This window comes from Mycoplasma sp. 4423 (assembly GCF_054353855.1).
This window is the reverse complement of the sequence record NZ_JBTHHJ010000009.1, coordinates 1-43,315: the sequence shown is the minus strand read 5'-3', so window position 1 is coordinate 43,315 and position 43,315 is coordinate 1. Positions and strand designations below refer to the sequence as shown.

32 protein-coding genes are annotated in these 43,315 nt (G+C 27.5%); 17 read left to right on the top strand and 15 right to left on the bottom strand.

Annotated features, from left to right (window positions below; all coding sequences use genetic code 4):
* Window positions 1–273 precede the first annotated feature (273 nt).
* The 6 genes from ACXYRN_RS02285 to ACXYRN_RS02260 all read left to right on the top strand — a co-directional run bounded on the left by ACXYRN_RS02285 (window position 274) and on the right by ACXYRN_RS02260 (window position 8,933).
* Entirely contained in the window at window positions 274–2,172 is a 1,899-nt protein-coding gene (locus ACXYRN_RS02285) for a P68 family surface lipoprotein (protein ID WP_458607524.1), read from the top strand.
* Window positions 2,173–2,242: 70 nt separating this feature from the next.
* Window positions 2,243–4,087 (top strand): P68 family surface lipoprotein, encoded by a 1,845-nt coding sequence (locus tag ACXYRN_RS02280; protein ID WP_458607523.1) that lies wholly within the window; start codon window positions 2,243–2,245, stop codon window positions 4,085–4,087.
* A gap of 89 nt (window positions 4,088–4,176) precedes the next feature.
* On the top strand, window positions 4,177–5,982 hold the full coding sequence (locus ACXYRN_RS02275; protein WP_458607522.1) for a P68 family surface lipoprotein: 1,806 nt from the start codon (window positions 4,177–4,179) through the stop codon (window positions 5,980–5,982).
* A gap of 48 nt (window positions 5,983–6,030) precedes the next feature.
* A complete protein-coding gene (locus ACXYRN_RS02270; RefSeq protein ID WP_458597695.1) occupies window positions 6,031–7,209 on the top strand; it encodes an ATP-binding cassette domain-containing protein in 1,179 nt (392 codons plus the stop codon).
* Complete coding sequence (locus tag ACXYRN_RS02265; RefSeq protein ID WP_458607521.1) at window positions 7,181–8,128, top strand: hypothetical protein; 948 nt, start codon at window positions 7,181–7,183, stop codon at window positions 8,126–8,128. Before ACXYRN_RS02270 ends, ACXYRN_RS02265 begins: the two co-directional genes overlap by 29 nt.
* Window positions 8,121–8,933, top strand: a complete 813-nt coding sequence (locus ACXYRN_RS02260; protein WP_458607520.1) for an ABC transporter permease subunit — start codon at window positions 8,121–8,123, stop codon at window positions 8,931–8,933. Before ACXYRN_RS02265 ends, ACXYRN_RS02260 begins: the two co-directional genes overlap by 8 nt.
* A 36-nt stretch (window positions 8,934–8,969) precedes the next feature.
* Here ACXYRN_RS02260 and ACXYRN_RS02255 read toward each other — a convergent pair whose 3' ends face one another.
* The 9 genes from ACXYRN_RS02255 to ACXYRN_RS02215 all read right to left on the bottom strand — a co-directional run bounded on the left by ACXYRN_RS02255 (window position 8,970) and on the right by ACXYRN_RS02215 (window position 18,902).
* The gene (locus tag ACXYRN_RS02255) at window positions 8,970–9,797 is read right to left on the bottom strand and encodes a TIGR00282 family metallophosphoesterase (RefSeq protein WP_435129749.1); all 828 of its coding nucleotides are present in this window, start codon (window positions 9,795–9,797) and stop codon (window positions 8,970–8,972) included.
* A 38-nt stretch (window positions 9,798–9,835) separates the two neighbouring features.
* Window positions 9,836–10,816, bottom strand: a complete 981-nt coding sequence (recA, locus tag ACXYRN_RS02250; protein WP_435129746.1) for a recombinase RecA — start codon at window positions 10,814–10,816, stop codon at window positions 9,836–9,838.
* Between the two features lie 62 nt (window positions 10,817–10,878).
* On the bottom strand, window positions 10,879–12,297 hold the full coding sequence (locus tag ACXYRN_RS02245; protein WP_458607519.1) for an aromatic motif membrane protein: 1,419 nt from the start codon (window positions 12,295–12,297) through the stop codon (window positions 10,879–10,881).
* The gene (locus ACXYRN_RS02240; protein WP_458597707.1) at window positions 12,281–13,276 is read right to left on the bottom strand and encodes an aromatic motif membrane protein; all 996 of its coding nucleotides are present in this window, start codon (window positions 13,274–13,276) and stop codon (window positions 12,281–12,283) included. Before ACXYRN_RS02240 ends, ACXYRN_RS02245 begins: the two co-directional genes overlap by 17 nt.
* Window positions 13,266–14,399, bottom strand: coding sequence for an aromatic motif membrane protein (locus ACXYRN_RS02235; protein ID WP_458607518.1), 1,134 nt, complete (start codon window positions 14,397–14,399; stop codon window positions 13,266–13,268). Before ACXYRN_RS02235 ends, ACXYRN_RS02240 begins: the two co-directional genes overlap by 11 nt.
* Window positions 14,377–15,087, bottom strand: a complete 711-nt coding sequence (locus ACXYRN_RS02230; protein WP_458607517.1) for an ABC transporter ATP-binding protein — start codon at window positions 15,085–15,087, stop codon at window positions 14,377–14,379. The genes ACXYRN_RS02235 and ACXYRN_RS02230 overlap by 23 nt, the downstream gene beginning before the upstream one ends.
* Window positions 15,087–16,949: an ABC-2 transporter permease gene (locus tag ACXYRN_RS02225; protein WP_458607516.1), complete on the bottom strand. Its 1,863-nt coding sequence runs from the start codon at window positions 16,947–16,949 to the stop codon at window positions 15,087–15,089. Before ACXYRN_RS02225 ends, ACXYRN_RS02230 begins: the two co-directional genes overlap by 1 nt.
* Before the next feature lie 143 nt (window positions 16,950–17,092).
* Window positions 17,093–17,968, bottom strand: coding sequence for a hypothetical protein (locus ACXYRN_RS02220; protein WP_458607515.1), 876 nt, complete (start codon window positions 17,966–17,968; stop codon window positions 17,093–17,095).
* Entirely contained in the window at window positions 17,952–18,902 is a 951-nt protein-coding gene (locus ACXYRN_RS02215; protein ID WP_458597717.1) for an RluA family pseudouridine synthase, read from the bottom strand. Before ACXYRN_RS02215 ends, ACXYRN_RS02220 begins: the two co-directional genes overlap by 17 nt.
* A gap of 63 nt (window positions 18,903–18,965) precedes the next feature.
* Between ACXYRN_RS02215 and ffh the strand changes: the two genes are divergently transcribed.
* Both ffh and ACXYRN_RS02205 read left to right on the top strand, forming a co-directional pair.
* Window positions 18,966–20,318, top strand: coding sequence for a signal recognition particle protein (gene ffh / locus ACXYRN_RS02210; protein ID WP_458607514.1), 1,353 nt, complete (start codon window positions 18,966–18,968; stop codon window positions 20,316–20,318).
* 80 nt (window positions 20,319–20,398) lie between these two features.
* On the top strand, window positions 20,399–20,980 hold the full coding sequence (locus ACXYRN_RS02205; protein WP_458607513.1) for a hypothetical protein: 582 nt from the start codon (window positions 20,399–20,401) through the stop codon (window positions 20,978–20,980).
* On the opposite strand, the gene ACXYRN_RS02200 is transcribed toward ACXYRN_RS02205, so the two are convergent.
* The gene (locus ACXYRN_RS02200; protein WP_458607512.1) at window positions 20,977–22,026 is read right to left on the bottom strand and encodes a hypothetical protein; all 1,050 of its coding nucleotides are present in this window, start codon (window positions 22,024–22,026) and stop codon (window positions 20,977–20,979) included. The two genes, ACXYRN_RS02205 and ACXYRN_RS02200, sit on opposite strands and share 4 nt — an antisense overlap.
* A 160-nt stretch (window positions 22,027–22,186) precedes the next feature.
* On the opposite strand from ACXYRN_RS02200, the gene ACXYRN_RS02195 reads away from it, so the two are divergent.
* The 7 genes from ACXYRN_RS02195 to ACXYRN_RS02165 all read left to right on the top strand — a co-directional run bounded on the left by ACXYRN_RS02195 (window position 22,187) and on the right by ACXYRN_RS02165 (window position 33,623).
* Window positions 22,187–23,764, top strand: coding sequence for an ATP-binding cassette domain-containing protein (locus ACXYRN_RS02195; RefSeq protein ID WP_458607511.1), 1,578 nt, complete (start codon window positions 22,187–22,189; stop codon window positions 23,762–23,764).
* A complete protein-coding gene (locus ACXYRN_RS02190) occupies window positions 23,748–24,719 on the top strand; it encodes an ABC transporter transmembrane domain-containing protein (RefSeq protein ID WP_458607510.1) in 972 nt (323 codons plus the stop codon). Before ACXYRN_RS02195 ends, ACXYRN_RS02190 begins: the two co-directional genes overlap by 17 nt.
* A 37-nt stretch (window positions 24,720–24,756) precedes the next feature.
* Window positions 24,757–25,614 (top strand): DNA-binding protein WhiA, encoded by an 858-nt coding sequence (whiA, locus tag ACXYRN_RS02185; RefSeq protein WP_458607509.1) that lies wholly within the window; start codon window positions 24,757–24,759, stop codon window positions 25,612–25,614.
* A gap of 299 nt (window positions 25,615–25,913) precedes the next feature.
* Window positions 25,914–26,540: a translation initiation factor IF-3 gene (infC, locus tag ACXYRN_RS02180; RefSeq protein ID WP_458607525.1), complete on the top strand. Its 627-nt coding sequence runs from the start codon at window positions 25,914–25,916 to the stop codon at window positions 26,538–26,540.
* Window positions 26,521–26,709: a 50S ribosomal protein L35 gene (gene rpmI / locus ACXYRN_RS02175; protein ID WP_435129700.1), complete on the top strand. Its 189-nt coding sequence runs from the start codon at window positions 26,521–26,523 to the stop codon at window positions 26,707–26,709. The genes infC and rpmI overlap by 20 nt, the downstream gene beginning before the upstream one ends.
* 43 nt (window positions 26,710–26,752) lie before the next feature.
* Window positions 26,753–27,103, top strand: coding sequence for a 50S ribosomal protein L20 (rplT, locus tag ACXYRN_RS02170; RefSeq protein WP_458607508.1), 351 nt, complete (start codon window positions 26,753–26,755; stop codon window positions 27,101–27,103).
* Window positions 27,104–27,392: 289 nt separating this feature from the next.
* Complete coding sequence (locus tag ACXYRN_RS02165) at window positions 27,393–33,623, top strand: glycoside hydrolase family 20 zincin-like fold domain-containing protein (RefSeq protein WP_458607507.1); 6,231 nt, start codon at window positions 27,393–27,395, stop codon at window positions 33,621–33,623.
* A gap of 122 nt (window positions 33,624–33,745) precedes the next feature.
* Here the strand turns inward: ACXYRN_RS02165 and ACXYRN_RS02160 are convergent, their stop codons facing one another.
* The 5 genes from ACXYRN_RS02160 to ACXYRN_RS02140 all read right to left on the bottom strand — a co-directional run bounded on the left by ACXYRN_RS02160 (window position 33,746) and on the right by ACXYRN_RS02140 (window position 40,573).
* Window positions 33,746–34,693, bottom strand: a complete 948-nt coding sequence (locus ACXYRN_RS02160) for an ABC transporter permease (RefSeq protein WP_458597735.1) — start codon at window positions 34,691–34,693, stop codon at window positions 33,746–33,748.
* A complete protein-coding gene (locus ACXYRN_RS02155) occupies window positions 34,693–36,291 on the bottom strand; it encodes an ABC transporter permease (protein ID WP_458607506.1) in 1,599 nt (532 codons plus the stop codon). The genes ACXYRN_RS02160 and ACXYRN_RS02155 overlap by 1 nt, the downstream gene beginning before the upstream one ends.
* On the bottom strand, window positions 36,284–38,521 hold the full coding sequence (locus ACXYRN_RS02150) for an ATP-binding cassette domain-containing protein (protein WP_458607505.1): 2,238 nt from the start codon (window positions 38,519–38,521) through the stop codon (window positions 36,284–36,286). The genes ACXYRN_RS02155 and ACXYRN_RS02150 overlap by 8 nt, the downstream gene beginning before the upstream one ends.
* Before the next feature lie 64 nt (window positions 38,522–38,585).
* On the bottom strand, window positions 38,586–39,866 hold the full coding sequence (locus ACXYRN_RS02145; protein WP_458607504.1) for a BMP family ABC transporter substrate-binding protein: 1,281 nt from the start codon (window positions 39,864–39,866) through the stop codon (window positions 38,586–38,588).
* Between the two features lie 155 nt (window positions 39,867–40,021).
* A complete protein-coding gene (locus ACXYRN_RS02140) occupies window positions 40,022–40,573 on the bottom strand; it encodes an inorganic diphosphatase (RefSeq protein ID WP_458607503.1) in 552 nt (183 codons plus the stop codon).
* Between the two features lie 119 nt (window positions 40,574–40,692).
* Between ACXYRN_RS02140 and ACXYRN_RS02135 the strand changes: the two genes are divergently transcribed.
* Both ACXYRN_RS02135 and ACXYRN_RS02130 read left to right on the top strand, forming a co-directional pair.
* Window positions 40,693–41,937, top strand: a complete 1,245-nt coding sequence (locus ACXYRN_RS02135) for a hypothetical protein (RefSeq protein WP_458607502.1) — start codon at window positions 40,693–40,695, stop codon at window positions 41,935–41,937.
* A 1-nt stretch (window position 41,938) separates the two neighbouring features.
* A complete protein-coding gene (locus tag ACXYRN_RS02130) occupies window positions 41,939–43,087 on the top strand; it encodes a DNA cytosine methyltransferase (protein WP_458607501.1) in 1,149 nt (382 codons plus the stop codon).
* The last annotated feature ends 228 nt before the right edge of the window (window positions 43,088–43,315 follow it).

Below are 43,315 nucleotides of genomic sequence, written 5' to 3'. Positions count from 1 at the left end.
CAAACTCTCGAAAAAATTGACTGTCATGTTTTATATCTAGTTTTCAAAGAACTTTTTTGAACTTTTTTTAAAAGTCGCTTAGATATTATAGCAGTAAAATAAAAAAGCAAAATTATTTTTTTATTTTTTTTTGATTTTTAATTTGTAATTTATCGAAAGAATAATTATTCTTCTCTTACATATTTTATATTTATTTTATATTATATAAATGAATTTGTGTGAAAAAGTAGTAAAATATTAGCAAACATTAAAAATAATATAAAAGGAGATTCAATGACAAGAAAGTATAAGCTTCTTTCAGTACTTTTTGGTACTTCAAGCTTAACTACACTAATTGCTGCTAGTTGTGGAACTTCGCAGCAAAAGAAAACACCAGGAACAGGCGCAGAAACAGCTCAATATCCAACCGACAAAGCTGCTTCTGATAATACTGTTCGTCTAGCAACTGCACAAGGAAAGGTATACCCTTTAATGATTGCTCTTAAGCAACTTGTGCCTTTATATAATCAAACAACGAAAGATCAAGCAGGATATTTACCTGTTGTTTTAGAGACAGCTGATGAAACTAAAGCAAAAAGTGAATATGAACTTGGAACACAAGCTGAAAATTATATCAGAACTAATGATGCAAAACTTGCTAACTTACTCTTAGGTAACAAAACCACTGCATATCAAATTAATTCATATGGTAAGATTTTAGATGTTTCTGATACTTTACCTAACAATTTGTTTCCAACTAAAATCTTAAAGAATCACAACAACTTAGTTGGTGAAGATACATCAGGTGGAAAAATTTATAACCTTCCTTTTGATGTTTCTGATACTAATGGATTTAGTATTAACATCGACTTATTAAACAAAGCATTAGAACTAATGAAAGCAGCTGGTGCTACAGTTGTAAATGAAGGTAAAGTTTTTGAAAAACTTGCTGCAAACAAAGACAAAGGAAATAACATCCCTGCTGAATCAGTAATTAACTACTTAAAAGCAAAACCTGGATCACTAACAGGATATATAGTTAATCAAAAAACTTTTGAAGGTGTTGAAAGTTTATTTGAATTTGCAAGAAAATTCTATTCAGCAGTCGAAGTTGATACTGCTAAAGTTGCTACAGCAACAACCGAACTTATTCCATTACAAGCTTTTTCAATTGACTACCAACAAGATGAGTTTTACAAACTTATCAATAATGATTTAAATTATAAAAAACTTTGAGAACTTGAACCTACAACAAATAACCAATTTGACTTGTCTAAGATCAAATACAACTTACCAAGTGATCAAGCAATGAAAGACAAATTTGTTGAAGTATTTAACAAATTTGTAGATAACCATTCAATACAAGTTCAAACCAAGGTAGGTGATAAAGATGTGTCTAAACCTATCTTATTTAGAGATGTAAAATTCGAAAATAACTCAAATGAATGAGCATCATGACATATGAGACAATATCAAACCATTTTTGCTATAGTTGCTTCTGTCGGTCTTGAGCAATCAGTTAATTCGCAAACATCTCGCAATTTCTTTGCTGCTAAAAACCCTGATGCTCCAAAGAAATGAACAACTCGTGATGATGTTTTCTTACAACAACAAATTACTAAAAACAAAGCAGATGATACTAATGCTACCTATTTTGAAGGTGGTTCTAGTTTAATCCCTGTTGCTGTTGGTAGTAAAGAAGATGCTGCTACAAAGATGTTTTTAAACTGATTGTATAACGGTAAAACCACATGAAATAATAATGAGGTTAATGTTCGTGATTTAATGTCTGAACTTTCTGCATACATCATTCCATTAAACACAGATTTAACTCGTGGAGTAAGTTTTTACAACAATGTGGAATCAGATTTAGATACACAAATTGCTGCAAATGAAAAAAAACTAAAAACTTTATCAGATGGTGAAGAAAAAACCAACCTACAAAAAGCAACTGAAGCATTAAAATCACAAGCTAACTATACACACTCAGCTGCATTATCATTCACTTCATTAAAAGAATTTAACGATGGTAATGAAGATTTATTTAGCTTACCAAGTAATCCTAAAACAACAAAGATTAATGCATACATCGCTACACAATTGCTTAATTCAACCCTTGATAAAAATGCAACTAAAGCAAACGGAACAGATGTGTTAAACCATGTTTTAGATTTAATCAGTAAAGAAAACTAATAATACGAAATCATGTGTATACATGATTTTAAATTTTAACTTTTAACTAGTATTAATAAAAAGGACACAAATGAAAAAATATACTAAACTCTTTTCTATTATTTCCCTTGCTTCAGTAGCTCTTGCAGCAAGTTGCTCACAAAGTAAAACACAACAAACTGAATATCTAACAAACAATGCTGCAAAAGATAAGAAAATTGTTTTTGCCACTGCACAACCTAATTCTTGACCTTTAATGTATGCATTAGAAAAGATGATTCCTCTGTATAACAAAGAAATGAAAGATCAACCTGGATTTTTACCAATAGAGTTACAAACAAAGGAAATAACAAAAGCAGATGGCGAATTTGGTTTAGCTACACAAACTGAAAATTATATTAAAAGTAACGATTCCAGACTTGCTAACTTGCTTTTAGGTAGCAAAACCACTGCATATATTATCAATAAATATCAAAAACTTCTTGATACATCAAAAGAACTTCCAATTTCTTTATTTCCTAAGAAAATACTTGAAAATCATACTAGTGTTGTTGGAGAAAAACTAGGTAGCAAATTATTCAACTTACCTTTTGATGTCTCAGATACCAACGGATTTATATTAAACATTGACTTAATGAATAAGATGTTAGACTTAATGCGACAAGCAGGAGCAAATATCGACCGAAATGGAAAACTTTTTGATACCTTAAATGAATATAAAGATAAAGGAAATCACATCCCTGATGAATCAGTAATAAATTTCTTAAAAATAAAACCAGATTCATTAAAAGGTTACGCTATAAATTCTAAAACTTTCCAAGGGGTTGAATCGCTTTTTGAACTAGCACACAAGTTTTATGATTCAGTTGAAATAGATAATGATAAGGTTGCTAAATTCAACAAACCTATTATCCCTTTACAAGTCTTTTCAATCGATTACACATTAGATGAATTTTATAAAGTGCTAAATAATAGACTTAAAGGTAAAAAACTTTGACAACTAAACTCCACAAATGGTCAATATGATCAAAGTAAAATTACTTTTAATTTAGCAACAGATAAGAAGATGCAAGCTGATTTTATCGATGTTTTTAACGAATTTGTTAAAAACAAATTAACTATTGTACAAGCATCAAATGACAAAAATGTTAATGATGTTTTATTTAGAGATGTTAAATTTGAAGGAAAAAGCGAATCAAGTTCTTCACATATGCGTCAATATCAGGTAATTTTCAGCATCTTTGCTTCTGTTTCATATGAATACACATTTAATTCAAAGACTATTAGATATTTTAATAAACCAACTGCTGATGTGTTAGCAAAGTGAACCTCAAGCGATGATGTTTATTTACAACAACAAGTTTTAAAAAATAAGGCAGACGATGATTTTGCAACCTATATCGAGGGTGGATCATCATTAGTCCCTATTTCAATTGATAATGGTGGTGATGAAGATAAAGCAACTACTATGTTTATTAATTGACTTTACAATGGAAAAACTACTTGAAATAATAAGGAAATTAATGTCCGTGACTTAATGACACAATTAGCTGCTTATGTTATACCTTTAAATAAGGATTTAGAACGTGGAATCAGTTTTTATGAAAATGCTGAAAAAACCTTAAAGGATGAAATTGATGCTAATGAAGCAAAACTCAAAAATCAACCTAATAAAACCTTAGATGATCAAACTGAAGAACTAAAAACAGAGACACATCACCTTCATTCAGGAGCATTATCGTTCACATCTTTAAAAGAATTTGTCGATACAGATGTAGCAAAATTATTTGATTTACCAGGTAATGAAACTACCTCAAAAATCGACGCTGTAATTAAGGAAGCATTAATAAATTCAACATTAAACAAAAATCCATCTTTTAAAACAGGACAGCAAGTTTTAGATGAAGTTCTACAAATTATTTCAAAAAATCAGTAATAAGATTGCACTATGTGCAATTTTATTTTGCTAATTCTTTTATTTATGATTTTGCATTATAATATAGCAATAATCCATAAGGAGTTATAATGAAAAAGTTACTGAGATTTTTATCACTTGCAGCTTTAGCAACATCAGCAGTTGCTATTAGTTGTTCAAATGTACAAAAACAAAGAGAAAGTAAAATTCTTTTTGCTACATCACAAGGTGATTATTTTCCTTTGATTATGGGATTAAAGGAACTTATTCCTTTGTATAATCAACAAATGAAAGACCAACCTAATTTTCTTCCTGTGCAACTACTAACTAGCAATGACACCAAAACTAATTCAGAATTAAAATTAGCAGCTCAAAATGCAGAATATATCAAAAACGATGATAGCAAGCTAGCAAACATTTTTTTAGGTAACCAAGCAGGTGCATTTTTAATTAATTCATATAATAAACTTTTGGATGTTTCAAGTGTGTTACCGGTTAGTTATTTTCCAAGCAAACTTGTTACAACTCACACTAATTTAGCTGGCGAAAAAATTAATAATACTCGTATTTATAATCTTCCTTTTGATGTTACTGATATAGATGGTTTTTCTATAAATATCGATTTGTTAAATAAAGCATTTGAATTTTTAAAACAAGCTGGAGCAACTATTGATGAAAATTCAAAAATATATCAATATGCTTTGCAGCACAAGGATTTAGGTAACCAAATACCAAGTAATTCATTAATCAACTACTTAAAAATCAAAGACGATACCAATTTAAAAGGTTATATAATTAATGATGCTACATTTAACGGGATAGAATCACTTTTTGATCTTGCTCGTAAGCTTAAAAGTATATTAGAATTTGATAAATCAAAGGTTGAAACAAGCGATCAAATTGATGATTTAGCGATTTTCACAATCGATGAAAGAGATGATGCATTTTTAAAAGTTTTAAATAATAAACTACAGGGCAAGCGAATTTGGCAACTTCAAAAAACTAATGATAAATATGACTTTTCAAAGGTGAAATACAATCTTGAAGATGCTAACATAAAAAAGGCATTTATAGATACATTTAATGAATTTGTCGCTCTAAATCATAATGAGTATTTAAATAATGCAGTTTTTCAAGATATAAAATTTGAAAACCAAATGGATGAATGAGGTTCATGAGCATTGCGTGATTATAAAGCGATTTTTTCTTTTGTAGCTAATGTAGGTTATGAGCAATCTATGGATAGTCCAATTTCCAGATTTTTTTATTTAAGCAAAGATGATAAAGAAAAATATAAAAAATGAGCTCAAAGAGATGATATTTATTTACAGGAACAACTTACCAAAAACAGAGCAAATGATGCTTTTTCCACATACATCGAAGGTGGATCAAATTTAATCCCAATTTCAATTGATAATGGAGGAAAACAAGATAATGCAACTTTATTATTTTTAAAATGACTTTATCAAGGAAATGTAAATTATAATGGTGAATACATTAAGGTTACTGATTTATTAGCACAAAAAACTGGTTATATAATCCCACAAAAAAGTCAAATTGAATCTGCATCAGATTGATATGTTCAAAGACAAACTATTTTAACTAATAAATTAAAGTTACTTAAAAATCAACTTAAAACTAATTCAAATAATTCCGATGAAATCCAAAAACAAATTGATAAATTAAGCACAGAAAGCAATTATTTATATGCAGCTGATACAACTTTCAAAGGATTAAAAAACTTTGAAAACAGTAAAAGCGAAGATATTTTTTGAGTTCCTATCGACCAAACAACATCTGCTATTGTCGAAAAAATTCGCTCTTTACTTCTTGATTCTACATTGAAAAAGAATCCAAAAATAATAACAGGAGAACAAGCATATCAAATCATTTTAAATATGATAAAAAACTCATAGTTATTGTCATATTTATTTTTGTTTTTGTATATTTGGTAAAATTTATTTATGAATGGTATAGCAAGTGTAAAAAATCTTGTTTTTGTAAAACAAAAAAAAGAAATTTTAAATATCCCAGAATTATATATTCCTGAAAATAAAATAATATCGATAGTTGGGCCATCAGGAGCAGGCAAAACTACCTTATTAAATTTGTTATCTAAAATTGAAACACCAAAAAGTGCTGAAATCACTCTTTTTAACAATATGCAGACTGCTCAAATAGGTTATATTTTGCAAGAAAACTTTCTTTATGAGGAAATAAGTGTTTTTCATAATATTTATCTAAGCGCAAAAAACTCATTTGTTTGAAGACATGAAAAAAGGTTAGAATTCTTACAAAATTTTGATGCTAAATATTATTTATCACCTTTTTTACAAAAACTTATTAATAAGTATAAAGAAACAAAAAACGAAAAGAAAGAAAGATGATTATTCTATACAATATGACATTTTTTGTTTTTTAAATATATGTTTAAAAACCAAAATGCATTTAAAGTTTTACAAAAAGAATCAAAACTTAAGCAGTTTTTCAAAAAAGACCTAGATTTTATTGCTGATAAAGTAGAAATAAAGCAAATTTTAAAGCAAAAAGCACAAAATATCTCAGGTGGTCAAAAGCAGCGTGTATTAATTGCTAAAGCGATAATTAAAAAGTCTACTTTGATGCTTATGGATGAACCCTTTTCAGCTCTCGATGTTAAGATTAAAGAAAAAACTATTGAATGAATTTTAAAAATCAAGAAAGAATTTAATTTATCAATTATTTTAGTTACTCACGATCAAAATGATGCTTTAAAACTTAGTGATTATATAATGGTAATGAATAATGGCAGAATAGAACAATTCGATACAAAAGATAAAGTGTTAGAAGAACCTGCATCATACTTTGTAGCGCACTTCTTTTGCTCACCAAGATTAAATCTAATCAAAGAGGATGATATATATAAATATTTTGTAAAACCTAAAGATATTCAAATTTCCTTATCGACTGATTCAGAATGAATTGTTAGACAAAAGGAAAATATTGCTGATCTAACAATATATACAATACAAAATCAAGACAAAGAATATGTAGTTTCAAACACAAATTCAACATTGAATATTTTAGATAAAGTAGATGTAAATATACCAGAAAACAAAATAATGAGTTTTAAACATGAAGAAGTTATCGATCAACAAAACTAAATTATCTAATGTTTCACTTGCTTTATTATATATTCTACCTTTGTTAATCCTTGTAATCATCTTTTATATCTACCCCGTAGTGAATTTATTTCATGAATCATTTATAAATTTTCCATCAAAAACTAAGAAAATTTATTATTCTTATGGTTGAGATAATTATCGTCGTGTTATAGAAGATAACGACTTTCAGACAGGATTGAAAAATTCCACCTTTTTGTTTTTTGTACCTACATTTATCTCTTTATTTTTATCTATAATTGTTTCTTATTTAATCAGTTCTTTAACTTTAAAAAGAACTAGAAACTTTTTTTTAAAGTTAATTTATTCACAATTTTTTATTTCTGGTTATACAGTTGGATTAGCCTTTATCTTACTGTTTGGTGAAGAGAACTTGTTTTTTGGTATATTTAACTCGAAACGGAGTTTTCTTTACGGAAATAACTTATTAAGTATTAAATTTTATATGACGCTGTTTCAACTTTGACGATCAATGCCCTTTAATATCGTTATTTTTGGTTTTATTTTTAGTCGCATTAATGTTAAATATGCTAAATTAATTAAAATAGATAATCTTAGATTCTGAGATCGACTTAAATATTTATATTATGTTGAATTCAGAAAATACTTTATTTTAGTTACATATACAAACTTAATTTTCTCTTTTTTAATGTATCCTGGTGCTATAATACCCGAAGAACGCATTGTTCCAACTGGAGCACATACACTTACTAGTTATATTTTTTCATTAATTAAACCTTTTGCAGGAACATTATCAGTAGATACAAACAAAGCATATGCAGCAAGTTTACTAGTAATTTTATACTTACTGTTTCTGTTTATAATAAGCTGATTAGGTTTATTTGTATTCAAAAAGACTTTTCAACTTATTATAAAGTATAAAGGAGCAAAAGATGTATAAAAAAGCATTTAAAGAAGCATTAATTATTATTTTGATAGTCATTTTAATCATTATCATCTTATTTCCGATTTATATTTTAATTGTTTCTGCTTTAATGCCTACCGATGATGTGGTTAATAAAAGATTTACTATAAGATTGAGAAAGTTTGATTTTTCTAATTTCAATTTCTTTAGTGATATTCGTTTTTGAAAAGCAGTTGGACTTTCTCTAAGTAGTTCCTTGATGCTTTTATTTATTCGTTTGATAACATACACACTATTTGTCATAGGTATTTCAAAACTCGGAAAAAAATCTAAGAAGGTTATCTTACTTATAATACTTATTTTATCTTTTATACCTGAATTTGCTATATACTTATCATTAAATAAGGTGCTTAATGAACTGAACATCACAAACAGTTTAACTCCTTTATCACTTGTTACAAATGGATTTTTCTCTTACTTTTTTATGTATAATCTACTTATCCATTTTGAAAAGAGTAAACAAAAATATTATAAAGCAATGAAAATTGATAATCTCACATTATGACAGAAAATATATTTAATTTATTGAAAAGAAATGAAAGAAACCTATATTCTCTTGATTATTTTTAGTTTTGTTTCTGTATGAAATGATTATTTATGACCAAATTATATACTTAGCGGAACAAATGATGCAACTGTCGGTATCTGATTTAGACAAATTGGACAAGTCCCTGCTGGAGGAAGTTTGCTAAACATTCAATCTGCTGGGGCATTAGTTGTTATTGCTATACCATTAACAGTTTACTTTATTTTTTCTAAGAAAATTGTTCGTTCTGTTTAAAATACTTTTAAGTCTTTATTATAACTTAAAAGTATTTTATTTATAAATATCAATATTTTGAATGTTTAATGTTTCTATTTTATTTTTCTTTTCTTTCATACCATTTTTATATAATGTAATAATAACCCCGTTTATTTGGGTGTTGTTCGAACTTACAACAAATTTTTCTTTTTTACTTCCATCATCATTTATTTTAGCCATTATTTCAGCAGGATTTACACCAATAGCAGAATTAATAGGACCTACCATTCCGGCATCAGTTATATAGACTGTTCCGTTTGGTAAAATATGTGCATCGTTTGTTTGGACATGTGTATGTGTCCCACATATAGCATCAACTTTTCCGTCTACATACAAACCAAAAACATATTTTTCGCTTGTTGTTTCTGCATGAAAATCTATAAAATGAAAATCTGCTTTTTGGAAATTATTTGTTAATTCATCAAAGGATAATAAAAATGAATTAGCATATTGTTCCTGTCAAGGCTTAAACAGTTCGTTAAAACTTACTCCCATAAAAGAAGAAACTCTTAATGTTGAACCATTTATACTAAAAACCTTTGATCCAAATCCCTCATATTCATAATTAACATTAAAAGGTCTCACTATATCTGCTTTATTAATAATTTGCAATATACTTTCATCAGCTCAAACATGATTTCCCATTGTAAAACAATCAATTCCTGCTTTTTTTAAGCGATAATAATCTTCCACCGACAAACCTTTACGTCCTGTTACATTTTCTCCTTGTGCAATGACAAAATCAATATTGTGTTCTTTTTTTATCTTATATAAATATTTTTCAACAGTTATAATACCTGGTAATCCAAAAATATCACCTAAAAACAAGATTCTGATACTCATAATACATATATTATAAATGTTTATAAAAATAAGTAAGGCTAATGCTTACTATATTCTTGAACTTGACTTAGGATTTCATCATATATATCAGAATGTGTTAATAAATAATCACGTAGGTTTTTCTTACCCTGAGCAACATTTTGTCCTTGATATCCATATCAAGCACCCTTTTTATCAAGTATATCTTTTTCAGTCGCCATATCAATTACTTCACCAATTTTATCAATTCCTTTATCGAAGTAAAATTCACTTTGTCCACTACGATATGGTGGTGCAATTTTGTTTTTAACAACTTTAAATTTAATTTCAGCACCTATAACTTCTTTATCTTCAATAATTTGTTGTCCCTTACGAACTTCTACACGAATGCTTGAATAGAATTTCAACGCACGACCACCTGGTGTTGTTTCTGGATTACCAAAAATTACCCCAACTTTTTCGCGGATTTGATTAATAAAAATAATAGTAGTTTTATTTTTATTAAGATTTCCTGTTATTTTTCTTAATGCCTTTGACATTAAGCGGGCTTGAGCACCAATTTGTTGATCTGTCATTTCTCCGTTCAATTCTGCTTCTGGAACTAATGCTGCTACTGAATCGACTATTATTAAATCAATATTACCTGTTTTTGCTAAAATATCAACTATTTCAAGTGCTTGCTCACCACTATCAGGTTGCGATAGGATTAAATTATTAACATCAACACCTATTTTTTGAGCAAATAATGGATCTATTGAATGTTCTGCATCGATAAATGCCGCAACTCCACCTTGTCTTTGAATCTCCGCTACTGCATGTAATGATAAAGTTGTTTTACCACAACTTTCTGGTCCATAAATCTCTATGATACGCCCTTTTGGGTAACCACCACCAAGTAAATTATCTAGTGTTATACTACCACTACTGAATGTTTCTACTGCTAATTCAGGAACATCTCCTAAAAGCATAATAGATTCTTTACCAAACTTCTTCTCGATTTGATTTATCGTTGTAGCTATAATGTCTTTATTGTTTTCCATTTTACCTCCAATATTATAATAAAATATTCAATAATATGGACTAATAAAGAACAAAATATAAACTATTTAACTGTGTTAATTAATGTATATCGCATTTCTCTACCACCATATTCTTCTTCAAAGATAACTTTTGTAGCAGGTGATGGCGAAACATTTGGATCGGCTCATATTCTTGTGCTATTTACATATTTTTTTAAATCAAAATCTTCTAATTTTTGTTTACTTAATAGCAATTTTGGATATGTATAAATATATTCACTTAATTTTTTTCTTGTTATTGTCTTTTTACCACCTTTTTCAGTAGTTTCTATTTCAAAAGAAAGGATATATCCTTGTTTTGTTAACATAAATATTCTTTCTTCATAATGATATGTTGGTTTTTTTATAGAAACTTTTACATCATTTGCAATACTAAATAATTTTTTCTTAGGGAAAAATGATGGTGGGATTTTTGATAAATCATTGCATTTAAGTTCACCCTCATCCTCACATTCATCGTCATCTTCATCAACATCAGAAGCTTTGCTATTTTCTCCCTCCATATCCTCATCTTTTTCATCGGATTCTTGTATTTTTTTAGAGTCTTCTGATTTTTTCAGTTCTTCTTCTTTTTGTTTTTTTTCTTCTTCCTCTAGTTGATTATTATCTTTTTGATTTTCATTTTGTTCATCTTTCTCTTTATCATCATCATCTGTTTTTTGGGTTTTTGGTTCATTGAATGAGTTCTTTAGTTTCTCTAACAAACTTTGATTTTGTGTTTTTTCATCTTTTTTAGGTTCAATATAATTTTCTTCTTTTGGTTTTTCTACAATCTCTTTATTTTCTTGCTTATCATCTACTATTTCTTTCTTTTCTTTAGGTATTTCTCGTTCTAATGGTTCTTCAATTTCATAAAAATTATATCTTTGCACAACAAAATCAATTATCTCATTATTATCTGCTATAAAATAATCTTTATAAATCTTTTGTTTAGTCTCTGCATCATCAACAACATCTGCTTTAACAAATTCATCTGTTGCGATATTTGGTGACTGCATAAATTTAAATTTATCTAAATTAAATAACAAAAACAATCAATTTTCTTCGAACAACACCCTTTTTTCATCTTCTGCTTTTTCTGTTGTAAAATTTCTTTTAGTCTTAAATGTTTTATAGTCAAAAGAACCTTTGTCATAGGAAGAAATGAAATTATTTGAGTATCTTAATCAAGTTTTTAAAGAAGTTAAATACTCTTGTGCATTAATACTCTTTTGCTTTTTAATATACTTTTGAATATCTTCATTATTATCATACAATTTGTGTAAAATTTCTTGGATATAGCCGTTTTTTATAAAGTTATCTCATTTATCATTTTCTGCATTTACAGAATTATTTACTAAGAAACTAACTTCATTTTGCTGTGGCTTAGAACAAGAAATAGCAGCAAGCACTGGCATAATAAATAATCCTAAACTTATAGTTTTTCTAACTCATTTTTTCATTCTTTCAAACTCCAAACATAAATGCAGGTTCACCATATTTTTGTTTTTTCACCATTACATCTTCAAATTCTGGATATGCATTAGGATATTGATGTATAAATAATGTGTGAACAACTGATGAAACTAGCGGAAGTGAAATGGTATTTGCTTTTGAACTACCAAAATATCAATTCATTGCTTTCATAGATAATTTAGGATTTTCAGTATCTAGATTTTCTATTAAAATTCTGAAAACCATCTTTCCTTTACTAATATAATAGATAACACTATTTCGAAATTCTACGCTTTCAATTCCTTGAATCTTATTATCTAAATAATTGTCATAAAATCTAAATGGTGGATATGAAATTTTTGAATCAATTGATTTTTTGTATTCTGAACTTGCTGTTTTCCCATTTTGCAGTCCATCATAGACATATTCGATAAATTCAAAATCGAATTTGTTTATATTTGTGAAAAAATAATATCAATTTTGGGAGAATATTTCATTTTGTTTTATCGCAAAATCTCTAAAATGAACTCTTATATCAGATAATTGTTTTATTTTATTTACGAGTTGTGATTCTTTTTCAATTATTTGTTTACTGTTTATTTTAGGTGTGAATTTTAGTTCCTTTAAATCTGTTTCGATATCATCTATTTCATCTTCTATATTACTTAACTGTTCTTTATATTTTTGTAATAATTTATTATATTCCTGTGACATAGTCAAAAAAGTCTTTTCAATTTCATCTTTACTTTGCTTTTGGTTATTTATAAATTCAAGTTTTTTAACCTCTGAACCTTTAAACAGATCATTTAAAATATCATTAATAATAGCATCTGTTTTCTTTTGTTTAATGTCATAAGGATTTGAACTTATATCTTCTTCGTTTGATATCAAAGCACTTAGTTTTTCGCCTTGTGAATAATTGGTGCAAGAAACAGATATCAAAGGAACTAAAAATAATGAATTTAAAAATATTTTTTTAACTTTCATCACTGTCTCCCAGACTAAAACGAGAAATATAATTATATTTGTGGTTTAGATTGTATTCATAAATGCTTCGATGTAGCATTTCTGAATAATTTTCTCTTTCGAATAATTTTGCAAAATTTTGGTCTGTAAATTTTGCAAAAACTTCTTTTTTTATTTGTGCATCTGTTTTATTTTCATCTTCATCTATTATCTTTTTTTGGTAATTAAATAAACTATCAAGTGATTTTTTATATGCATCTTTTCAACTTTGGATAAATACATCATAAACTTCATTGAATGTCCCTAAAACTCTTGTGGTTAATATTTCAGGTAATATAAAAATATGCTTTTGCGGTTGGTTATTGACTTGTTTTTTATATACAAAAACAGTCATAATTGAGCCATCGGTAAGTTCTATAAATAATATTTTTGTATCTATATATTTATTTAACTCAGATGCTGCTTCTTTGTATTCATCTGGTATCAAATTAATGAATCTTTGTTCATAAATTTTCTTAATTTTGAATTTATTTATTTTATACAAAAGCGAATCAGTATTTTTTACTTCATCATCTTTGTTTTTAATCATTAACTTTTCAAACAACAAATCCTTTATATTTGTTGTTTGATTATTTAAATAATCACGATCATCTTTGAAATTTTCACCATATGGGTTATAAATAAAAGTGAATTTATTAATATTATTTAAATACCAAAACCAATTTTCATTTAACAATTTTGTTAAAACATTTATACCTTTTTTAGCATATTTACCAGTCAATTCACTTCGATCTTTCGAATTTACATAAATAAATAAAGGTGCATATGTTAAAGCAGATGATATATCTGATAAATAACCATTGTTTATTGAATTTTGTTCATTATAAAATTCGTTTTTAACTTGCTCGCTTGTGCTTTCATCAAAATAGTAACTATTAGCAATTGTTAATAAATCATCATTTTGATGAACTTGCTTTACTAAATAATTTCTGTAATCCACTTTACTTTCTTGTTTATTTGTATACGAGTTTATAAATTCGCTTTTGTTAGAGTTTATACTAACAAAAGCAGATACAAGTGATATCGCTGCTACACCCAAAACACTTGCTGATGTTATTAGACTAATTTTTAATCACTTTTTCATAAAAAACCTCTTCTAAATTATTTTCATTTGATCCAGAATACAAAATTTTGCCTTGATGAATCAGTGTAAATGAATCTACATATTTTTTAATTTCACTCAATATATGCGAACTTATAAAAATAGTTGTTCCGTTTTGGTGCAATTCTTTTAGTATTTTGAATAATTGATATCGTGCTGTTGGGTCTAAATTAGCAGCAGGTTCATCTAAAATTAATAATTCTGGATCATTCAGTAATGCTTGAATTAATAGAACTTTTTTCTTTTGACCTGATGAAAAATAAAAAGGTTTTTTGTTTTTTAGATCTAAAATACCGAATTTTTCTAGCATCTGATCGATTTTTTGTAACAATTTTTCTTTTTCAGTTGCTTGTTTTAAATTTAACATCCCTAAATACTTTAAATATTCAAATGTAGTAATTTCTTTAGGGAATATAGTGTTTTCAGGAACATATCCTAATCTTTGTCTACTATCTGGTTTTTTAATGCTTATTCCATTTATTAAAACATCTCCTTGATAATTTATATATGATCCAATAATAGTTTTTATTGTTGTTGTTTTCCCTGCTCCGTTTTCTCCTATAAAAGCATGAAAACTTCCGGTTTTTACATCAAAATTTAAATCAAAAATACCAGTATTCTTCTTTTTTGAATAAAATTTACTTAAATTTCTAACTTCTAGAATATTCATTATTTATAATCCTTACGATAATATAATTTGTTATTTACTAATACCAATGCTGCTGATAAAATAATTCAAATCAAAAAGTAAATATTTTTTTCAACTACCTTTATATTTGTTCGACTTAGCTCATAAACATCTTCAACTGGTGTAAATAAATAATTGTTAGATTTGTTTAAATCATAGCGAATAATTATTTTTGAATTGTTTTTATCACCTGATACTTCTTGTTTTGCTACATAATCAGAATATCCACCTATATTGTAGTCAAAACCATCTATATTAATTGTATATGTATCAGGATCATAATTATTATTAATATAATTATGTAAAATTGCATCAAAAAGTTTTGTGTCTAAATAAGAAAAATATCCATAATAAATCAATGCAACTGCTAAATAAATTTTCTTTTCTGTCAAACTCTTTATTAACTTGTTTTTTAAAGAACTTGGATCCAATACAACACTCTGAGTTTGTAATCTTAATAAATGACTATTTTCACTATTTAATGCATCTGAAAGATATTTAAAATAGATATCCTTGCTTTCAAGTTGCTGTGTATTTTGTGTTTTATTAAGCACTTGTTGATAAAATTTCTGTGCATAATCATCAAATGCCAAATCTGATAAAAGTTCCTTAATATATTTTCACTTTAGTTCACCTACAATATTTTGCGAAGAGTTATAAACAAATTTATCTTCCGGAAATTCAGTCTTAAAAGTATCAGCACCCTCTCTTGCATAAATAATATTGGTATTAATTAAATTATTGAATATAGCTTGATTTTTAAGTGCTGTAGGCACCAAAAATGCATTTTTATTTACTATAACAGCAGGTTGAATAATTTGAGAATCAGGATTTTTAACTTCAGATGTGCTTTTTAACTTATCAGTTACACTATATTGTTTTAGATTAGATTTAGGTAAAAGAATATAATTATAGATATAAGAATCCTTGTTTTTATAAAACAAGTATTTGGATAAATTGCTGTCTTGTTCATCTGAAAATGCATTAAAAATATTAGCATTATTAATATTAAATATATCCAGCATTTGATAAGGTGTAATTAAATATGAATATATTTGTCAATCTCTAGCAGATGCTTTTGAAGTAGCAAAAGCTTTATCAAGAAATTCTTTTTGATTTTTATTGAATTCTGAACTCTCATATCCATTAGGAACTATGTAATATTTATCATATCCATTGTTTAAATAGAATTTTTCTGCATTTACTCTATTTCCTGATAAATGATTCTGATATGGTAAATTTAAATAATATGCATAATTATTTGCTGTTGAAGTGCTTTTGGCAGCAATTATGCTTCCACCTATTGCTAGCGGACTAAAAAGCAAAATAGGTAGTGTTATAGCGACTTTTGTGTTGATTTTGTAAGCAATCAAAGATGTGAATGTTCCAAATAAAATGTATGCTAGAAAGAATGTAGCAAGACTTATAAAGATTAAATATCACATAATTACTAATAGTTTTAAACTTGCCAGAATAAATATATTAGAGAACATAATTATAACAGCTCAATATAGTCCAAAAACTATATTAGAAAATGTTTTTGCTCATATAATGCTTTTTCTAGAAATAGATTTTGATAAAGTAAGTAATTCTATCCCTTCTTCTTCTAAATCTTTATATATATTAATAGTTTTTATTGCTGAAAAGAAAACTGTAATTAATAATTCAACAAAGATTACTATATAAAAGGATAACATTTTTTGTTTTGTATTTATATTTAGTTGACTAAATACTATTGAACTTATTATTGAAATTATAATCCATATAATGGGTACTATAATTGTGTTCTTTTTCTTCAAAATTAATTTATGTATAAAAAATACATAATAGAAAAACTTTTTCATTTGTCTCCTTATATTACTTAATAGTAATATATTAATATTATAGTATAGTAATATAAAAAAGCAAATTATTTTTAATTTTATGTTTTTCTTGCTTTTTTACTTTCACACAAGCATAAAAAACAAGAAAAAAACTACATATAAATTTATGTAGTCTTATTTTTCTTTGTATAAGCAATAATTTTTTGAATTAATTCTTCTTTTTCCATATCAGCATAACCAAAAATATTTAATTTTTCTCCTATTTTATGAAGCTGGCTAAGTGGCAATCTAATAAGCTTTTTATATTCTTCGCTTTCTTGTGGTTTCGGTTCTTGTGGTTGCTGTGTTTGCTGGTTTTGTTGTGGATTTTTATTAGTAAAACCAAAAGGCGAAACAAAAGGATTATTACTTTGGTTTTGATTTACATTTTGCATAAATTCTTTTAATGCTTTAGTTTGTAAGATAATAAGAAATGTTTTTCTTATTCGGCTTACTTCTCTTTGAACCAAAACAAACAATAACACATAAATAAATAAAATAATTATTGATACAATGAATTTAAATAATATAATCTGATTTCCTTGTAAACCCTTGTAATTATTTGGAGTAAATAAGAAAATCGCTAATGTTATTATGTTATATAAACTAATTAATCAATTAAATAACAATGCTCCATTAGATAAATAACCATAATTTTTTTCTTTTGTTGACCTTTGAACTGACATTACAAAAATGATAATAGTTGAAGCAGAAAACACTAACGAAAAAAATGTAGTTGTAATGTCTTGTTTGTATGTATAAGCAGCAGTGCCTTGAATATCTTTTATTTGTTCATTTGATTCAACAGTTTTATTAATTGTTTGATATAAATCTACATAAGAATTATAATTAAGCCCTACAAATATAATTTGTGCTAAATATAAAGCAGTTAATACAGATAAAAGTCCGATAAAACTAAAAACTCAAATATTAAAATAGTTTTTGTATTTATCTCAAAGACTCTGTGTATCAGCAAATTGTTCGTTATAATACTTCTTCATTTTGTCCTTTCTTTGCTTCATATATTTTAATAAATTCATCAAAATCTAAATTAGCTACATCAAATTTTGAGTCTGGTTTGCTATAAAATTCTAGATATTTTTTGGTTATCGGATGCTCAAATTCTAATTTATATGCATGCAGTCTTTGTCCTTTATCATCAACTGATTTACCATACAAAGGATCCCCATAAACAGGATTTCCTATATGTTTTAAATGAACCCTGATTTGGTGAGTTCTGCCTGTTTCTAATTCGCATTTAACTAATGTTTTAGGTAAATAATCAATATAAAAACTCTTAATCATTGTAATATGAGTTATAGCAGGTTTGGAATTTATATTTGTAATAGCCATCTTTTGTCTATCGATGTTCGAACGACCTATTGGTAGGTTTAAAAGTAACTTTTTATCTTCTATTATCCCATCGCATATTGCTAAATATTTACGATTTATTTGATGTTTTGCAAACTTTTCCGATAGCAACTGATGTACTAAATTATTTTTAGCAATTATTAATAAACCACTAGTATCCTTATCAATTCGATGCACTATCCCTGGACGCAATAATCCATTTTCATTAGATAAATTGTTTTTAAAGTGATATAAAAGTCCGTTTACCAGTGTTCCACTGGTATGACCTGGTGATGGATGCACCACAAGTCCACAAGGTTTATTTATTACAGATATATATTCATCATCATATATTATATTTAAATCCATTTTTTCAGGTTGAACATGAATTTCTTTATCTAAAACTTTCTGTATTTCTATGTTTTGCCCAACTGAAACAACAAATTTAGGTTTATTTACTAAAATTCCATCTACTCAAACTACTTTTTGTGCAATCAATTCTTTTATATCATTTCGAGAAATATTAGAATTATTTGCTATATATTTATCAATCCTCTCTGTATATTTGACTGTTAAATGTAACATTTTCAAATTATACCAAATTTAAAAAAGTCACACGAAAATATTGTCTTAATGTATAATTGAATTATGTTAGGATTTTTAGAAAAAAGAATGCAAAAGGCACTTGAAAAAGTGCAAAAAAAAGTTACCTTAAACGAAGAAGATATTTTGGTAATTATGCGAGACATCAAAATGGCACTTTTAGAAGCCGATGTTAACTTGCAAGTAGTCAAAGAATTTATTTCTAAGGTTAAAGAAAAAGCTTTAGAAGAAAAAATTGTTGGTAAACTTAATCCATCGCAACACTTCATCAAAATATTACATAACGAACTTGTTGAAATACTTGGTTCAAAAGTAAAAGAAATTCAAATTAGCAAGCGACCTTATATAATAATGATGTGTGGTTTGCAAGGATCTGGTAAAACAACTGCAACAGCAAAACTTGCTTACTGATTCCGTAAGAAGAAAATGGTGACTAAACCACTAGTTGTAGCCGCCGATATTTATCGTCCTGCTGCTGTTGAACAACTTGTGACATTAGCAAAAGGTATTCAAGTAGATTTTTATGAAGAAGGTATAAATAACAGTGTAGATAATATTGTTTCCACAGCAATGGCAGTAGCAAAAGAAAATCAAAATGATTTAATCATCATCGATACTGCAGGTCGTTTATCAATTGATGAAAAATTAATGGATGAATTAAAAAGATTAAAAAAGATTGCAAATCCAGATGAAATATTCTTTGTAACAGATGCTTTAAGTGGACAAGATGTTATTAATGTTGCAAAAACCTTTAATGAGGCATTAAAGCTTACTGGGACTATAATTACTAAACTTGATTCTGATGCTCGTGGTGGTGCAGCATTAAGTTTAAGATATATCTTAAACCTACCGATTCGTTTTATCGGAACTGGTGAAAAAACATCTAATTTAGACTTGTTCTATCCTGAACGTATGGCTGATAGAATTTTAGGTATGGGTGATGTTATGTCTTTAATTGAAAAAGCTCAAGATGTAATTGATGAAGATAAAGCAACTAAAATGTTTCATAAAATGATTACAGGTGATTTTGGTTTAGATGATCTTCTTGAACAAATTAATCAGGTAAAAAACCTTGGAAAGTTTTCTAAAATATTAAAAATGCTCCCCGGAAACCTTGCATCCAAAGTAGATGAAAGTCAAATAGAAAAAGCAGAAGAAAAGATGTATGTTTACCAAATTTTGATATCTTCTATGACAAAAAGAGAGCGTCAAAATCCAAAACTTTTAAAACAAGTTTCACGGAAAGAACGTGTATTAAAAGGTAGCGGTCGCTCTCCTCAAGAATTTAACAAACTTATTTCTGACTACGAAGCAATGGTAAAACGTATGACAGAAATGGCAAAATCACTTAAAAACGGAGGAGGATCGGGAGGACTAGGCGGAGGTTTTGGTTTCTAAAAAGTAAGTTCAATGAACTTGCTTTTTGTTTTTTTGCAAAAAGCATATAATTTTTCAAATAAGTAGTTATGAAGCAAGGAATGAAAAAATTTACTGGTTGATCACAAGGAACCAGAGCAGTAGAAGGTAAAAAAGAAGGTGAAAACTTTCTAAAGAACATTTTAAATATCCTAAATATACAATCTCTGCAACTAACACCTGGAAATAAATTTCACAGTGTTAAAAGCGAATTAGAACCAAACAACTATATGTCTCCTGATTTTGTTATAAATTGTCCTAATACATTTAAAATTAAATTCAAAAACCGACCACAATATTTATTTTTAGAAAGTAAATTCAAACAAATAAATGGTTCTGACTGAGAGAAATTAGAATCTAATTTTGGATATCATCATCACTTTTATAACAATTTATCAGAATTATTCGATAAAAATATAAGAATTCAAACAATTGTTATATTGGTAGGTTTTTGAAAAATATTACAGAAAAATTATTGAAATTTTATAGATTATTACAAAAGCACATATGGTGAATTTGTCATATTTGATTTTGGTTTCAAAGAAGATATTTATACCTTTGCAAGATTAATGGATATTAAATTAAACAAAGAACAAGAACAAAAAATTGAAGAAGCTTGAATAAAAGTACACAAAATAGATTAATTAAATTTCTTTAAGATTTGATATATTACACCAGCGGGAATATGTGATGTTTCATTTGCTTCCCCTATTTGCTTTGTATTAAAATCACCAATAGTTTTTAATGCATATTTTTGTTTAGTTAATTTTCCTAATGTCATTGAAGTTTTCTTTAGTGATGAGTGTCCTTTATCCCCAATTTTATAACCTATATCAACATATCACCTACGATAATATTTATAGCATCCAAATTCATCAAGAACTTTTTTAACATGTCTAAAATCACCTGACCCATTAAGGTAATTTTTCTTATATTCAACATTTTCAATTCATTTATCATAATATTCTTTGGACACTTCTTCTCATTGAGTTTCATATGTTCTAGGTCTGCGATCTTTTTTTAATTCTATTTTTATATTTGAATAAAAGCAGCCAGATTTATTTTGTGGAAAATCATATGCACCATAACATGCAACATTTTCATAACCATTCAAACCTAAATTCACTCTTAAAAATTGAAATAACAACGAACTATCTGGATTTTCTATATATCAATATTTTGGTTTAAAAGTTTTTATCAAATTCACGGAATTGACTGCGCATTTTTCACCTAATCTCTTTATAAAAAGTTGTTTTGGTCCGTTAAGTCTTTTAGTAAAACCAGATTTAAGGTTTTCAAATTCTTCCAAACTTCTTTCGATAAGTTTGGAATTTTTGTCACCTTTTATTTCTTGTTTTCAAAAACAAGTTCCTCCCCCAACCATTGATAAAACCTTACTAAAAGACTGACACAATGTTGAACTAAGAATAATGTCAGGTTTTTGTATAGTGTTTTCTTTAATTAATTTATTAAAATCACTGATTATTGAATCAGAACTTAAATCGATATCTATATAAGTTTGGAAATTATAGTCAGTTTGACCACGAAAACTTTCTTTATGTGTTTTAACAACATCGAAAGTATAAACTTTGTAATATTGATCTAAATTATATTCTTTTATTGCTCTTGATACAGAATTGCAACCACCACCAAATAAATCTCAAATAATTTTCTTATTAAATGATTGCATTTTTCTCCTTATATTTATTTTATCAAATTCTTTAATTTTGCTTTCGTTAATCTGTGTGCTTCTGAATATTAATTATTTCAATATTTTGTCCTTTTTTAATACTATTTTTATAAAAATCTAATAATAAGATATGATTATTTAATATATATGAAAGGATTTGATGACAAAAATATTATCTAGGAAATTGTTAATAATACTTATCTTACTATTCACTTTCTTTTCAACTACATCTACTTTTTTATTGGTATATTTTACTACTGAACTGATAAGTCTACTACAAGAACAAAACCAACAATTTTATACAGATTTATATGCAGATATATCTTTAATATCTATATTTTTAATAAGTAGTATTATCAATGTTTTTCTTAGAAATAAGTTAGATAATGATATTTCAAAATTAGTAACGAATAATATTGTAGACAAAATCCTTAGTGTGCCAAATATAGAGCTTTCAAGTTCAAAATCACAAGAAAATATCAATTGAATTAAACATAGAATCCCAGAATTTCGAAGTATTGTTTTAAAAACTTCTTTAGATGCAGCAACATCATTCATAGTTAATATTGGAACATTATTTGTATTAATTGTCTTAAGTTATAAACTTGCTCTAATCGGTATAGGTGCACTTATATTACTACTTATTTTCCCTTCCTTTTTGAATCTAATAATTAATAAACATAAGCACACAAATAAACAAAAAGAAGCAAGATTTTTAAACTATCTACAAACTACTTTTAACGGTTTTAGACTTTTTTACTACTTAGGGGATGATAGTCACATCATTAAGTATATAGATGAGATTTTGAAAAAGTGAATTATCAGAATAGATAAAGATCATTCCAAGATTAATATCATTGAAACAATTAACAATGGGTTTACCTTTATTATAGGACTCTTTTTAGTTTTTATTACAGGTTTTTTTATAATAAACCAACATCAACCAGTTGCTATTATTTTTGTACTACCGAGTTTCTTTATCGCTTTTTCATCAAATATTCATAATTTAATTAAATTAAATTCAAAATTAAATGAATATAAAAGTTTTTATAAAAAATTTAATTTTGAATTTAAAGATGTACATCACGATTTTTCTAAAATTACTTTCGGTTCTATAAGTATTAACAACTTAACTTATCAAAATAATAATCACACAATCTTAAATAATATAAATTATGAATTTATCAAAGGTAAATCCTATGCAATAATAGCAAATGATAAAAATACTAGAAACTCATTTATCAACATACTTTTAAAACAAATAAATACATATAATGGACAAATAAGTTTTGATGATAAAAATATAAATAATATAAATACAGCTCAATTTCTTAAAAGTATTAGTTATATAACTTCCCATTATAAGCTTTTTGATGATAGTCTTTATAATAACATTACACTATGAGAAGAAAATCAGGTAACTAAGGTTAAAGTGGTTTTAGATATTGTAGAACTAAAAAACTTAGATATTGATATGCAAATATCAGAGCAATCGCTAAATCGTAGTCAAAAACAGCGAATACACCTTGCTAGAGGACTTTGTGAAGATAATTCTATTATTATCTTAGATGATGCTTTTTCAAATGTTGAAATGAATTATTTAAATAAGATTTTTAGTTATCTTAAAACAAAAAATATTATCATCATCCATTCAACGGGTAGTATCAAAAATCTAAATCACTATGATTTTATTTTAAATCTTGATAATCAAACGGAGGAATATGAAGAAAGTATTTAAGGATATTAAATCAATATTTATATTTTTTACTCTTTTATCTATATTCATATCTTTATTCGCTATTGCTATTACTTTTTTAGAAGGATATGCAATTGATGCTTTATTAAAAAGATTTGAAGTAATTAAAAATCATAAGATATTGAATTTTGTTATTTTATTATCTGTTGTATGCTTAGCTTATTTTATTTCTTTAATCGGTAAATATTACTATCAAAAAATAAACAATAAATTTGTTTTATATATATCCAAATCAATTACCAGCAACCTTTTTTCACAATTTAAAGATGCAAGTATCGAAGTAAAACAAACTTACTGTGTACAAGATATTTTTAAAGAAATAATCGATCAATCAAAAACTATTGATATTCATACTTTTATCCCTTTATCACAATCGATTTCTATTTTATTTACTTATTTAGCTATCATAATATTTTTTGCTATTACAAACTGAATTGCTTTAGTCTTACTCTTGGTAGTTTTAAGTTTTTGCTCGATAATCTATCTTATATTTGCTAAAAAACTTAAAAAAAATTCAAAAGAGAACAATGTCGCTTTTAAGCAACTTATAAATAAATTATCCTACTATATGAAAAGATATCCAGTTCTTTATTTTGCAAATAAAGAACATCTTATCAAGGAATTTATGCAACAAGAAATTTATAAATATTATCAAGCGAACTATAAATATAATTTTATAAATTCTATAAATGATAGTTTTATTAAAATTGTCCTAGAATTTGGTTCTTTCTTAGGTTTGGTGATTCTAGGAACGTTATATTTAAATCAAAATCCTCTTACATCGATTGGTTCAATTTATATATTTAAAAAAGTTATTGAATTATCTAAAAATCAATTACCTTTATTAGCAAATAACATAAAAGTCTTAACAACATATAAACACGAATTTACTGTTTATAACTTTCACCACGGAGATTCTAAGAATTTAAGTTTTTAAATCAATAAAAATCAATTTAATTTTGTAAAATTTAATAATGGAACACATAAAGATAAAAAACTCTTTTTCACGTGAAGTAAAAAAAGAAATAATAAATCTAATTAAAAAAGATAATGAATTTGTTGCTTTTTTAAATGGCTTTATTTTTTCTAATGCGATTATGTCCGAAACCGAATTTGTTTTAAATATAAGAAATGAATATATTTTTGAAAAACTTGTTAAAAAATTTGAAAAAAAAGGTTTGAAATTTACCCCTAAACAAAATAAAATAAAAATTAACAAAAAAGATTTTCAAATAAATTTTGAAAATGAAATGAACCAGCAACCTTCTTTCTTTTTTGCTGGTGTTTTTGTTGGTGGAGGAAGTATTTCAGATAAAAACTCTACTTCATATCACCTAGAATTAAAGACAAATTATTCAGAACATATAAAAACCATAATTGATAAACTTAATAAATACGAATTTGAATTTAACATACTAGAAAGAAATTCAAAATTTATTGCTTATACTAAAAAACTTGATAATTTACTTGATTTTTTATCTGCAATAAGTGCTAAAAAATCTTGATTTTCTTTACAAAACATTAAGATAAATCGCGATATGGAAAATTTTTCAAATCGGCTGAATAATATTGATTTTTCAAATTTAAAGAAAGTTACAGATAGTGCAAAAAAACAATTCGATAACATTTGCTATATATATAATAATAATTTAATGAACCTTTTTGATGAAAATCAACTTATAGCATTTAGAATAAGAATGGAAAATCCATGGATTTCATTAACTGATATAAAAAATACCCTAGAAGAACATCACAATATTTATATATCAAAAAGTGGAATTAGTCATTGATTTAGAAAGTTAGATAAAGTCGCAAAAGAAAGTCAGAAATAAGAGAAAAATATAATAAATTTTTTATATTTTTGTAATTTAGATATATGCTTTTTCGGAAAATTAAGATATTATAAATTTTAATACTTAATACCAGTTAAAAAAATATATTAATTTCTTTTGTTATCACTACACAAAAATACAAATATGATAAAATATAGAAGCAATAAATTTATTTAATTGCAGAAAGTAGATGAAATCTCACCTGATGGTCATAGCCTTGGGTTTAGCTACAATTAAATGTATCAAACTTCTGATACTTTTAAAGTAGGAGAGCGAATCAAACTTTTTTATAAGGAGACATTATCATACACGACAAAAGAAAAAAACCTACTTCAGAACATTATGTTAACAAAGACATTCCATTTCCAAAAGTTTTCTTAATCGGAAGTGGTGGTGAGAAATTAGGTGTTAAATATACTTCTGAAGCTATTGAATTAGCAAGAAACGAGAAAATGGATTTAGTTTTAATCAGTGTGGAACCTAAACCTATCGCTCGAATTTTAGATTACGGAAAATTTAAATATGATCGTAAAAAGAAACAAAAGGTTATTAAAGAAAAACAAACAACCATTCAAAATCGTGAAATCCGTTTGACTCCTATGATTGGTGAAAACGATTTAACTACCAAAGCAAAAAAAGCTCGCGAGTTTCTTTTTAAAGGTGATCGTATTAAGGTTTCTGTAAAACTTAGAGGACGCGAATTAGGTAGAAAAGACTTAGGTGAAAATATATTATGAAAGTTTTTATCTAAGGTCGAAGATATCTCTGATAAGACAACCGAACCAAAACTTGTAAATGAACGTTTCTTAGACATGAATCTCCAACCAAATAAAACAAAAATCGCTAAATACTTAAAAGAACAGAACCTAAATGCTCAGCATCAAGGTTCTATAGAAGGAGAAACAAATGCCAAAGATGAAAACTAAAAGTGCATTAAAAAAACGTATTAAAGTTACCGGAACAGGTAAGGTTATGAGAGAACAAGCCTTCCGTTCACATTTAGCACAAAACAAAACTACCAAACAAAAACGTCAAGCCCGTAAATCAACTCTTATGCACAGAAGCGACCTTAAAAGATTTAAATCATTGATTTAATCTTTCAGCTTGATATTTTATTAACTAAGAAAGGAAAATAAATATGGCAAGAGTTAAAGGTGGAACAGTTACAAGAGCAAGACGTAAAAAATGAATAAAATTAGCTAAAGGTTACTTTGGACATAAATCAATCGGTTATAAAGTTGCAAAACAAGCAGTTATAAAATCATGAACATATGCATTTAGAGACCGTAAACAAGTAAAGAGAAATTTCCGTAAACTATGAATTGCACGTATTAATGCAGCAACCAGAGCAGAAGGACTTAGTTACTCAAGATTTATTAACGGACTTAAAAAAGCAAATGTTACAATCAACCGTAAGATGCTTTCAGAATTAGCAATCAACGAACCAAAAACTTTTTCTATGCTTGTTAAATTATCTAAGGAAGTTTAGAAAGCACAAAAGAGCAGATGCTCATTTGAGTCAAAATGCAATCTAAAAGCTACACTATAAAAATTAGGTTATTGTGTAGTTTTTTTTGTATAACCACAAATTATTTTTCGATGATAAATTTACAATATTAACTTAACAAAAGCAAAAATAATTTTAAACTTACAAAATCATTAACCCTAAAAACTCATTTAATGTAGGATGTAGGCATGGTATCTCCCAATATCCTACTTTACTGCTTTAAAAACCGTTTTTTTTTTTTTTTTTTTGGTTTTAATTTATAATATATTATATGAAACAATATAAAAAATTAAAACATTTGATTTTAGGTGCATCATCAATTGGTGTTGTTGCTGTTTCAGCAACAACTACTACAGCACAAAATCAAGATACAACTTCTGCAAGACACTATAATATTGCACCAGAAGTTCAATCTATTACTTATTTAAATAAAACATCCTTGATTTCTAGAGATGTTAATTTAGTTTATGAATCTAATATTGATCAAGCAACTAAAAATCGTCTAAAGGCTGCATTAGCATTTAGAAATATTACATCTTCAGAATCAAGAAATATAGTAGAAGGGAAAACTAATATTCTCGTAGGAATACAAGGTGATAGTGACACCTTAGTTGATGATCAAATTAAAAAAATTGATTCATCAAATGATTTTAATGCTTCTAATTTTGCTAAAAACGATTCATATGTAATTAAAACACAAGATAACTATATTGAACTTTTAGCTAAAGATTCTGATGCTGCTTATTTTGGTGCTACTACTTTGTGACATATCTTTCAACAACTTGATGGATATAAAATAGAAGACTTTACCATTAATGACTATGCTGATATTAAAATGCGTGGAATGATGGATTCGTGAAAATTATATTCATATGCTCCAACTCAAAGTAAGCAAGATATTATTAACTTAATGAATTTTGCATCGTTTTATAAACTTAATACCTACATCTGAAACCCAGATCAAAAAATCTTAGGAGAAAATAAATCAAATCGCAATCAAATTGATAGCAAACCTGGTTGAAGTGTGTTATACACAGCAGATGAACTAAAAGATCTCAAAGATATCACCGAAGCATCAAAACAAAGTCACGTTCACTTTGTTTATACATTAGATGCACTAGGTGATTTTAATGCTAAAAATTCTTCACAAACATATACTGATGCTGAATATCAAAAAGATTTAGGATTACTTAAAGAAAAATTATTACAAGTTATCAAAGATGGTGGAGTTCGTCATATCGGAATATTATCACCAGGTGAAGATTCTACAAAAGTATCGCAGTTATTTAATGATTTAGTGACTTGATTAAAACAACTACAAACAACCTATCCAGATTTAAGCACTCAAATTTTATTTGAAGGTAAATATGGTCAAGGTGGTTCTGATTTTACTGATAATAATCACACATCGTTAAATACAGGATATCTACCTTATTATGCTAATTTACCACACGAAGTAATTCCATTTTTAATTAATGATGCATCAAAAAGATATATTGATGCTTTTACAGTTGATAGATATTCATCTGCTTCATATAATATCAAACCTGTGTTTCACAAAACTTTTTCAGTTGATTTAGCAGATAATTCTTGACTACAAAATACCATATTAACTCGTGGAGCAGAAGATTTAATTAAGTTATCTAATAATAACAGTGACAATATCAATCCAGATAAATTTAGTGGATTGGTATTAACTGATGTTAATATCCATCCACAATTTTCTTTGTTTTCATATTATGATTTAGCTAACATCTCTTGAAAAATCTTACCTACACACTCAAATTCACGAAATGAAGCAAAGAAAAAGTTATACTACGATTCGTTTAAAGTGGTTGCATCAAATACACTCCTTGATACTCCAGCATCAATTGCTTTGCGACATGTTGCTAAATATTTATCAGTTGAGTATGCTGGACAAATTAATGTGTTTGGTGATGATCCTTTAAAAGAGGCAGCTACTAATTTTTCAAAATTAGATTTATATACAGGTAATCATTCTACTGAAGCGAATGCATATTTAGAACAATTAGAAAATATTATTTCTGAAATTCAGTTACTACAAGATAACAAGGATAATTCATTATTTTTAGCAAACATCAAAGATAACTACTTATCTGCAGTTAAAGATATGTTTTCAGCATATAAATATTATGTGCTAGCTTATTTAGAAAACCAAAAAGTTGCTCCAGTTTTAGATCGGGTAGTTAATTTATACAACATCGGTCAAACTTATTTACAAAATTTTGCAACTTACAAATATGGTGATCCAAAATATGGGCAAGTGATTATTAAAAACTTAAATGTGGGTGCAGATGTAATGAAAAATCTGCAATCATATCTACAAGATATAGTTTCAAAATATCTTGATAAAGTTCAACCAGTAGGTGATGATGATAGTGATAACCAACCTAGTGTCATTACTTCAATGTCAGATCCATCTAATGCTTCACTTTCAGATATTTTTATCTTAGGAAATCAAAGACAACTAGTTTATAAAAATAATGGTAGGGGGGAAAATAAAATCAAAACAGGGGATTGATTTGGTGTTTCATTTAAAAAACCAATTCATGCTAAAGATTTACAAGTAAAATTTGGTTCTAATAATAATAATGGCAATGAATACTTTAAATCCTTTAAAGTACAATATCAACTTTATGGACAAAGTGATTGAAACGATTTGCAAAAAGATGCAAATACACAAAATCAGCAATCAAGTGGTTCAACTAGTAACGATTACACATTAAATGCTGGAGCATTAACTACCACTACCGATAATAATAAATGAAATATTAGTGTAAATAAAGATAATATATCTGCAATTAGAATTGTAGATACAGAACCTGCAAACACCCAGAGAAATGCTTGGTTTAGAATTTATGAATTTGTTGTAAATACTGATTCTGCACCTAGAATCGGGAAAATTTCAGATAATTTACCAATTTCAGAAGATAATGATAATTATATCAGTGCTGATTCATCGAATAAACAAACTTTTAATTCTGAAAATATAACCAATGTTCAAAAATCAATCTTTGATTTATCTACTAATATAAATAACTTTGCTAATAACAAATACATCCAATTTAAATTAACAAATGAATCAGAAGTTACATCAGTAGTCATTGAACAAGGTAATAGTAAATTAAATTCAGGGGTAGTAGAATATTGAGATTCACATGCATCGAGCACTTCTAATAATGATGCTTCTACAGCAGGTACTTGAAAATTATTTGGTAACATCCATAGTGGTGCATATCAAATTATCCGTGGTCAAGCTCGTGCTCAATTTTTTAGAATTAGATCAACAGATACATCACTAAGAGGAACTTGAAATCTTGTTTCATTACATCTTTTCGGGCCTTCAAATCAGTTTTTATATACTGATAAAGATGATTCAAATAAAACTAATTTATTTACCACGAAGTTAAATAATAATGAATTTAACTTGTTTGTAGCAACCCCTAATTCTACAACTGCATCATCTTCACAAACTCAAATAACACAAATTACTTTAAATGATGACAAATATGTTGGATTAGACTTATTAAGAATGTATGAACTTACTAATATTAAGTTTAACGGAAATGCTACACCAGATAACAAAGTTGTTTTAGAAACATCAAGAAACGGAATTGAATGAACACAATATACAGGAACACTTGATGATACTAATAAGTTTGCTCGTTATATCCGTGTTAAAAGAGCAACAAATCAAACACCTTCTTTTTCAAATTTAGATGTAAGTGTTCAAAAACCTAAATCATTTGGTACATTGCTTGGTTCAAATGTGCAAATTATTAATGGTTGAGGTAATGATACTCGTTATTCAGATTCTGCATTAGACGGGGATTATACTACATCTGATAATTTTAAAGGATGACCAAAAGCAAATGATTATATTTTATATGATTTAGGTAAGCCTACTACACTTCAATCCCTTAAACTTTATGTAGATCCCAACACATCTGATTATCCACGATTCTTTAAGATATATGTTTCAGAAACAAATAGCAACGAAACAAATAGCTGACATGAAATATTTTATTCAGGGAACAAACAAGCTACATCTGATTCATCTACCACTGTAACAGGACCAACCACCTTAGCAGCAGTTAAAGATTTTCAATATCTTTTTGATAACACTCTATCAGATCAGAGATTAAATTATATGGTTAAAGTTGATCCTCAACGCAACAACTTTACCTATTTTGAAGCAGATGATAGCAAGATTGCTGCATTAAATAACAAAAATATTAGATATGTAAAAATTGTATTTACCAAAGATATAAATGACTTATTACAAGGAACATCACATAATAAAAATCGTGGTGTAACAATTAATGAAATTGTAATTAATGATAAATGAGATAATGTACCACATTCTGATGCAAGATTTTCAGGCACTAATTATGAACCTACTTTAAAGATTAATTCACCTAAATACTTTGTAGATGGTGATTATTATACATACTGAACACCTGCTCAAAATAATGGAAATTTAAAATTCTATATCAATCCACAAACATATAATGATAAAGATGTTAATGTCTTTTCTGATGGTAGCGCACAAGATGCAACATTTAATGCAATCTGATATAATACAACTACCAATAAAGAAGAAATTACTAAATTAGGAACCTTAAACCTTGAAGCGCTGAGTTTTTCACTTAAAAACTCAGATAATACTAAAAAACTAGTAGGATTCCAAATTAATTGAACAGATAAAAAACCTTTAATTTATGAAATTTCTCCATCTCCACGAGAAACTCAAGACAGTGGAGATCAAACAAATAAACCAACCTTAGCAACCCTAAAAGAATCTTTAGCAACCGCTCCAACTGGATATAATGATTGAACTCAAGATTCTAAAACTCGTTTTGATAAAATAAAGACATCAATTGATGCGATGGCTGCTGAAAATGTTGCATTAACTGATCGTTCACTTCATCAACTTAAAGTTGCTGTTGATGCCGCTAAAGCAGGAACACCAGCAGTTTTGACAGCGAATGTTGCAACCTTAAATAACATCATCAACACTGCATATTCTAATCAATCATACATTCAAGATGCCAACTATGCTAAATATCAATTCTTATTAGATCAAGTGAAACAAATGGCTGCTAATCCATCAAAATATTCAAATGATGATTTTAATGAATTAAAATCGCAGCTGGATGCAGCTAAACAAGGATTAAAATATTCTACATATAACCAACAAGTAGCTGAATTTAATCTCAAAGAACTTGATAATCTGAATGCAAATCACTATGATCCACAAACTTATGCACAACTACAAGAAACTAAAAAAGCACTTGAAGCAAAAATCAAGGATGGAACTGCTACTATCGATGATTTTGTTAAACTTAATGCTCAAGTTGCTACCAAAGTTGAAGAACTAAAACCAAATGATTTAGGAACTACATATACAAAGCTAGCAGATGCAATTACTAAAGCAAAAACATTTATTGCTGAAAACGCTCTAAAATTCCCACAACAATCACAACAATTACAAAAACAAATCGATCAATGACAAGCAACTTTAAACAACAAAGATGCTAAGTTAGAAGATTTACAAAAAGCTTTAGATCGAATGAATCGTGCTAATGAGGATGCACAAACTCAAAAAGATGAATTAGTTGCTTCATTAGATAATTTATTAACACAGCTTGCTAATACTGATGAAATCTATACCGATGATTCATACCAAGCATATCTTGATGCAATCAATCAAATTAAAACAATCAATCACGATCCATCGATGTTAACTGCATCAGATATCCAAAAATATGTAAAACAAATTCAAGATGCACAAAGTATGTTAGCAATTTCACCAACAAAACTTGAAACTGCTAAAAAACAAGCTATCGAATTAACCGAAGACCTAGATTCAGAAGTTCAACAAGAATTTAAAGATCAACTTGCAAAAGCAAAAGATACTGCTGCATTAGCTAAAATCATTAATGCAATTAATGATAAAGTGCAACAAAGCAAGAAAAATAAAGAAGTTTTATCTAATAGCATCAAACGTTTATTAGATAAACTAACAAACGAAAAACTCAAAGCAGACTTAGAGCAAGAAGTTAAGGAAGCTAAAACCGAAAATGAATTAGCAAACTTTAAATCAAAGGTATTACAACTATTAAGTCCAAAACCAACCTTACCTGCTCAGCCAAGTACACCAGAAAATGGTGATAATGATACTCAAAAACCAGAGCAAGGCGGAAGCACTAATAACCCTTCAAATACCGAAGGTTCAAAACCACAAGAAGGAGGCAATAGTGGATCAACAACCACTCCACCTACTTCTGAAAACAAACCAAAAGACCAAAATCCACAAGATAATAAAAATGCACAAACATCAAAAACTGTTGAAAAATCTACTGGACCAACTGGTGGAGCAATTGCTGGTATTGTAATCGCTGTATTAGCATTTGTTCTCGGTATAGCAACCTTTGGATATACTTGATTTAAAAACAAGAAGAAAAAATCAAATCAATAATTTTTAAAAACATCGCATCTGCGATGCCTAAATGCAATATAAAAAGCTACACTATAAAAATTAAGTTATTGTGTAGCTTTTTAAATTGTGTTTTAGAAGAGCAGATGCTCTTTTTGTTTTGTTTATCGTTTTGATTTATCATACGGGATTCCTGCTGCGGCAGGTCCATATGTATTGCGACTTGTAGCAACTAAGACTATTAAAGTTACAATATAAGGTAAGATTTGGAACAAGTCTTTATAACGACGGAATCCTTCCCCGAATGAGATCGCTCCATAAAATGAAATGGAAAGCAGAATTGAGAAGAATAGCGATACTATAATTGAAATTGATACCTTTCATCTTGAAGTTATCATAATTGCTAATGCGATGAAACCAAAACCAGAAACATCCTTAGTCAGTGAAAACTCGGTGAGTCGACTCGATTGAATAAAGATTGAACCAGCAACACCTGAAATTAACCCTACAATCATTAACCCTTGTCATTTCATGCGATTAACATTAATTCCGGCTACATCTGCTGCCTGTGGATTTTCTCCAATCGCTCTAAATCTAAGTCCTCATTTGGTTTTACGCAATGCAAATCAGGCTAAAAATGTGATTACAACGGTTAAAACAACCTTTAGCGAAAGTATATTCCCATACTTGTTTTCATTGGTATCTAATGCAAGTTCAAAACGGTTTTTAAACTCTACATATTGTCCTGCATATACTTTTGAAGCAAGCAGATACACAATTAAAGCACCAATTCCACCAGCAAGTATATTAATTGCAAATCCTACAACGGTTTGGTCTGCTTTTAACTTTATAACAGCAAACCCGAATAGGAACGAGAGCAACAAAGTTGTAATTGAAGAAAGAAATACTAAAGGGATATTAGTTCAAACATTGTTGGTTTTAATTACTTCAGTAAATATTGTGCTATAAACAGCATATACAGAAGCGCCGAACACCATAAATCCATTAATTGCAATATTAACTATCCCTGCACGTTCGGAGAAAATACCAGAAATTGTTCCTAATAACAAGATACAAAGAAAGAATGCACCATGACTAATAATAATTTCCATTATGCAACCTCCTTTTTGATTTTAAAGGTCTTAAAGTATTTATCTTTTATTTTCTTAATAAATGCTAAAAACAGTTCCTCTTGAAAATGTTTGAAATTATTTTTTAACATTTTTACTTCATTTTTATGTTTTCCAAGTAAGTCTCGATAAATATTTAATCCAGCAACTTCTTTTTGGGCATTATGCTGAAATTTAATTTTCGATAACTCATCATACATCTGCATCAGTTGTTCGTTGCTAAAGTCTTTTGAAGCAATAATCCTTTGGGCTACATTATTTTGGTAGTCTTTTTCGGTTTTAGCAAAAGCTCGTTTGAGTTTTTGACCTTCAAATCATTTGTTTACTAATTTAAAGCGATTCGGAACAAAAACACTAAATTTTTGTTGATAGTATTTTTTAAATTCTTTCCAGTACTCTTTATTCGTAATCAGATAACTTTGTTTAAACAATCACCGAAACGGTTTAAATTTATAAAAGATTAGTGACAGCGAAGCGATGAAGATAATAATTCCATAAATTAGCATAAAGAATTCTTCTCGAATTGCTTCGCTTCCTTGTGGAATAGCTTGAAAGAAAGTTTCTGATGTATATAGCAGTGAGTATAAAAATGCAGATAAAATGACTCCTATTGGGGAATTTAAAGCAATCAAGGCGATAGCAATCGAATCAAATCCGATGACTATTGGGGAATTTGATGCTTCTAAGGAATTACGTTGTAAGACTATGTAATAAAATCCCGCAAATCCTATGAATGCTCCCGACAATCCCATCACCATTACAGTCAGCATTTTTTCATTTATACCTACATATTTTGCATTGGTTTTATTTAAACCAACCATTTTGATTTTATAACCTATTGATGTTTTTGCATAAATATATCAGATTAAAACTGCAAAAAAACCTAATAAAACTAGTCCTGCATAAATAAAGTTATATGTAACTGTTTCACTAATAAATATTTGTGTTGTTCCTTGGATTTGATCAAATCAAGGTTCTAACCCTGTTCCAAATGCACCGTTATCCTTTTTAAATAAATATTGTGCCAAGTATGCAATTATTCAATTAAAAAAGATGGTTGAAATTACTTCATGTACATTTAAATATGCTTTTAAAAGTCCTGATAAAGCACCCATAATAAATGCAACTATAACAAAGATAAATAGCATTATCACAAGGTATGAAACACTTATTTTATTAACGGGTGTTCTTGAAAGAATCAATACAGCAAAAAAGATAATTGCTGGTGTTGTCATCTGGTTTGCAGCACCAATATTGAACAATCCTGACTTAAATCCGATGGAAACACCTATTCCGGCAAAACCGAAGAAAATTAAATAAAGCAATAAATATTTTTGGTTTAATGAATCAAATGCAAAAGTAAATACATATGTTATAAATGTGAAAAGTCCTGTTTGCCGACCATTTTGACCAGATCTCCCTAAAATCATATAGAAGACTGAAGCAATTAGTAAACCAAAAAATATAGCTCATAAGGATGAATAAATTTTTGTTCGAGTGTTCTTCTTTTCTTCAAACATAAAGAATCGTCGGGTTGATTCCATAAATGAAGCAAATTTACTATCTGCATATTTATGCATTTACACCTCCTTCTTTTTTATGTGCCATATATATACCAATTTCGGTTCTGGTTAAATCTTGTGCTTGTTTAACTGCCAATATTTCTCCACTGTTAATTACAGCAATTTTATCAGCAAGAGCAAGGACTTCATCAAGTTCATATGAAATTAATAAGATTGCCTTTCCGTTTTTCTTTTCTAATAAAATTTGTTCATGAATGTTTTTAATAGCTCCAACATCTAAACCGCGGGTAGGTTGCACAATTAAAATAAAATCATGTGGGGTATTCATTTCGCGACCAACAATAAATTTTTGTTGGTTTCCACCAGATAATTGTCTTGCTTGTGACAGACCACCTCTTGTCCCACGCACATCATATTTAGTTGTAATTAGGTTGTTTTCTTTTTTAATCTTCATATCTCTTAAGATACCAAATCTCACATATTCACTATCTCATAAACGTCTTAATATTGTATTATTTTTGATGTTATAATCTAAAACAAGTCCGTGTTTATGTCTGTCACTTGGTATAAATGTAACACCTAAACGTGATATGTTTTTTACTCCATAATCAGTAAGTGAAATATTTTCAGTAGTGTCTTTTTTAATCATAAATTTAGCCTGGTTTTGTTTAAATACAAAAAACATATATATAAGCAAACCGATTAAAAAGATACTACTAAAAACGATTACTAAACTTTGAAATACTAATAAAGTTGAACTTCTAATGATTAATGAGAAAACAAAATCAATCAATGCTATTAACGATAATAATCCTATAAGATGAGCACTTAAAAGTTCGTGTTTTTTGTTTTTAAACTTTCCATAAATTGTTGAATATCAAAATGAATGTAAAACAATTAATCCGAATGCAACAAAGCAAATAATCGATATCATTAATAAAACAATTAATGCCACAGTGTTGTATTTAAATAACAATCCTGCAAAAATTAAGGTGAAAAGAAACATTATTATCATACTTGAAAAAGATCAGGTTGCTAGTTTTTGAAATGGTAGTTTCATTTTATTTAACCCATTTAAACGGAATTTATTTATTACATGTTTAATTTGAATTCCAAGTATTAATTTAAAAAATATTCCTAATAATAATACAAACCCAAAAATGAATATGCCACCTAAAATTCTAAATGTAAATTGCTCTGATACTTGCTTTGGTACTGCTATTAATATAATTCCAACTATTAGCATTAATAAACTTAAAACAAACAATCCGATGTTTTTAAATTTATTTGCCTTTGCTATCTCTTTAACACGTTTTTGTGATAACTGAGTTTGTGCTAGTAAAATATCACCTGAAATCGGTTTTTTCATTCCACTAACAACATATTCTAAATCTAATTGTCCGTTTCCTTCAACTCCAGCAATCGCTAGTATTTCACCAGATTTAACATCTAAAGAAACATTTTTAAGGGGCTTATCTCCTTGGGTTGAAACATTTTGAATGCTTAATACAACAGGATTTTTAGTGGTATCAGAATATTCATTTCTGGTGATCTCAACATCTCCTCCCACCATTCTTGAAGCCATTTCTTCTATTGACACATCTTTAACAGTAAAGTCTCCAGTTACTTTTCCTAAACGCAGCACGGTAGCATTATCAGAAACTTCCTTTATTTCACCTAATTTATGTGAAATAAATAGAATTGTCTTTCCTTGACTACGAAATAGTTTAAATGTTTCTAACAACCCTTGAATTTCTTGGTCTGTTAAAACAGCAGTTGGTTCATCAAAAATTAAAATATCTGAATCACGATAAAGCATCTTCATAATTTCAACTTTTTGTTGAGTAGCAACTGTTTCAGTTCCAGTTACTTTGTTTAAATCAAAGTATAAATTAAATGATTCTTGAATTGCTTTTATTTTCTTTATTGCGGGTTTAAAATCAATGATTCGGGTGTGTTTGTTATTATCTTCACTACCTAAAACGATGTTTTCTAGATTTGTATAAACATCTACTAATTTAAAGTGTTGATGCACCATACCGATTCCAAGACGATTTGCTTCATTTGGTCCATCTATTGAAACTTCTTTATCATTAACTTTAATTATTCCTTTATCGGGTTCATAAAGTCCAAATAAAATAGACATTAAAGTACTTTTTCCGGCACCGTTTTCTCCTATTAAGGCATGAATCGTACCTTTTTTAACTTTAAATGAAATATTTTGATTTGCTTTTATTTCACCAAAGGATTTGCAAATATCAATAAATTCTATTGCATGTTTTTCCATTTTACTCCTTTAATGACATAATGATAGAAAACACATCAATTATGATGTGTTTTGATAAAACTAATTATTTGTTTACTTCTTCAACAAGTGCATTTATTAAATTAGCTAATTGATCATCTGTATATGCTGTTCCATCAGTAGTTGCTTTATTTGAATCGATAAATGCTTTTTGATCTGCTGTTAATGAATTAAATTTGGTTTCTGCTGCTGTTATAGCTTCATTCATTTTTTCTCTTTTTGCTGTATCTTTTAATGAAGATGGAGCTAAACCAACTCAACCTTCAGCGAAGTCACCTTTTACACTGTTTTTATCCCCGAATACAGGTTTTTTAGTGTCACCAAATGCTTTTTCCAAAATTGAATCATAAACAGCCTGAGCCATATTTTTAAGCACTGATGTTAAGAATCTATCAGGTGCAGAAAGTGATTTACCTTGGTCAACATCCACTCCTACAATATATGTGGATTGGTTATTTTGATTAAGTTTATCTAATGTTGCTTTGGTGGCAGGTCCAGCTACTGGGTAAATTAATACTGGGTTAGAAGCTAATGCAGATGTTATAACTGGGTCCATTTGTGGTCCAGGTTGGAACCCTGAATCTAATCTAACTGCTTCATGAGTAACTTTCTTGCTTGGGTTTTCTTTGTTTCATTCTAAAATACCTTTTAGATATCCAGTAATATAATCTGTTACACCATGAAATGCTCCACCACCAAATGATGAAAGTTTTTTATCAGTTTCGTTTTCTGCAACATATTTAGCTAATGCATAACCAGCCATCCATGATGCTTCGTTTACATTAAAGTTAATATTATAAATATCAGGGTAATTAAGTTCAGTTGGATTTAATGCAAAATCCACATTAAATATTTTTACTCCTTTTTGTTTTAATGCAGCATTATTTTGTTGAATAAAGTTTTTAATGTGATCAATATGGGTAAATCCTGAAAGAACTCAAATTTTTGCTCCCGATGATAAAGCAACTCTATATGAATCGTCATATTTACCTTCTCCTGGTTCAACTGATTTTACTTCAAGTTGATTTTTTCCATCTTTTCTTGTTTGATCTAAAATGGTTAATGCCGCTTCTCATTGTGATTGGTTAAATGATTTATCAGTTACATGTCCTGTGTCAGTAATAACATATATTTTAGTTCCTACCATACTATCTGGTAATGTAAATGTGTTATCTTTAGTAATTGTAGCAACACGTTCATTTGGATTAATGTAATTACTTGGATTTGATGTTTGAGTCTTTGTTCCGCATGATGCTGCAATCAATGCAGTTGTAGCAGCAATCGGTGTTCCAAACCCGATTAAAAATTTCTTAAATTTTTTTGTCATATTATTTTAAATCTCCTATTTATATATGTATAAATTTTATAGAATTTTTTAGTTTTTAATTGTATTTAACTATGATATAAACAAATTTCTTGTTTCAAAATTGCAAAATTATGAAAATAAAATCATTTTTATATTAAATAAGTGAATAAACTTATTTATTTATATTTATCAGGATGTTCTTTTTGCATCTTTTTGATAAATTCTTTTTTATCCATTTGTCCATATTTTTGCATTAACTCAATGCATTCTTGGTATTCTGATAATGCTCAATCAACATCTTCAAATCCAGAAATCTCAGTAATATTAGGTCTTTTTCAGTTTTTATATGTTGAAAAGAAGGTTTTTACAGTATCTAAAAAAGGTGCTGGTAAATCTTTTAAGGTTTTAATGTTATCTAAACGATAATCATCAGCATGTACAGCAATTAGTTTTGTATCAGTTTCTCCATCATCAATCATTTTCATCGCTCCAATAATGCGAGCTTTCAACGAAACACCAGGAATAAATGTCTCAGGTGAATATAATAATACATCTAATTCATCTCCATCTCAATCTAGTGCATCTGGAACAAATCCATAATTGCATGGATAAACAAAATCACCACGTAAAATTCGATCAACTTCTAGTTGCTTGGTTTTTCGATTATATTCATATTTTATGGGAGAGTTCTTTTGAATCTCTATTTTTACATTAATTATATTTTTCATATTTATATTATATATAAAACCTTTAAATACTTTATATCCTATTTTATCTTTTTAATATTTACAAAAATGCATTGAAATGTTAATATAAAAGTATAATTTAATCAACTTATTGGAGAATGATGAATCTAAAAAGTGAACAATTAAATATTGATAATTCTGTTTGTATTGATTTGGATCAAATATTAAGTTATGATGAAAAATTTCAACTCCTAAATAATTTGCTAGATAACAAAATAAAGATAGAAAAATGTAATAAAAATGCTAAATTTTTCAAATATTCCAGTTTAAATAACACAGACATTTTTCTTCTTATTGCTAATATAACTTATTTAGGTGGTAATGGACAACATCCTATTTATAAAAAGAGAATTCAACTAAAATCTTGGTATAAAGATGTGATAAATACGAACAAAAATACCTTTATTCTTGGTATATACAAATATAATACAAACATTATGTTCGTTTCCTTTGATACACAAACTTATATAAACAAGAAAATGAATAATTCATCTGCGCATGTATATATAAATGATTTAAGTCAGGGATTAATGTTTGGAATATTTGAAAAATATGATAAAAATAACAATAAAATAACTGTAATCAGAAGTGATAAAATTAATGATTATTTGAACAAGCGAATAAATAATAATCCATCATTAATAAATCAAATAAATTTATTTAATCTTTCTTTAAAATGAAATATACAAATTAAAGGCATTGATGCATATAAACAGATGTTTTGTGCAAACTTTAAAAACACATTTCAAGCAGAATGAAGTGGTTGATATTTAGAATATTTGTTTGAAAAATTCATTAAAGATAATAAGATATATAATATTGTATATACTAATTCAGAAAACATAAATAAAAAAGAATTTTTGGATTTTGATTTATATTTTAAAAATGATGATTTTTATGGTGATTTAAAATCAAGCGATGAAAATAACATACAAATTATTGGAAATGATATAGAACACATCAATGATGCTTTAATAAAACACAATAAATTATGATACCTAATTTATGAACATAGTTCATTAAAAGATAAAGATAGTAACACAAATTATCAAACTACTCGGTTTTGAAACAATTTAAAACAACATAGAAATATCAAACAAATTGATGATTTTATCTCCGAACAACAAGATATTTCTTCATTAAGTTATATCAACAGAATGAAACATTCTATAAAGTTTAAGAAGATGTATATTCTAGAAGTAAATAAGATAAATATCAAATATGTGTTCAACTTATTTAAACAAGGTAAACAACCTGATGGTAGTTTAAGAAAACCTAAATATTCAATCAATAAAAATGCTATAGATAACTTTATTATATATTCATTTGATGTAGAAAGGAAATAAAATGAAATTTGTCGATTTGTTTGCTGGTATCGGTGGTTTTCATCAAGCGATGAAAATTGTTGATAAGGATTCAATTTGTGTTCTTGCATCTGAAATAGATAAAGAATGTGTTGCTGCTTATTATGATAATTACCATCTTGATTCAAATTTAGATGTAGTTAATATAAAAGTGGATTCGATTCCACAACACGATATTTTATTCGCTGGATTTCCTTGTCAGGCTTTCTCAAAAGCAGGTAAACAAGAAGGTTTAAACGATACAAGAGGGACCTTGTTTTTCCAAATCGAAAGAATTTTAAAACATACTAAAACAAAATACATCTTATTAGAAAATGTTCGTAATCTTATTAGTCACGATGGTGGTAGGACATGAAAAATTATTCAAGAAAATCTATATAAATTAGGTTATAGATTAACTAAAAATCCTCTCATACTAAGCCCACACCAATTTGGCATACCGCAAATTCGCGAACGTGTCTATATACTAGGTAAATATGACCCAAAAAACAAAGATGTTCCTTTAAATATCTCATTTCATAATTTAATAAAAAAAGATGCAAATTCTGTTAATGATATTTTGGATAAAAATATTGATAATTCAAAATATCATATTAGTGAATATGATGAAGAAGTACTAAATTTTTGAAATGATTTTTATTTAAATATAAATCAAAAAGTTATTGGTTTTCCTGTTTATATTGAATATTTAAATAACAACAATATCGATCCTTTATTTCCGAAATGAAAACAAGATATTATTAAAAAAAATCAAAAACTATATAATCAAAACAAAACTTTTATCGATAAATGAATATCAAAAGATATTTCACACTTTAGGAAAACTCATCAAAAATTTGAATGACAAGCAGGGGATAAAATCAACAACATCTGAGAAGGAATCATTCAATTTCGTCCTTCTGGTATAAGGGTCAAAAAACCTGATGTATTCCCTGCATTAGTCGCGATGGTTCACATTCCGATAATAGGTAAATACAAAAGAAGACTAACACCAAGAGAATGTGCGAGATTACAAAGTTTTCCAGAAAATTTTAAATTACATCAAAATGATCAAAAAGCCTATAAGCAATTAGGAAATAGCATAAATGTTACAGTGGTTTCAGAACTTATTAAGAAACTTTTAAAGCAGTAAATAAATGTTAAAAACATAAATTATTTTGAAAATGTATAAGACTTACAAAATCACTATTTTAACACCAAATAGCAATTTATGAAAATATATGAAACGAATTACAAAATTTAGCACTCAAATGCTTGAGTTGCTTTGTTTTTTTTTTTTTTTTGTAGAATAAAAAAGTATAAAAGTAAAGTAGGACAAAAAGATTAACAATTAATTCTGTTAATCTTTTTGTTTTATTAA